At 60.8% G+C, this 57671-nt stretch carries 48 protein-coding genes (2 of these 48 cut by a window edge); 36 read left to right on the top strand and 12 right to left on the bottom strand.

Annotation, left to right across the window (positions count from 1 at the left end):
- The 15 genes from ISP18_RS20000 to ISP18_RS19930 form a co-directional block, all read left to right on the top strand.
- A protein-coding gene (locus ISP18_RS20000; protein WP_380011603.1) for a molybdopterin-dependent oxidoreductase crosses the window boundary here: on the top strand, positions 1 to 19 show its 3' end. It extends 503 nt beyond the left edge of the window; only the last 19 of its 522 coding nucleotides appear in the window; its start codon lies beyond the left edge, outside the window; the stop codon is at positions 17 to 19.
- Positions 20 to 74: 55 nt separating this feature from the next.
- Entirely contained in the window at positions 75 to 1412 is a 1338-nt protein-coding gene (locus ISP18_RS19995) for a hypothetical protein (RefSeq protein WP_380011600.1), read from the top strand.
- 105 nt (positions 1413 to 1517) lie between these two features.
- Entirely contained in the window at positions 1518 to 1736 is a 219-nt protein-coding gene (locus ISP18_RS19990; protein ID WP_380011597.1) for a hypothetical protein, read from the top strand.
- Between the two features lie 105 nt (positions 1737 to 1841).
- Entirely contained in the window at positions 1842 to 4136 is a 2295-nt protein-coding gene (locus ISP18_RS19985) for a 3'-5' exonuclease (RefSeq protein WP_380011594.1), read from the top strand.
- 13 nt (positions 4137 to 4149) lie between these two features.
- The gene (locus ISP18_RS19980) at positions 4150 to 4728 is read left to right on the top strand and encodes an FUSC family protein (RefSeq protein WP_380011591.1); all 579 of its coding nucleotides are present in this window, start codon (positions 4150 to 4152) and stop codon (positions 4726 to 4728) included.
- Between the two features lie 50 nt (positions 4729 to 4778).
- Positions 4779 to 6668, top strand: coding sequence for a 3'-5' exonuclease (locus ISP18_RS19975; RefSeq protein ID WP_380011588.1), 1890 nt, complete (start codon positions 4779 to 4781; stop codon positions 6666 to 6668).
- A 118-nt stretch (positions 6669 to 6786) separates the two neighbouring features.
- A complete protein-coding gene (locus tag ISP18_RS19970; RefSeq protein ID WP_380011585.1) occupies positions 6787 to 7125 on the top strand; it encodes a hypothetical protein in 339 nt (112 codons plus the stop codon).
- Between the two features lie 324 nt (positions 7126 to 7449).
- Positions 7450 to 7542: a K(+)-transporting ATPase subunit F gene (gene kdpF, locus ISP18_RS19965; protein ID WP_115496368.1), complete on the top strand. Its 93-nt coding sequence runs from the start codon at positions 7450 to 7452 to the stop codon at positions 7540 to 7542.
- Positions 7539 to 9341, top strand: a complete 1803-nt coding sequence (kdpA, locus tag ISP18_RS19960; RefSeq protein WP_380011581.1) for a potassium-transporting ATPase subunit KdpA — start codon at positions 7539 to 7541, stop codon at positions 9339 to 9341. Before kdpF ends, kdpA begins: the two co-directional genes overlap by 4 nt.
- A 36-nt stretch (positions 9342 to 9377) precedes the next feature.
- A complete protein-coding gene (kdpB, locus tag ISP18_RS19955) occupies positions 9378 to 11450 on the top strand; it encodes a potassium-transporting ATPase subunit KdpB (protein WP_380011578.1) in 2073 nt (690 codons plus the stop codon).
- Between the two features lie 10 nt (positions 11451 to 11460).
- Entirely contained in the window at positions 11461 to 11664 is a 204-nt protein-coding gene (locus tag ISP18_RS19950; RefSeq protein WP_380011575.1) for a hypothetical protein, read from the top strand.
- A gap of 66 nt (positions 11665 to 11730) precedes the next feature.
- On the top strand, positions 11731 to 13206 hold the full coding sequence (locus ISP18_RS19945) for an outer membrane beta-barrel protein (protein WP_380011572.1): 1476 nt from the start codon (positions 11731 to 11733) through the stop codon (positions 13204 to 13206).
- 10 nt (positions 13207 to 13216) lie between these two features.
- Entirely contained in the window at positions 13217 to 13795 is a 579-nt protein-coding gene (gene kdpC / locus ISP18_RS19940; protein ID WP_380011569.1) for a potassium-transporting ATPase subunit KdpC, read from the top strand.
- A gap of 196 nt (positions 13796 to 13991) precedes the next feature.
- Positions 13992 to 16643 (top strand): ATP-binding protein, encoded by a 2652-nt coding sequence (locus ISP18_RS19935; RefSeq protein WP_380011566.1) that lies wholly within the window; start codon positions 13992 to 13994, stop codon positions 16641 to 16643.
- Positions 16640 to 17338: a response regulator gene (locus ISP18_RS19930; protein WP_380011563.1), complete on the top strand. Its 699-nt coding sequence runs from the start codon at positions 16640 to 16642 to the stop codon at positions 17336 to 17338. Before ISP18_RS19935 ends, ISP18_RS19930 begins: the two co-directional genes overlap by 4 nt.
- Before the next feature lie 156 nt (positions 17339 to 17494).
- Here ISP18_RS19930 and ISP18_RS19925 read toward each other — a convergent pair whose 3' ends face one another.
- The 3 genes from ISP18_RS19925 to ISP18_RS19915 are packed head-to-tail and all read right to left on the bottom strand — an operon-like array spanning position 17495 to position 20637.
- Positions 17495 to 18754: a heme biosynthesis protein HemY gene (locus ISP18_RS19925; RefSeq protein ID WP_380011560.1), complete on the bottom strand. Its 1260-nt coding sequence runs from the start codon at positions 18752 to 18754 to the stop codon at positions 17495 to 17497.
- Complete coding sequence (locus ISP18_RS19920; RefSeq protein WP_380011557.1) at positions 18751 to 19866, bottom strand: uroporphyrinogen-III C-methyltransferase; 1116 nt, start codon at positions 19864 to 19866, stop codon at positions 18751 to 18753. Before ISP18_RS19920 ends, ISP18_RS19925 begins: the two co-directional genes overlap by 4 nt.
- Positions 19867 to 19875: 9 nt before the next feature.
- Positions 19876 to 20637 carry a uroporphyrinogen-III synthase gene (locus tag ISP18_RS19915; protein WP_380011554.1) on the bottom strand — a complete coding sequence of 254 codons (762 nt, stop codon included), beginning with the start codon at positions 20635 to 20637 and terminating at the stop codon, positions 19876 to 19878.
- 281 nt (positions 20638 to 20918) lie between these two features.
- Between ISP18_RS19915 and ISP18_RS19910 the strand changes: the two genes are divergently transcribed.
- The 3 genes from ISP18_RS19910 (at position 20919) to ISP18_RS19900 (ending at position 22475) form a co-directional block, all read left to right on the top strand.
- A complete protein-coding gene (locus ISP18_RS19910; protein ID WP_380011551.1) occupies positions 20919 to 21401 on the top strand; it encodes a YiiD C-terminal domain-containing protein in 483 nt (160 codons plus the stop codon).
- A 22-nt stretch (positions 21402 to 21423) separates the two neighbouring features.
- Positions 21424 to 21840: a hypothetical protein gene (locus ISP18_RS19905; RefSeq protein ID WP_380011548.1), complete on the top strand. Its 417-nt coding sequence runs from the start codon at positions 21424 to 21426 to the stop codon at positions 21838 to 21840.
- A 191-nt stretch (positions 21841 to 22031) separates the two neighbouring features.
- Positions 22032 to 22475: a rhodanese-like domain-containing protein gene (locus ISP18_RS19900; RefSeq protein WP_380011545.1), complete on the top strand. Its 444-nt coding sequence runs from the start codon at positions 22032 to 22034 to the stop codon at positions 22473 to 22475.
- A gap of 24 nt (positions 22476 to 22499) precedes the next feature.
- Here the strand turns inward: ISP18_RS19900 and ISP18_RS19895 are convergent, their stop codons facing one another.
- Positions 22500 to 23570 (bottom strand): 2Fe-2S iron-sulfur cluster-binding protein, encoded by a 1071-nt coding sequence (locus ISP18_RS19895; protein ID WP_380011542.1) that lies wholly within the window; start codon positions 23568 to 23570, stop codon positions 22500 to 22502.
- Positions 23571 to 23626: 56 nt separating this feature from the next.
- Between ISP18_RS19895 and ISP18_RS19890 the strand changes: the two genes are divergently transcribed.
- The 4 genes from ISP18_RS19890 (at position 23627) to ISP18_RS19875 (ending at position 26850) form a co-directional block, all read left to right on the top strand.
- Positions 23627 to 24067 carry a hotdog fold thioesterase gene (locus tag ISP18_RS19890; protein ID WP_380011539.1) on the top strand — a complete coding sequence of 147 codons (441 nt, stop codon included), beginning with the start codon at positions 23627 to 23629 and terminating at the stop codon, positions 24065 to 24067.
- Between the two features lie 3 nt (positions 24068 to 24070).
- Positions 24071 to 25018, top strand: coding sequence for a serine/threonine protein kinase (locus ISP18_RS19885; RefSeq protein ID WP_380011536.1), 948 nt, complete (start codon positions 24071 to 24073; stop codon positions 25016 to 25018).
- A 24-nt stretch (positions 25019 to 25042) separates the two neighbouring features.
- On the top strand, positions 25043 to 25474 hold the full coding sequence (locus tag ISP18_RS19880) for a hypothetical protein (protein ID WP_380011533.1): 432 nt from the start codon (positions 25043 to 25045) through the stop codon (positions 25472 to 25474).
- A 203-nt stretch (positions 25475 to 25677) separates the two neighbouring features.
- Positions 25678 to 26850 carry a class I SAM-dependent rRNA methyltransferase gene (locus ISP18_RS19875; RefSeq protein ID WP_380011530.1) on the top strand — a complete coding sequence of 391 codons (1173 nt, stop codon included), beginning with the start codon at positions 25678 to 25680 and terminating at the stop codon, positions 26848 to 26850.
- A 4-nt stretch (positions 26851 to 26854) separates the two neighbouring features.
- Here ISP18_RS19875 and ISP18_RS19870 read toward each other — a convergent pair whose 3' ends face one another.
- A complete protein-coding gene (locus tag ISP18_RS19870) occupies positions 26855 to 27523 on the bottom strand; it encodes a Pr6Pr family membrane protein (RefSeq protein ID WP_380011527.1) in 669 nt (222 codons plus the stop codon).
- A gap of 109 nt (positions 27524 to 27632) precedes the next feature.
- On the opposite strand from ISP18_RS19870, the gene rmuC reads away from it, so the two are divergent.
- Positions 27633 to 28991 (top strand): DNA recombination protein RmuC, encoded by a 1359-nt coding sequence (rmuC, locus tag ISP18_RS19865; protein ID WP_380011524.1) that lies wholly within the window; start codon positions 27633 to 27635, stop codon positions 28989 to 28991.
- A gap of 240 nt (positions 28992 to 29231) precedes the next feature.
- Here rmuC and ISP18_RS19860 read toward each other — a convergent pair whose 3' ends face one another.
- A complete protein-coding gene (locus ISP18_RS19860) occupies positions 29232 to 30047 on the bottom strand; it encodes a shikimate 5-dehydrogenase (protein ID WP_380011521.1) in 816 nt (271 codons plus the stop codon).
- A gap of 112 nt (positions 30048 to 30159) precedes the next feature.
- On the opposite strand from ISP18_RS19860, the gene folE reads away from it, so the two are divergent.
- The 11 genes from folE (at position 30160) to ISP18_RS19805 (ending at position 42686) form a co-directional block, all read left to right on the top strand.
- Positions 30160 to 30759, top strand: a complete 600-nt coding sequence (folE, locus tag ISP18_RS19855) for a GTP cyclohydrolase I FolE (protein ID WP_380011518.1) — start codon at positions 30160 to 30162, stop codon at positions 30757 to 30759.
- On the top strand, positions 30759 to 31085 hold the full coding sequence (locus ISP18_RS19850) for an EF-hand domain-containing protein (protein ID WP_380011515.1): 327 nt from the start codon (positions 30759 to 30761) through the stop codon (positions 31083 to 31085). The genes folE and ISP18_RS19850 overlap by 1 nt, the downstream gene beginning before the upstream one ends.
- A gap of 124 nt (positions 31086 to 31209) precedes the next feature.
- Positions 31210 to 32775, top strand: coding sequence for a TCR/Tet family MFS transporter (locus ISP18_RS19845; RefSeq protein WP_380011512.1), 1566 nt, complete (start codon positions 31210 to 31212; stop codon positions 32773 to 32775).
- Entirely contained in the window at positions 32772 to 33278 is a 507-nt protein-coding gene (locus tag ISP18_RS19840) for a DUF1993 domain-containing protein (RefSeq protein WP_380011509.1), read from the top strand. The genes ISP18_RS19845 and ISP18_RS19840 overlap by 4 nt, the downstream gene beginning before the upstream one ends.
- Positions 33279 to 33668: 390 nt before the next feature.
- Positions 33669 to 36458 (top strand): TonB-dependent receptor domain-containing protein, encoded by a 2790-nt coding sequence (locus ISP18_RS19835; RefSeq protein ID WP_380011506.1) that lies wholly within the window; start codon positions 33669 to 33671, stop codon positions 36456 to 36458.
- A gap of 128 nt (positions 36459 to 36586) precedes the next feature.
- A complete protein-coding gene (locus tag ISP18_RS19830) occupies positions 36587 to 37240 on the top strand; it encodes a DsbA family oxidoreductase (RefSeq protein ID WP_380011503.1) in 654 nt (217 codons plus the stop codon).
- A gap of 71 nt (positions 37241 to 37311) precedes the next feature.
- Entirely contained in the window at positions 37312 to 39006 is a 1695-nt protein-coding gene (locus ISP18_RS19825; protein WP_380011500.1) for an NAD(P)/FAD-dependent oxidoreductase, read from the top strand.
- Positions 38996 to 41098: an ATP-dependent DNA helicase DinG gene (dinG, locus tag ISP18_RS19820; RefSeq protein ID WP_380011497.1), complete on the top strand. Its 2103-nt coding sequence runs from the start codon at positions 38996 to 38998 to the stop codon at positions 41096 to 41098. Before ISP18_RS19825 ends, dinG begins: the two co-directional genes overlap by 11 nt.
- Entirely contained in the window at positions 41095 to 41655 is a 561-nt protein-coding gene (locus tag ISP18_RS19815) for a HutD/Ves family protein (RefSeq protein ID WP_380011494.1), read from the top strand. The genes dinG and ISP18_RS19815 overlap by 4 nt, the downstream gene beginning before the upstream one ends.
- A 176-nt stretch (positions 41656 to 41831) precedes the next feature.
- Positions 41832 to 42410 carry an NnrU family protein gene (locus ISP18_RS19810; protein WP_380011491.1) on the top strand — a complete coding sequence of 193 codons (579 nt, stop codon included), beginning with the start codon at positions 41832 to 41834 and terminating at the stop codon, positions 42408 to 42410.
- Positions 42411 to 42488: 78 nt separating this feature from the next.
- A complete protein-coding gene (locus tag ISP18_RS19805; RefSeq protein WP_380011488.1) occupies positions 42489 to 42686 on the top strand; it encodes a hypothetical protein in 198 nt (65 codons plus the stop codon).
- Between the two features lie 48 nt (positions 42687 to 42734).
- Here ISP18_RS19805 and ISP18_RS19800 read toward each other — a convergent pair whose 3' ends face one another.
- Positions 42735 to 44660, bottom strand: coding sequence for a CocE/NonD family hydrolase (locus tag ISP18_RS19800; protein WP_380011949.1), 1926 nt, complete (start codon positions 44658 to 44660; stop codon positions 42735 to 42737).
- A gap of 228 nt (positions 44661 to 44888) precedes the next feature.
- Here ISP18_RS19800 and ISP18_RS19795 point away from each other — a divergent pair, with 228 nt between their 5' ends.
- Entirely contained in the window at positions 44889 to 45290 is a 402-nt protein-coding gene (locus ISP18_RS19795; RefSeq protein WP_380011485.1) for a YchJ family protein, read from the top strand.
- Here ISP18_RS19795 and ISP18_RS19790 read toward each other — a convergent pair.
- The 4 genes from ISP18_RS19790 to ISP18_RS19775 form a co-directional block, all read right to left on the bottom strand.
- On the bottom strand, positions 45287 to 46042 hold the full coding sequence (locus ISP18_RS19790; RefSeq protein ID WP_380011482.1) for an NRDE family protein: 756 nt from the start codon (positions 46040 to 46042) through the stop codon (positions 45287 to 45289). The genes ISP18_RS19795 and ISP18_RS19790 overlap by 4 nt on opposite strands.
- 191 nt (positions 46043 to 46233) lie before the next feature.
- The gene (locus ISP18_RS19785; protein WP_380011479.1) at positions 46234 to 47139 is read right to left on the bottom strand and encodes a methylglyoxal synthase; all 906 of its coding nucleotides are present in this window, start codon (positions 47137 to 47139) and stop codon (positions 46234 to 46236) included.
- Between the two features lie 261 nt (positions 47140 to 47400).
- The gene (locus ISP18_RS19780) at positions 47401 to 50196 is read right to left on the bottom strand and encodes a TonB-dependent receptor (protein WP_380011476.1); all 2796 of its coding nucleotides are present in this window, start codon (positions 50194 to 50196) and stop codon (positions 47401 to 47403) included.
- Positions 50197 to 50630: 434 nt separating this feature from the next.
- Complete coding sequence (locus tag ISP18_RS19775) at positions 50631 to 53381, bottom strand: TonB-dependent receptor domain-containing protein (protein ID WP_380011474.1); 2751 nt, start codon at positions 53379 to 53381, stop codon at positions 50631 to 50633.
- A gap of 626 nt (positions 53382 to 54007) precedes the next feature.
- Between ISP18_RS19775 and ISP18_RS19770 the strand changes: the two genes are divergently transcribed.
- Positions 54008 to 57040: a TonB-dependent receptor gene (locus tag ISP18_RS19770; RefSeq protein WP_380011471.1), complete on the top strand. Its 3033-nt coding sequence runs from the start codon at positions 54008 to 54010 to the stop codon at positions 57038 to 57040.
- Between the two features lie 195 nt (positions 57041 to 57235).
- Here ISP18_RS19770 and ISP18_RS19765 read toward each other — a convergent pair whose 3' ends face one another.
- On the bottom strand, positions 57236 to 57671 hold the final stretch of the coding sequence (locus tag ISP18_RS19765; RefSeq protein WP_380011468.1) for an FAD-dependent oxidoreductase. Its footprint extends 1001 nt past the window's final position; 436 of the gene's 1437 nt are visible here — the last part of the coding sequence; its start codon lies beyond the right edge, outside the window; the stop codon is at positions 57236 to 57238.

Raw genomic sequence — 57671 nt, 5'->3', positions numbered from 1 at the left:
TGCACCGCAGGCACCATGACTTTTGTATACGCGATGGCTGCGACGGCCGTCCACGACCCGGAGAAGTGACACGCATGTTGAAACGACGAACGTTAGCCGCCGCCGTATTCGGATTGAGCCTGATCTGCACCGCCGCGCATGCGGACGACAACAGCTACGGTCTCAATGACATCTTCACCAACGGCCACGTCGATGGCGATCTGCGCCTCTACAATTTCGACCGCCTGTACGCCAGCAAGACGACGCCCAACGCCAGCGCGTTTTCGCTCGGCGCGTTGATCAATGCGCAGACCGGCAACTTCCTTGGTGGCTTCGCCGTAGGCGGTTCGTTCGTCACGGTCAACTCGCTCGGCACGCATTCGGACTCGCTGGCGAAGATCGATACCACGCTGGCCGGCCCGAACAATTCCATCGGTGCCTTCAGCCAGGCGTACCTGCAATACCAGCGCGGCATATTCCTGTTCCGCGGCGGCTATCAGTATCTCGCCGACGATCCGTGGATGGGCAACAACGATTCGCGCATCATTCCTTCTTCGTACAACGCGCTGAAGGTACAGCTCACACCGCTGCCCGGCTGGAACCTGTTCGCGGTGCGCGAATACAGCTGGAAAAGCCGCACCTCGTACGGCATGTACGCGGACAACCTGTATTACCCGTCGAAATACGACGGCGATTCGATGTACGGCAACAACGGCTCGCTGCCGCTGACCTCGCGCTCCGCGCCAGGCACCTGGGAAGGTGGCACCACCTACGTGAACGGCGGATTGAACGCGCAGTTGCGCTACTACGATTTCATGCATTTCGCGCGCACGGGTTATGCGGTGGGCAGCTATGTGTTCGATACGGGGAGCGGTTTCGACCCGGTGGTCGGCGCGCAATACCTTGCGCAGAACGCAGGCGCGGACAACCGCTTCACCGAAACCGACACCAAGCTGTTCGGCGTGGCCGGCAGTCACGTGAAAAGCCGCGTCATCGGCGGCGACATCGGCGTGGTGATTCCCGACGGACGCTTCGACATCTTCTACAACAAGGTGGCGCACGAAGAGGGCGCGGTCGGTGGCGGCGCACTGATTTCGCCGTATACCTCCAACTACGGCACCGATCCGCTGTTCACCACCTCGATGATCCGCGGCCTGATCGAAGCCGGCCCCGGCCGCGCCTGGAAAGGCAAGTTCACCTACGACCTGTTTCACAAGCAGCTCGAACTCACCGCCGCGTATGCGAAATACATGACGTATTACCGCGGCAACAGTCACGATCTTTATTTCGACGTGATCTATCACCTGACCGGCGCTCTGAAGGGCCTGACGCTGCGCAACCGCTGGGAGCTTTCCAACGGCGGCATCGACAATCTCAACCCGACCAACCGGACCTTCGTCTACAACCGGGTGATGATCGACTACAAGTTCTAACAATCATGAAGATGCGCTGAGGGCGGCGGCGTGCTCCGACGCTGCCGCCTTCCTTCGCGCGATACGGACGCCTATGATCGGCCCATCCTTTTCACGGAGCGAATCATGCGTGCCCTTCTGCTTATCCTGGGACTCGTGCTGCTGGTCGGCGGCCTGTGGGTCGTGTTCGGCCACGGCAGCTACACGCAAACCGATACCGTGTTTCAGCTCGGCTCGGCAAAGCTCACTGCTACGCACGACAAGGTCATTCCGCCGTGGTTGGGGATCAGCGGCATCGTGGTGGGTGCATTGCTGACGCTGGGTGGTTTGTTCTCCAAGCGGTAGATGCGGTTCGCTCCACGCTCGTCATTCCGGCGAAGGCCGGAATGACGACAAGGCAAGCATCGACGTCGAGGAACATCCGACCTTCCAGCGGCTACAATCCCGCAGATGGATGTCTCCCACCTCATCGATTCGCTCAACGACGCGCAGCGCGAAGCCGTCTGCGCCTCACCCGGCCACTACTTGGTACTCGCCGGCGCCGGTTCCGGCAAAACCCGCGTACTCACCCATCGCATCGGCTGGCTCAACCAGGTCGAGCGCGTGCCGACCTGGGCGATTCTTGCCGTTACCTTCACCAACAAGGCCGCGGGCGAAATGCGCGCACGCCTGGACAATCTGATCCAGGGCGGCACGCAAGGTCTTACCGTGGGCACTTTTCACGGCATCGCGCATCGCCTTCTGCGCCGTCATTGGCGCGAAGCGGGCTTGCCGGAAAGCTTCCAGATTCTCGATGCCGACGACCAGCAACGCATGGTCAAGCGCATCGTCGCCGGTCTGGGATTGGATGAAGCGCGCTTTCCACCGCGCCAGGCCGCCTGGCAGATCAACAGCTGGAAAGATGAAGGCAAGCGGCCGGAAAACATCGAGGCCGGCCAGCATCCGGTCACACGCACGCTGGTGCAGATCTATCAAGCCTACGAGGACGCATGTCGCCGCGCCGGCCTGGTGGATTTCGCCGAACTGCTGTTGCGCGCGCACGAGCTTTGGCTGAAGCAGCCCGCCGTGCTGGAGCACTACCAGCAGCGCTGGCGTTATTTGCTGATCGACGAATTCCAGGACACCAATTCGCTGCAGTACGCGTGGATCCGCGTGCTTGCCGGCCGCACCGGCCAGACGTTCGTGGTCGGCGACGACGATCAGGCCATCTACGGCTGGCGCGGTGCGAAGGTGGAAAACGTGCAACAGTTCCTGCGTGATTTTCCCGGTGCGCGCACCATCAAGCTAGAACAGAACTACCGCTCCACGTCGACCATTCTGAAAGCCGCCAACAGCGTCATCGAACGCAACGGCCATCGCCTCGGTAAACAACTGTGGACCGCAGGCGAGGAAGGCGAGCGCATCGCAGTCTATGCCGCGTACAACGAACAGGACGAAGCGCGCTTCGTAATCGAGCGCATCCGCGAATACGTTGCCGAGCATGGCGATGCGAAGGACTGCGCGATTCTCTATCGTTCCAACGCGCAATCGCGCAACTTCGAAGAACAGCTGATCCAGCACGATATTCCCTATCGCGTGTACGGCGGTCTGCGCTTCTTCGACCGCGCGGAAATCAAGGATGCGCTTTCTTATCTGCGCCTTACTGCCAATCGCCACGACGATGCAGCGTTCGAGCGCGCAGTGAACACGCCACCGCGCGGCATCGGCGATCGCACGTTGGATGTGCTGCGACGTCGCGCGCGCGGCGAAAGCTTGTCGATGTGGGAAGCGGCTCTCAACGAATTGGCCATGGGGACGGAACTGGCAGGTCGCGCGAAGAATGCGGTGAAGGGCTTCCTCGCGATGATCGATGAGATGGCGCGCACGTTTTCTCCCTCTCCCCTCCGGGGAGAGGGCTGGGGTGAGGGGTCAATCTTGCCGGAAGCCCTCGCTCCGAACAGCCCCTCACCCAACCCTCTCCCCGGAGGGGAGAGGGCTTCAAATAGCGAAGCCCTCTCACTGGCCGAACAAATCGAACACGCCGTCACCCAAACCGGTCTGCGCGACTTCTACGAGAACGACAGCCGCGGTAACGCCGAATCGCGCGTGGAAAACCTGGACGAACTGGTCAACGTCGCCAGCCGCTTCGAACTCACGCCGGACGATATCGAAGCGGGCTTGAGCGAACTGTCTGCCTTCCTCTCGCATGCCGCGCTGGAAGCAGGCGAAGGCCAGGGCGAATCCTGGGACAACTGCGTGCAGCTGATGACCCTGCATTCGGCCAAGGGCCTGGAATTTCCTCTGGTGTTTCTGGTCGGTCTGGAAGAAGGTCTGTTTCCCAGCCAGCGTTCCGTCGAAGACGAAGGGCGGCTGGAAGAAGAACGACGCCTCGCCTACGTCGGCATTACGCGCGCGCGCAAGCGTCTCTTCATCACGCACGCCGAATCCCGTCGCATGCACGGCACCGAAATGCTGTCGCGGCCTTCGCGCTTCCTGGGCGAAGTACCGCCTTCACTGCTCGACGAAGTGCGACCGCGCGTCCAGGTAAGCCGTCCGCTGTATGCCGGCCGCTTCGCCGAACCGGCGCCGTCGCTGCAAGAGGATCTGCCGGTCAAACTGGGGCAGCGTGTGAGCCATCCGAGTTTCGGCGAAGGCGTGGTGGTAAGTGCCGAGGGCAGCGGCGCGCACACGCGCCTGCAAATAAATTTCGAAAACGCCGGCAGCAAATGGCTGGTGGCTGCCTACGCCAAGCTCACACCGCTCTAGGAATGCCATCGCGATGAATGAGCGACCTTTTGGGGAATTGCGCCGCGAGCTTGGCCACTTCAATCGGCAACTGCAGGACTTCTACTCGCGCCTGCCCTGGAGCCATCGCCTGATCAACGGCCTGTCTCTGGCCGTGCAGACGCTGGCCGCCGCGAGCCTCGGTTACGGACTGGGCCTGCTGCTGCACACGCAACAGGCGTTTTGGGGTGCGCTCACCGCGATCGCAGTGACGCAGCAAAGCTACTTGGACACACGCAAATCCTCGCTTGACCAGGTAATCGGCGCGGCTATCGGCGCCGTGATCGCGATCATCGGCGCCTATCTCGCGCAGGACAATTACCTCGTCTACGCCATCACCATGGCGACATCGATCGTGCTGTGCTGGTGCTTCAACATCGGCAGCGCCGGCAAGCTCAGTGCCACCACCGTCACCATCGTGATGCTGGTGCCGCACCCCGGCCCGTTCTGGACGGTTGCACTCACGCGCCTGGGCGAAGTCACCATCGGCATCGCCAGCGCCTTGCTGGTGACGGGCATAGCGCACAAGCTAGAGAAAATGTGGCTGGGCAAGGATGAGAATACCCAGGCCTGATGCCGGTTGCCTTATGATCGGCCGGGGCGTCGACACCAAGGAAAACACGGATGGCAAAACTCACGCCTTCCCGCAACAGTTGCCTGGCGCGCATGCAAGCCGGCGAAAAGCGCTTTTCCGAACGGCTGGAACAAAAGCTCGAAGAAGACTACCTGCTGTGGTACGACGTACCTATCGGCCCGAAGCAGATCAAGCCCGATTTCGTGGTGTTGCACCCGAAGCGCGGGTTGCTGGTGCTGGAGGTGAAGGATTGGAAGCCCGAGAACATCCAAAGCACGGATAAAACCCAATTCACCTTGATCACCCAGCGCGGCATCGTCAAGGAAACCAATCCTTTGATGCAGGCAGAGTCGAACACATACCGGGTCAAGGAAGAGCTGGAGCGCGATCCCGCCCTGCACAACCCGCCAGAGCACCGACATGCCGGCAAGCTGATCATGCCCTGGGCGCATGGCGTCGTACTCACCAGCATTCGCCGCCAACAATTCACGGACGGGCAGCTTGGCGAGATCATTCCCGCGCACTTGGTGATATGCAGCGACGAGATGTATGAGACGGTCGATGCAGAACGCTTTCAGCAGCGACTATGGGCGATGTTCACGCACGCCTTTCCGTGCAAGCTGACTCTGCCGCAGATCGATCGCATCCGATGGCACATGTTTCCGGAACTACGGGTGGAATGGGGTGAAGGGCAATTCGGCCTTCCCTATGACAACGAAACCGAAGCCGCTGCTCCGGTCACCATTCCCGACCTGATCCGCGTGATGGATACGCAACAGGAGCAGCTGGCGCGCTCACTGGGTGATGAGCATCGCATCATCCACGGTGTCGCCGGTTCCGGCAAAACGATGATTCTCGGTTATCGCGCCATCCATCTGGCCCGCAAAATGGCCAAGCCGATCCTGATTCTTTGCTATAACAAAACTCTCGCCGCACGCCTTGATCAATTGATGGGCGAGCGCGGACTCAGCGACAAGGTGCAGGTGTACAACTTCCATAAGTGGTGCCTCAAGATGCTAGATGCCTACCACGAACCGTTGCCGCCGCAGGGCGATGGCTTTTTCGAAGCGATGGTCGAACGTGTCATGAATAGCGTGGACAGCGGACGCATTCCGCGTTTCCAGTATGGCGCCGTGCTGATCGACGAAGGCCATGACTTCGAGCCGGCGTGGTATCGCCTGATCGTGCAGATGGTCGACCCGGATACCAACGCGCTGCTGGTGCTCTACGACGATGCGCAGAACATCTACGGCAAGGCCGACCGTCCCAAGTTCACCTGGAAAAGCGTCGGCGTGCAGGCGCAAGGACGCACCACCATTCTGCGCATCAATTATCGCAATACGCTTGAAATCCTGTCCGTCGCGCGCCGCTTCGCGCATGAACTGCTCGATGAGCGGCCCGGCGATGACGATGGCGTGCCGTTGATCGCGCCGGAAAGCGCCGGTCGCCGGGGCACAGTGCCCGAATTGATCCGCACCGAAAGCGCCAACACGGAGTTGCATGCCCTGGTTGATCGCCTGCGCCATGAGCATCAGCGCGGGCGCCCGCTATCGGATATGGCCGTCATCTTCCGCAACAAATGGGAAGGTTCCAACCTCCATCAGGCCTTGCAGCAGGCCGGCATCGCCAGCCGCCTGGCGGATGAAGCCGGCAAGCGGTCCCTGTTCGCCACCGAAGACAGCGTGAAAGTGGTGAGCATGCATTCCAGTAAGGGCCTGGAATTTCCAGTGGTGATCATCCCCAATCTCGGCGCCATGCCCAGGCCAAGTCAGGATGAAGCGGAGGAAGCACGCCTGCTCTACGTCGCCATGACCCGCGCCACCGAGCAGCTGATCCTCATCCATCACGAGGAATCGGTGTTCACCGCGCGCATCCGCGCCTCGATCAACGATATCCAGGCGCAATTGGCGCAGGTCAAGCAGCCCCTGGCCGAAGTGTGATCGAACTTCGTGCCGTGGCCGTTCACCCATACGGTACATAAACGCAGGGTTTTGCCGCGAAACCTGCCGGTCGAAGCATAGGTCCATCCGATCAGTTGCCTACGCTTCCGGCCTTGCCATGACCAACTCCGTCGAAACTCGTCCCTCGCTCGATCACGATATCTGCGTACACATCTTTACCGCCTCTGCCGCCATGGTCGGCGTGTGCCTGACGGTGATCGGCATCATCCGGGCGGTGGTCTCGCTGCGACGTCCGGACGTGGTGGGCGATGATCTGCTGGCCATCAACGCCATCACGTACCTTGCCGCTTGCCTGGTGTCGTACTGGGCGTTGCGTACCCGTAACCTCGGACGCAACCACCGGCTGGAACGCTGCGCCGACGTGCTATTCCTGGGCGCACTGATCCTCACCGCGATCAACGCGACCTTTATTGCTTGGGCCGTCTCCGCGCATTAATCAGAGCATCCTTAAAGCGTATCTCCCCCTTACCCATGCGAAAACAAAGCCATACGCCGCGCAAAGCGGCGCAGAGTTCCGCGCTCGCGTAGAAATTTACGCAGTTTTTATGCGGGATGCCGTTTTCGCTACCCGGTTCTTATGCCCCGATGTCTAAAGTGCGCAACTGAAAGACATCGAGCGATACCCATGGACTTTGTCTACCTGCTCTTCGGCTTCGTGCTGGCCGCAGCCACACTTGGCTTTCTGTTGCTCTGCGACCGGCTAGGGCCACGCAGCTGACGCGCGCGGCGCGACCGCGATCTTCCTAACGGAGCGATTCCCATGAACTTCTTCTACGGATTGGCCGCCGTCATCGCGGTGGCTTTGACGGTTTACTTGTGCGTGGCGCTGTTGAAACCGGAGTGGTTCGAATGACTGCCAACGATTTCGTCCAGATAGGCATCTATCTGGTTGTCCTGCTGCTGCTCATCAAGCCGATGGGCCGTTACATGGCGCATCTATTTGCTGACCAGCCCAATCGCATCACCCGTCTCGGTGGCGGTGTGGAGCGGGTGATTTACCGTATCTGCGGCATCAAGTCCGATGAGGACATGGGCTGGAAGCGTTACGCGATCGCTATGCTGGTGTTCAATGTGTGCGGCATGCTGGCCGTCTACATCTTCCAGCGCACGCAGCAATGGCTACCGCTGAATCCGCAGCATTTCCCGGCGCTGTCGCCGGATCTGTCGATCAACACCGCCATCAGCTTCGCCACCAATACCAACTGGCAGGCTTATTCCGGCGAGTCGGCGATGAGCTACCTGACCCAGATGGCAGCGTTGGCAGTGCAGAACTTCATGTCGGCAGCGACCGGCATTGCTGTGCTGATCGCCGTGGTACGCGGTTTTGCGCGTAAAACGACCAAGGGCATCGGCAATTTCTGGGTCGACCTGACGCGCACCACGCTGTATATCCTGATGCCGATCTCGTTCGTGCTGGCGATGCTGCTGGTATCGCAGGGCGTGATCCAGAACTTCAAGTCGTATGTCGATGTGCCGGTGGTACAGACCAGCTCGTACGCTCAGCCGGTGACCGACGCAGCCGGCAATCCGATGAAGGATGCCGCCGGCAATGCGATAACCAAACCCGCTGCGCTGACCACTGAGACGCTGCCGATGGGTCCGGCCGCTTCGCAGATCGCGATCAAGATGCTGGGCACCAACGGTGGCGGCTTCTTCGGCGCCAACTCGGCCCACCCTTATGAAAACCCGACACCGTTCTCCAATTTCCTGGAGATGCTGGCGATATTCCTGATCCCGGGCGGCTTGTGCATCACCTTCGGCGAGATGGTGGGCGATCGTCGCCAGGGTTGGGCGATTCTCGCCACGATGCTGGTGATCTTTATCCCGCTGACCATCGGCGTGACTATGGCCGAACAGGCTGGTAATCCGATCCTGCATTCGTTGTCGATCGATCAGCACGCCTCGGCGCTGCAATCGGGCGGCAACATGGAAGGCAAGGAAACGCGCTTCGGCGTCGCGGCAAGCAGCCTGTTCACGGCGATCACCACCGCTGCATCGTGCGGCGCGGTGAACAACATGCACGACTCGTTGACTCCGCTCGGCGGTCTGGTGCCGATGTGGCTGATGCAGCTGGGCGAAGTGATCTTCGGCGGCGTGGGTTCTGGCCTGTACGGCATGCTTGCCTTCGCGGTGGTGGCGGTGTTTATCGCCGGCCTGATGGTAGGCCGTACACCGGAATATCTGGGCAAAAAGATCGAAGCGTACGAGATGAAGATGGCCAGCCTGGCCGTGCTGATTCCCTGCGCGCTGGTGGTGATCTGCACGGCCATCGCGGTGATGACGCCTGTTGCTACGGCAACGGTCGGCAATCCGGGGGCGCACAGCTTCAGCGAGATCCTCTACACGGTGACCTCTGCCACCAATAACAACGGCAGTTCATTCGGTGGCTTGTCGGCAAACATTCCGTTCTGGAATGTCATGCTGAGCGTGTGCATGTTCTGGGCACGTTACACGCTGGCGATCGCGATGCTCGCGCTGGCCGGCTCGGTGGCTGCGAAGAAACATGTGCCCGCCTCGGCCGGCACCTTGCCCACGCACACGCCGCTGTTCGTCACCTTGCTCGCCTGCGTGGTGATCGTGATTGGCGCACTCACTTTCTTGCCCGCTTTGGCACTTGGCCCTATCGCCGAGTACCTGATGTCGGCGCACTGATTCATTTGGGCTGCTCTTACTAGGGATTTTGATTCCATGACCTCGCATACGCATGCCGTAAGCAGCTTTGACCGCACCTTGATCTGGAAGGCGGTGGCAGACGCATTCCGCAAACTTTCGCCACGCCTGCAGTTCCGCAATCCGGTGATGTTCGTGGTGTTCGTGTGCAGCGTGTTGACCACGCTGCTGTGGGTACAGGCCATCACCGGCCACGGTGAAGCACCCACCGCTTTCATTTTCTGGGTGAGTGTGTGGCTGTGGTTCACCCTTCTGTTCGCGAACTTCGCCGAAGCGCTGGCCGAAGGTCGCGGCAAGGCACAGGCTGCCGCACTGCGCAGTTCGCGCAAGGACGTGATCGCCAAGAAGCTGGCCGAGCCCAAGCGCGATGCCGCCATTGTCTTTACGCCATCGAGTGAGCTGCGCAGCGGCCACTACGTGCTGGTGGAAGCGAATGAACAGATTCCCGGTGATGGTGAGGTCGTTGTTGGCGCCGCTAGCGTGGACGAAAGCGCTATCACGGGCGAATCCGCGCCGGTGATCCGCGAGTCGGGCGGCGATCGCAGCGCCGTTACCGGCGGCACGCGCGTGCTGTCGGACTGGCTGGTGGTGCAGATCACGCGCAACCCGGGCGAAAGCTTTCTGGATCGCATGATCGCAATGGTGGAGGGCGCGTCGCGCCGCAAGACACCGAACGAGATCGCACTGACCATTCTGCTGGCCAAGTTCACGCTGATCTTCCTGCTGGCCTGCGCCACGCTGTTGCCCTACTCCATCTACAGCGTGCAAGTGGCCGGCAAGGGCAACCCGATCACGTTGACCGTGTTGGTCGCGCTGCTCGTGTGCCTGATTCCCACCACCATCGGCGCCTTGCTTTCCGCCATCGGTATTGCCGGCATGGATCGCATGATCCGCGCCAATGTGATCGCCACTTCCGGCCGCGCCGTGGAAGCCGCGGGTGACGTGGACGTGCTGCTGTTGGACAAGACCGGCACGATCACGCTTGGCAACCGTCAGGCGGTAGCCTTCCATCAGGCACCCGGCATCGAAGAGCGCACGCTGGCCGATACCGCGCAGCTTGCCTCGCTCGCCGACGAAACGCCGGAAGGTCGCAGCGTTGTGGTGCTGGCGAAAGAACGTTTCGGTCTGCGCGAACGCGAACTGGAATCGCTGCATGCCGAGTTCGTGCCGTTCACCGCACAGACCCGCATGAGTGGCGCGAACATCGGTGAGCGCCGTATCCGCAAAGGTGCATTGGACTCGGTAGAACGCTATCTCGACAGCCTTGGCAGTCACCTGCCGCCGGCGGTGAAGCGCATGGCCGAAGACATCGCACGTCGCGGTGCCACGCCGCTGATCGTGACCGAAGGCGATCGCGCGCTGGGTGTGATCGAACTCAAGGACATCGTGAAGGGCGGCATCAAGGAGCGTTTCGCAGAGATGCGCCGCATGGGCATCAAGACCGTGATGGTGACTGGCGATAACCCGCTCACCGCCGCCGCGATCGCTGCCGAAGCTGGCGTAGACGATTTCCTCGCCGAAGCCACGCCGGAAGCCAAGCTCAAGCTGATCCGCACCATGCAAGCGGAAAGCCGTCTGGTAGCGATGTGCGGCGACGGCACCAACGACGCGCCCGCGCTTGCGCAGGCCGACGTGGCGGTAGCGATGAACACGGGCACGCAGGCCGCGAAAGAAGCCGGCAACATGGTCGATCTCGATTCCAACCCGACCAAGCTGATCGAAGTGGTGGAGATCGGCAAACAAATGCTGATCACGCGCGGTTCGCTCACCACGTTCTCGATCGCCAATGACGTGGCCAAGTATTTCGCCATCATTCCGGCGGCATTCGCGACCACTTATCCGGCGCTGAATGCGTTGAACGTGATGAAGCTGGCGACCCCGCAGAGCGCGATTCTGTCCGCGGTGATATTCAACGCGCTGATCATCATTTTCCTGATTCCGCTGGCGCTGAAGGGCGTGAAGTATCGTCCGCTCGGCGCGGGCCACTTGCTGCGCCGGAATCTGCTGATTTATGGCCTGGGCGGCATCATCGTGCCGTTCATTGGTATCAAACTCATCGACATGCTGCTCGTCCTGTTTGGACTCGCCTGAGGAAGACGCTATGCACACCCTGAAACTGTCCGTATCGCTACCTGACGCCGATCACCCGCAAATGGAATTACGTGTCTCGTCCAATGATTCCGACTGCGATGTAGTGATAGAGCTACCGGTACGCGGCCAGCCCAGGGCAGGCGCCAGCCCAGCGCCCGATACGCCGATGTCGGCGGAAGACGAATATGCGCTTGGCGGTTACGCCGGCATCTGACATTCAAGAAATCGGTGTCGCTTACTGGGCGATGCCGCCCAGTAATGACCTGTTCGAGAGGAAGGTATGTACTACAAGAAGGCTCTAGCCGCAGCGATTCTGTTGACCGCCGCACCGGTTTTTTCACAGGCGATGGCGCAATCGACCAACGTCAGCAGCATGCCCGCAAGCACCAGCTTGCCGGCCTCACCCATCGCCGCCGAAAGCAGTGATTGCAGAAAGGGTTTCCTCTCACGCTTCGCTGCCGCCTATCGCGAGGATGCGCAGCCGGCCGATCCGAACGCTGCCGCGCCGAAGCGCCGCGCGATGGATGCGCCATTCGATTCACCGCCGTTCCCGAATTCGGAATGGCAGATGGGCGGCGTGGCTGCGCCGATCGGCGTACCGGATACCAATAGCACTTACCCGCTGGAAAAGGCGCTAGGCTGCACCAAGCTCGGCGGGTGGATGCAGCGCAACCGTATCGAGATCTTCGGCTGGCTGACACCGGCAGCGAATTACAGCACCTCCAACTTCACCAACTATCCGCTGTCGTACAACACCCGCCCGAACCGCGTGGAATTGGATCAGTTCGTCACCAACATCACACGCGTGGAAGACACCGTCCAGACTGATCACCTCGACTGGGGCTTCAGCATTTCCAACTTGTACGGTTACGACTATCACTACACCGTCACGAAAGGTATTTTCAGCAATCAGCTGCTGAACAATCCTGCGCCGAATCAGCCGCTCAACGGCAAGATCTACGGCGACGACCCGATGCTGTTCTACTACGACCTCTATATCCCCTGGGTCGCTGAGGGCATGGTGGTCCGCGTCGGCCGTTGGTTGTCGCTGCCGGATATCGAGGCACAGTTCTCGCCGCAGAACTTCCTGATGACGCACTCGATCCTGTACACGGTCGACCCGTATACGCAGACCGGCATCTTGACCACCACGCGGCTCAGCCAGCAGTGGACGTTCCAGCTCGGCGTGAATGCCAGTAACGACACGGCGCCTTGGAACCACTCCGCGCGTCCGTCGCTGCAGACCTGCGTGCGCTGGGTATCGGCCGACAACAACGACATGCTCTACCCCTGCATCAACAACTGGAACAAGTCGGACATCAATTACAACAACGTGCAGATGTACGTGGCCACGTGGGGCCACCGCTTCAACAAGCGCGTCAACATGCTGACCGAGGCGTACCGCATGTACGGCCGCAATATTCCAGGCTTGGGACCGGGTTGGACACGCGAAGCCCAGTCAACGCTGCCCGGCACGGGTGGCGAGTTCGGCGCCGTGAACTACCTGAACTTCGAGTTGGACCCTAGCAACATGATGTCGTTCCGCAACGAGTTCTATAACGACGAAAAGGGCAACCGTACCGGCTTCGCCACGCGCTACAGCAGCCATACGCTTGGCCTGACGCACTGGGTGACACAGGATCTGGAGATCCAGCCGGAACTCCGCTACGAGCGTTCGTATGACTTGAACGCCTACAACGGCGGCAAGAAGGATCACCAGCTCACCGCCCTGCTCGACGCCATCATCCACTACTGAGGTAACCGCCATGGGCCGGTTGATTCGCAATGCACTGATGATGTTGCTGGTGATGACCGTAATCACTGGCCTGGTCTACCCACTGATCGCCACCGGCGTCGCGCAGGTGCTGTTTCCGCACCAAGCCAACGGCAGTCTGGTGGAACGCGACGGCAAGCCGATCGGCTCGGAGCTGATCGGCCAGAACTTCGATGACCCCAAGTATTTCTGGGGTCGTCCGTCGGCCACTACGCCACAGCCTTACAACGGCACGGCATCGAACGGCTCTAACCAGGGGCCCACCAACCCGGCGTTGCGCGATGCCGTGCAACAGCGCATCGATGCCTTGCGCAAGGCCGATCCGGGCAATATCGCGCCGGTACCGGCAGATCTGGTGACGGCTTCAGGTAGCGGGCTGGATCCGGAAATCAGCCCGGCGGCGGCGCAGTACCAGGTGGCGCGCGTGGCGCGTGTGCGGCATCTGAATCGGGAACAGGTGCAAGCGCTGGTGGCGAAGTTCACGCAAGGCCGGCAGCTTGGTTTGCTGGGCGAGCCTCGGGTGAATGTGTTGCAACTAAATCTGGCGCTGGATGGGTTGCAGACACGATGAACTTCAAACCCCCTCTCCCCTTCGGGGAGAGGGCTGGGGTGAGGGGCCAATCTTGCGAAGATGCTGCATCGCTGCTGTAGTGAGCATCACAATGTGTTCCTGACAAGCTTAAAGCCTATGGCAAGCCCAGCCCCTCACCCCAACCCTCTCCCCGAAGGGGAGAGGGAGCTGTTTGCTCAGGCCCATTGATCAAATCATGACCGACACCTCCCGCGAAGCCCGCGCCGATGCCCTGCTCGATGTGGTGCAGGAAGAAAGCCATCGCCGCCTGAAGATTTTCCTGGGCGCGGCGCCAGGCGTCGGCAAGACCTACGCCATGCTTTCCGCCGCGCGCGAACTGAAGCGGCAAGGCGTAGATGTGGTGATCGGCCTGGTGGAGACCCACGGCCGCACCGAAACGGCTGCGCTGATCGAAGGGCTGGAAGTGTTGCCGCGGCTCACGCTGAGTTATCAGGGCCGTGAGTTCACCGAGTTCGACGTGGATGCGGCGCTGGCACGTCGGCCCGATATTGTGTTGGTGGACGAACTCGCGCACCGCAACGTGCCCGGCAGTCGGCACGAGCGGCGCTGGCAGGATATCGCCGAACTGCTAGAGGCGGGCATCGAGGTCTATACCGCACTCAATGTGCAGCATCTGGAAAGCCTCAATGACCAGGTGCGCCGCATCACCGGTATTACCGTGCGGGAAACGGTGCCGGATGCCTTTCTGGATCGCGCGCGCGACATCGTGCTGGTGGACTTGCCGCCGCGCGAATTGATCGAGCGTCTGCGGCAAGGCAAGGTCTATGTGCCGGAAACGGCCGCTGCTGCGTTGAACGCGTTCTTTTCGCCCACCAACCTTGGAGCTCTGCGCGAATTGGCGGTGGACACGGTCGCCGGTCACGTCGACAGCGACTTGCGCGAACACATGCTGGCGCGCGGCGGCAAGATGCCGGTGCGCCGACGTGTGATGGCCGCCATCGACGGGCATGCGCAAAGCGAATATCTGGTGCGCGTCGCGCGGCGCATCGCCGAACGGCGTGGAGCACCATGGACCGTAGTATTCGTCGACACCGGTGCCACCCTGGATGACGCACGCCGCGAGCGCATCGATACAGCCATGCGCCTGGCACGCCGTCTTGGTGGCGACGCCATGGTATTGCGTGGTCATGCGATCGCCGACGAACTGCTGGTGCACGCCGATCGCGAGGGTGTCGGCCAGATCATCCTTGGACGTACACGCGAACGCCTTATCGCACGCATGCTGGGGCGCTCGCTGACGCAGCAACTGCTTCGCCGTGGCGCGCACCTGGAACTCACCATCATCGCCACGCCCGCCGAGCGCTTGCGCGCGCGAAGACGCCTGCGGCTTATGCCGATGTACGGGCGGCGCGACGAATACATCTTCGCCACCGTCGTCACCGTCGTCGCAATCGGGCTGTCCTTCATCGCCGACCGTTACTTGTCGGTGGCCAATCTCGCGCTGATCTTCCTGACCGCCGTGATGATCGTGGCGGTGCGCACGCGAATGGTGGTAGCCGTATACACCGCCACACTCTGTTTTCTCGGTTACAACTTCTTCTTTGCGCCACCACGCTACACCTTGGCCATTGCCAACTCCGATGATGTGCTGGCCGTGACGCTCTTTTTCGCGGCGGCCCTGATCTGCAGCCGGCTGGCAACACGCCTTGCCAGTCAGGTGGAATCGCTGCGCGCCGCACACGATTACTCGCATGCGCTGCTGACGCTTGGACAACGCCTGTCCGCAAGCACGGACGCGGACGGCATCCGCAGCGTAGGCGCGACCGCATTGGCGCGTGGCCTGCGTTGCGAAGCGGCGATTCTGGCACGCGATGTGGAGCACCGGCTGCAGATCGCTGCGAGCAGTTCACGCGCACTCACGCTGACCACGCAGGATCTGGCAGCAGCGGAATGGAGCGAACAGCACGCCGAACCAGCCGGCCGCTTCACCGATACGCTCAACGCCGCACGCTGCTGGATGCTGCCGCTTGGCACCGAGGATCATCATCTTGGCGTGGCGGCCCTGCGCTTCGAAAACGGCGTTTCGCCGGATATCGAACGGCGCAGCCTGGCGTTGGCGATGGTGCAGGATATCGGCCAAGCGTTGGAACGTGCCCGGCTCGCCTCCGAACTGGAGGGCGCCCGCGTGCAAGGCGAAACCGAACGATTGCGCAACGCTCTGCTGTCTTCCGTGTCGCACGATCTGCGTTCGCCGCTGGCCTCGATGATTGGTTCTGCCGGCACGCTTTCGAACTATTGGGAACAACTGCCGATCGATGAGCGCAAGGAGCTGCTCGAAGCCATCCTCGGTGAAGGCCAGCGATTGGATCGCTATATCCAGAATCTGCTGGACATGACACGCCTGGGGCACGGCACGCTCAAGCTCAATCGCGATTGGACCGACTCGGCCGAAATCGTGGCTTCCGCCATTACACGCGTGCGCAAACTGTTTCCCGAGTTGCGCGTGGATAGCACGCTGCCTGACGAAACGGTGTTGCTGTTCGTACACCCGGCCTTGATCGAGCAAGCGCTGTTCAACATCCTGGAAAATGCCGCGCGTTTCTCGCCACCCGGCGAACCGGTGCGCGTGGTCGTGCGCGTGGCGGGCGATCGCCTGTTCATCGACGTGATCGACCGCGGCCCGGGCATTCCGGAAGAAGAGCGCGCACGCATCTTCGACATGTTCTATTCGGTGGCGCGCGGCGACCGTGCACCGCAGGGCACCGGGCTGGGCCTGGCCATCTGCCGCGGCATGATCGGCGCGCACGGCGGCAGCGTGGAAGCCTTGCCCGGCGACGGCGTTGGCACCACCATCCGCATCAGCCTTCCTTTGCCTTCGCCACCATGACTGCTGCCCATACCTGCGTGCTGGTCATCGACGACGAGCCGCAAATCCGCAGGTTCCTCGACATCGGCTTGCGGGCCGAAGGCTATGAAGTGCTGCTCGCCGCCAATGCGACCGAAGGCCTTGCGCTGGCGGCCACGCGTAGTCCGGATATGGTGGTGCTGGATATCGGACTGCCCGATCGCGAAGGCCACGAGGTGCTGGCCGAATTACGCCAATGGACGCAGGTGCCCGTGCTGATGCTTTCTGTACGCGATTCGGAAGGCGAAAAGGTGAAGGCGCTGGATGCAGGCGCGAACGACTACATGACCAAGCCGTTCGGCATCCAAGAACTGATGGCGCGCTTGCGCGCGCTGCTGCGCAATCGCGCCACTCAGGCGGAAGTTCCGCCGCGCTACGAGGACGATCGCCTGCATATCGACTTAGGGCTGCGCGAAGTCACGCTCGACGGCGCGCCGCTCGCGCTTACCCGCAAGGAATACGCGGTGCTCGCGATGCTCGTTCGGCACGCCGGGCGCGTGGTGAGTCAGCAGCAATTGCTGCGCGAAATCTGGGGCGGAACGCATGTGCACGATACGCATTACCTGCGCATCGTGCTGGGAAAGTTGCGGCAGAAGTTGGGCGATGATCCGACGTCGCCGCGGTGGCTGAAGACGGAACCGGGTGTGGGGTATCGGTTTTTGCCTGGGGTTGGGTAAGTGTTCCAGACATGCTCATCCTCGCCTTGTGACCGTCATTCCCGCGAAAGCGGAAGCGCTTTACAACAGCGAAGCTGGTCAATCCATCTTTGCCTTTTGCTTTAAGAGCAAATGGATTCCCGCTTTCGCGGGAATGACGACCAGGCAAGATTGAACCTATTCCTTCAACCGCGGCACTCCATGCACATCGCGCTCTTCAATCGCGATCGGCCGCGTATCCAGCCTTCCACCAATCACATTGCTTTCGGGCAGCGGTTCCGTGACGTCGCCACGCCCCAGCGCAATCGCATTGCGATAGCAGCGCTGCGCAAGTGCAGTGTCGCCCATGCCATCGTAGGTATCGCCCAAGGCTTCCCACGCACTCGCGCTCGGTACCAGGGCCAGCGAACGCTCCAGATACGGGCGCGCCTTGCTCCATAGATGCAGTCGCGCGCTCATGCGGCCAAGGGCCAGCAGCAGGCTGGGATCGTTGGGATGCGCGTCGAGCCAGCCTTCGGCGCGGCGTAGGCGTGCATCGAGATCATCGCCGGCCAGTTGACCGTAGGTTTCCACCAGTTGCGGCGACCATTCACGGCGCAGCGCGGATTCCACTTCGTCCATCGCTGGCAGCACCAGTCCATGGCTGGCGGCCTTGCGCGCGTAGGCGTCGACCACCGCCGGAGCACGACGCTGCGCCTTGGGCAGTTGTGACCATAGCGTGTTCAACACGGCACCATCGCCGGCCGCCTGGATGCTGGCAACCAGCACCAGCGTTTCCAGTGCGCTGTAAGCGCGAGCACTCATCACGCCGCTTTTCTGCAGCGGTTCAAGCGCGCTGCGTGCGCGACGGGTATCACCGGCCGCCACGGCCGCCAGCACGAACTCGCGCCAGCCGCCGGGGCTCAAGTTGCCGCTGTCGGCTTCGGGGCTGAGCAGTGCAAGTGCTTCTGCGGCTTTGCCATCGCGACGCAATACGCGCGCGCGCAACACCCGTGCTGCGCGCGGAGCAACTTGCGAAGCCTGGTCCAACGCTTCCAGCGCACGTGCATGTTCCCCACGGCGCGATGCGGCTTCGGCGGCGGCAAGCAAGGCCGGACCGCGCAGCTTATCCAGTCGCGATGCGCGATGCAGATCGCGCTCGGCATCGCCGTGGCGGCCTTCCATCAAGGCGACCAGGCCATCGGCAAGACTCTGCCGGCTCACGCGGCGATGCCGACGCGAGAACGCACCGAACGGCCAGCGCACCGAACGCCACAGCACACCGAGCAATGCCCAGAGCAGCAACAGGATCACTACTGCAGCCAGCAAGCTGGTCTGCACGGTGAAGCCGCGGAAACGCACCAACACGTAACCCGGGTCTTCAGCGATCCAATGCCAGCCGAACGCCGCCAGCGCGGCGACGATCACCAGCGCCAGGATCCAGCGCCACAATTTCATGGCTTGGCTCCGTTGGATGGCGTGGCGTTGTCGCTAGTCGGCTTGAGTGCATGCACCGCGCGCAGGTTGCGTAATTCGCTCAAGGCAGCGCCGAGCTTCACCGGCGCGCCGGGCTTGAGCTGGCCCTGCCATGCGGTGATGCGCTGACGCGCCTGCTGCACCGCGGGCGATTGCGTATCGAATTGCGCGGCCAGCCCCGCATCCGCGCGCTTCAAGGCGGCGATACTGCCATCGTCGTCCCACGCCAGCAGTGCAGCTTGAGCCTGGGCGAGATCCAGGGCTACCAGTTCACGCGCGATGCGCGCGTCGGCAATATCGATCGGTGCGCCGTTGTCGCGCTGAATCTGGATCACGCCGTACAACGCGCGACGAATGCGCGCCCATACACCGGTGCTTTCCTGCGCGACCGGTTGATCCAGCGGTTTCAGCGGCAGATTGGGCAGATCGTTGCGCAGCTGCATCACGCCGTCGATCAGTTGTGAGGGATCGGCGGACTGGTTTTTCACCAGCGCTTCGTGCTCGGCATCGATGCCCTGGCGCACGCCGTTGAAGGCGTTGTCGTTCACGCCGGCCAGGGTCTGGCTGGCCAGGGCGAAGGCCTGTGCTGCGCCTTGCGCATCGTGGAACAGGTTGTAGCGCTCTGCGCCCATGCGCAGCAGGGATTCGGCCTCGTCCAGGCGCATGGCGTCCTGACCCGAGAGGGTCTTTTCGGACAGCTTGCCGACGGCTTCTTCCAGGTCGCGCATGCGCTGATCCTGCGACAGCAGTTCTTCGCGCAGGGAGCGATTGACCTGATCGGCATCATTCAGGCGCTGCAGCAACAGATTGCCTTGGCTGGACGTGGTGGACAGCGTGTGATCAAGGGTGTTGACTCGCTCTTCCAACGTGGCCGTGGTGCGCAGCGCCTGGGCGTTGACGTGCAGCAGTTGCCATTGCCGCCAGGCGACGTAGCCCACGCCGACGATGGCGATCAGGGCCAGCAGCAGCGCCAGCGCGAGGGCGCCTCCGGAAGGACGCGCCGGCGGCACGGGTCGGCTGCTGCGCGCAGGGTCGGGGGGCGTGCCCATGCCGGGCGTGGTACGTACGTCGGAAGTGAGATCGTCCTGGCTCATGCGCGCATGCTAACAGCCTGTGACGCCTGCATCGTGGCATGCCTGTGAACAGACCTCACAGGCCGCCGCCAGCAGGTCGGCCTGGATGGCCGAAGCCGCCCTGTGAATGCGCAGAAAGCCAGCCGCGTGGGCTGCCGCTCCGATCCGCTCGCTGCTGACGATGGCCATTGCCTCGCACAGCTGTTTCCATGCCACGGCAGGCAATTGCTCGCGCAGGTTCTGCAGCGCTTCGGCGCTGGAAATCAGCACGCAGGCGTTGGGCGTCAGCTGCTGCACGGCTTGGACATGCCGCCGGTTCAACCTGGACGCGGAACGCTGGTACACGTGCACTTCGCGCACCATCGCGCCACGTTCCGCCAATTGCTGCTGCAGCAGGCCGCGTCCGCCGGGAGCGGTGATCAGAGCGACACGCCGGCCCTGCACGTGCTGCAAAGACGACAACGCCAGTACGCCTTCGCTGTCCTGCCGCGATGCAGGCATCTGCGCCGCGATGCCGTGCCGCTGCAAAGCCTGCGCTGTGCTGCGTCCTACGGCCACGATCGAGCCATGCGTATGATCGAAAGACGCGAGGGTCCATGCGTAACGCACGGCGGCGGGGCTGGTGAAGATCAGCACGTCGCCGCGCTGTGCTTCGTGCCATTGCTGTTTGGCGTGTTGCTGATCGGAAACGGCCCGCAAGGACAGACCTGGCAACAATAGCGGGATGCCTCCCAGCGCCTTGACCATTTTTGACAGCGCGGTGCCTGTGCCTGCGGGACGTGTGATGACCACCGTGCAACCGGAAAGCTTGCCGCCACCCGCTCCCTCTCCCCTCTGGGGAGAGCGTTCTTTCCCTTCGCCTTCTCCAAGGGGAAAGCGGTGGGGTGAGGGCCTGGGCTTGCCAGAATGCGCACGACTTTCGCGGGTCATTTACTTAGAGTGCTTTGCGGGAGAGAAACGAGTTTGATCGCAAGATTGCCCCTCACCCCAACCCTCTCCCCGGAGGGGAGAGGGAGCAGGTCTTTGCAAGTGTAGCGTCTACACTAGCCGGCTCCTCCCCGCACAACAGACCGATGAACAAACCTACTCTCCTCGCCGCCGCCCAGGCTCTGGTGACTTTTATCCACGACGGCATCCCGCTCGCTCGCAACATGGAGCTGAAGCTGGGCAGCTATGACGGCGAACGCCTGGTGCTGAACTGCCCGCTGGCACCCAACATCAACGACAAGGGCTGCGCGTTCGGCGGCAGCCTGACCAGCCTGATGACACTGGCCGGCTGGGGCCTGGTGGAACTGGCGCTGCGCCGACGCGGCGAGGATTGCGACCTCTACGTGGGTAAATCCACCGTGCGCTACCTCGACCCCGTATGGGGCGATTTCCAGGCCGAGGCCGCGCTTGCCCATGGTGGGGACTGGGAAACTTTCTTCGCCACCTTGTCGACGCGCAATCGCGCGCGCATCGCGGTGCACTGCCAGGTGCCCGGCGAAAACGGCAAGCCGGCCGCCACGCTTGAGGCACAGTTCGTGGCGAAGCGCCGCGCCGCTGCGGCAGAATAGGCTTTCTCTGGAGGGGATGCTCATGCGCCGTATCGTCGGTCCGATCCTGCTGTCGACCATGCTGCTGCTGTCTGGCTGTGCCACCGACAAGCGCAACGACTCGCTCACCCACACCATGATCGCCTATGCGAACGCGGTGCGCTGGGACGGTTTCGAGGCGGCAGAGCAGTTCGTCGATCCCAAGATACGCGAGGCGCATCCGATCACCGACCTGGATCGCGCGCGCTTCAAGCAAGTACAGGTCAACGACTACGACGACGGCAACGGCCCGGTGCCCGCCGGCGAAAACGAAGTACGCCAGAACGTGCACATCAGCCTGACCAATGTGCACACGCAATCCGTGCGCACCATCGTCGATCGCCAGCTGTGGCGCTACGACCCGGAAAAGAACAAGTGGTGGCTTGAGACGGGGATACCGAATCTCAATCAGGGGGAGTGAGATTCTTCCTTCTCCCTCCGGGAGAAGGTGCCCGCAGGGCGGATGAGGGTTCGGGTGGAACGCTATACCGACTTCTTGCACGAGTCTTTGTGATTACGCGCTGATCGTACCCTCACCCCATCCCCTCTCCCGGAGGGAGAGGGGCTATAATTCGTCGTTTATCCAAGCCTATTTGCGCCGGTGGCCTACGCATGAACGACTTTCTCCACAAGCTGCCCCAGTTCGTGGGCAACCATCTCGCGCTGTCCCTGCTGTTGGTGGTGCTGGTGATCGCACTGATCGTCACGCAGATCATGGTGCTGCTGCGCAAGTACACGGAGCTGACGCCGGCCGGCCTTACCCAGCTGATCAATCGCGACAGTCCGCTGCTGATCGATCTGTCAGCCATCGCCGATTTCGAAAAAATGCACGTGCCGGGCGCGAAGCACGTTGCCATGAGCCAGTTCGACCCGGAACACAAGGACCTGGCCAAAGCGCGTGAACTGCCGGTAGTGGTGATGGACAAGGACGGTCGCACTACGGACAAGGCCGCGCAGCGGCTGATCAAAGCGGGCTTCACCCGTGTCTACACGCTTGGCGGCGGCGTGCTGGCCTGGCAGCAGGCGCAGTTGCCAGTGGCGAAGGGCAAGAACTGATCGCAGAGGGCAGCCAACGCCCTCTTATTCCTCTGCAGCAATACCCGCTCGCCCGGCCAGAATCTGCGCCAGCACATCCGGCGCATACTCGAACGAGTCGAAATAAAGCCGGTCTTCCGGCAGGCCAGCCTCGATGAACAGCTTGCGCCCGGCGTCGATCATCGCCGGCGGTCCGCTCATATAGACGTCGTGGTCGGAAAGATCCGGGTGATCCTCCAGCATCGCTTCGTGCACCAAGCCGATGCGCAAACCTGCGCTGCGCAGTTGTTCCGGATCGGAAAGCACAGGATGAAAACGCAGATTGGGCTTGCCGGCCGCCCACTGCTCGGCCAGCGGACGCAGGTACAAGTCCGCCTCGCTGCGTGCGCCCCAATACAGATCGATCGGGCGGCGCGTACCCAGCACCAGGAAATGCTCGAGGATCGCTTTCACCGGCGCGAAACCGGTGCCGCCGGCCATGAAGATCATCGGCCGCTCCGAATCCTCGCGCGGCACGAAGGTGCCGAGCGGGCCCTCGATGCGCAGCGTGTCGCCCTCTTTCAGCACGTCGCTCACCCATGAGGTGAAGCCGCCGCCGGCCACGTGGCGCACGTGCAACTCAATCACGCCATCCGCTTGCGGCCCATTTGCAATGGAAAACGGGCGGCGCCGGCCTTCGTCCAGCAACACGTCCAGATATTGCCCCGGCAGCCAGTGCATCCGCAGTTCGCCCGGTACGGGCTGCAGATGTAGGCCGATCACATCGGGCGCGAGCTGCCATTTGCGGCTCACTTGCACGTCGAGCTGACGCCGCGCGATGTCCTCCACCGAGGTGACCTCGCGCGCTTGCACCAGCAGATCGCTAGCAGGTACGGCCTGGCACAGCAGCACAGCGTGCTGCATGCGATCGTGCACATCCAACGCCGTGGGCGGATTACGCGGATAGTCGCAGCGGCCCTGGAGCAGCGTAGCCTTGCAACTGCCACACACCCCCGCGCGACAGGAATAAGGCAATGCGATGCCCGCGCGCTGTGCCGCTTCCAGCACGGTTTCGCCGGGCAGGACTTCGAAGCGGCGGCCGGAAGTAGTCAGAGTGACGGTAAACACAAGGCGCATTGTCGCCGCTGGGGTGGTCGGCGGACAATGCGGGCTTCCCTCGCGAGTATCAATCCATGGGCATCTGGAAACAGAACACCGACCTCAACCGTCTCGATGGCTGGCGGCGCAACACCCTGTTGGATGTGCTGGACATCCGCGTTACCGCCATCGGCGAGGACTGGCTGCAAGGCACGATGCCGGTGGATCACCGTACGCATCAGCCGTACGGGCTGCTGCATGGCGGTGCGTCGGTGGCGCTGGCCGAGACGCTCGGCAGTACCGCGGCGATGCTCACGCTCGATCCGGAAAAAGAACGCGCGGTGGGGTTGGATATCAACGCCAACCACGTGCGCGGCGTCACCAGCGGCACCGTGACGGGCACGGCGCGTCCGCTGCATCTGGGGCGGTCGACGCAGGTGTGGGAAATCCGCATCGAGGACGAAGCCGGCAAGCTGGTATGCATCTCGCGCCTCACCATGGCGGTCGTGCCGGCGACCGCCGTGGGTGCGCGCTGAGACATGCCCAACGAGACGCCTTACGCGTGCCTAACACCCGATCTCGTGCTGGATGCGATCACCGCCTGCGGTCTATGGCCGGACGGCCGCCTGCTCGCCTTGAATAGCTACGAAAACCGTGTGTGGCAGGTGGGGCTAGAAGAAGGGCCGCCCGTCATCGCGAAGTTCTATCGCCCCGGCCGGTGGAGCGACGCGGCGATTCTGGAAGAACATGCATTTGCGCAGGAACTGGCCGAGGCCGAACTGCCGGTTGTCGCACCAGTGCAGTTCGCAGAACGGACGTTGCTGCATCACGACGGTTATCGCTATGCATTGTCGCCGCGACACGGCGGCCGCGCGCCGTCGTTGGAATCGGCCGATCAGCTGGAGTGGCTCGGCCGCCTGATCGCACGCATACACAGCGTCGGCGCACGTGCGCGCTTTGCGCATCGCGGCACCATCGATCGGGACACGCTGATCGCACAGCCGATGCAGGCGGTGCTCGCTTCTTCGTTACTGCCCTCAACATTGCGCGAGCACTATCGTCTCGCCGTAGAACGCGTAGATCGCTTGGTCGCGGTGCGTTTAGAAGCAGTCAGTCCGGTGCGCATGCTTCGCCTGCATGGCGATTGCCATCCGGGCAACGTATTGTGGACCGACATCGGCCCGCATTTCGTCGATCTCGATGACGCACGCATGGGCCCCGCCGTGCAGGATCTGTGGATGCTGGCCCACGACGAACGCGCGATGGAAGCGCTGCTGGAAGGCTATGCTTCAATGCGTGATTTCGATCACGCGGAGCTTGCGCTGATTCCCGCCCTGCGCGCCATGCGACAGGTGCATTATGCGGGTTGGATCGCGGCGCGATGGCATGATCCGGCGTTTCCAGCAGCGTTTCCGTTCGTGGCCGAGCCGCGCTGGTGGGAACAACACATGACGGACCTGCATGAGCAGGCGGATGAACTCGAATAATTTATTCTTTGCTTGGGGTGTTGCATGCGTCAGATTCTGTTTCGCTTGATCGGTATCCTGGAAATCGCTGGCGGCTTCTACGGCATGGCAATCTTGCTGCCCCGCCTGTTAGCGTCAGGACCGCTGCACACCGCGGTGATCCAGTTGATCGCTTTCGCCCTCTACGCGTTCGTGCTGGTGGCAGGCGTGCTGCTGCTGGAAAACAGCGAGCGCGGCATCCGCTTCTCCAGCATCGCCCAATTGCTGCAACTGCCGGTAATCGGCACACCAATCTTCAGCTACGGGCTATTTTGCGGCGCTTTCATCAATGTGTTCAGCACGCTGCATTTGCATCCGGAGCTGAGTTGGCGCTTCGCCAGCCAGGGGTTCAACCTGGCTTTTGCGGGGCCGTCGGTGTCGTACCTGGGCTTGAATCTGCTGGCGTTGTTGTCGTGGTTGATTCTCAAGTTGCGGTAATCGTCACCTCCAGCGCAACTTACTCCTCCCCCTGCTTGCAGGGGGAGGTTGGGAGGGGGTGAACACTTGCGGGAAGGTTCACGGCAAGTGCTCACCCCACCCCAGCCCTCCCCTGCAAGCAGGGGAGGGGGTGAGTCTTCGCAGTTATAGGCGCACTGCATTCTTCAAACTGCCTAACGAGAACAAACCGCTATCATTAGCGAATGAATAGCCCCGCCGAACTCCCCGTCATCCGCCTAAAATCCGACCGTACGCCCGGCCACCCCTGGGTGTGGTCGGCGCAGGTGCATAAACCCGAATCGCGTATCCCGCCTGGCAGCGTGGTGGATGTGGTCGATGCCAAGGACCGCTTCGTCGGGCGCGGCTTCTGGAACGGGCATGCGCGCATTGCCTTGCGTCTGCTCACCAACGATGCGCACGAAGCAGTCGACGCGGAATGGATCGCAACGCGTATCGACCGCGCCATCGCGCTGCGTCGAGAACTATTGCAACTGGACAACGTCACCGACGCCTGGCGTGTGGTGCACAGTGAGGGCGACGGGCTATCCGGACTGATCGTGGATCGTTATGCCGACATCCTGGTGGTCGAATATTTCGCCGCTGGTATGTGGAAATTCCGCGATGTCATCCACGCGGCGTTGCTGCGCCAGTTTCCCGGTGCGCGGCTGTACTGGTTCGCCGAGAGCCACGTGCAGAAACAGGAATCCTTCGACTGCCGTGTAGCGGAGGCACCCGAACCAGTGGAAGTGCACGAGCACGGCCTGCGCTTTCACGCTGCGCCCGGCTACGGACACAAAACCGGCTTCTTCGCTGATCAGCGCGAAAACCGTCGACGCTTCGCCGAACTCGCGCGCGGTCGGCGCGTGCTGGACCTGTGCTGCAATGCTGGCGGCTTTGCCGTGCACGCAATGGCCGGCGGCGCGCGCGAAGCCACTGGCGTGGACATGGATGCGGGCATCCTGGAAATCGCCCGCGCCAACGCAGCGGCCAACAACCTGGCCATCCAGTTCGAACAAGCCGATATCTTCGACTGGCTACGCCAAGCCGTGGCGCGCGGTGAGCGATACGATGCGGTGATTCTCGATCCGGCCAAGCTCACGCGCGATCGCAACAAAGTGATGGATGCGCTGAAGAAATATTTCGCGATGAATCGGTTGGCGCTGGACGTGATCCCGCCCGGCGGTCTGCTGCTCACCTGTTCTTGCACTGGCTTGGTCAGCGAAGCGGATTTTCTCGAAATGCTGCGCCGCGTGGCGCTCAATGCAGGGCGCGAGATTCAGATTCTGGAAACGCGCGGTGCGGGCGCAGATCACCCGATACGCACCGATGTGCCGGAAAGCCGCTACCTCAAGGCCGTATTCTGCCGCGTGGACTGAAAATTCACCGCGCACCTCTATGGCCGCGGGAATGACGGCCGAGGGGATTACGCCATAGCAGCATCAACACATACGACAACACTAAGAACGCAAGCCACAACACTGCCGCATTGCGCAATGTCAGCGTATAACCAAGCTGCGACACATCGATGAAGTGATACGGGTAGCGGCCGATCAACGCGCCGCGCAGCAGCACATAAACGAAATAGATCACTGGATATAGGCTCCACCAGAGCGGCGCCGTCCAGCGTAACGCCGTGCGTCGCAACGCGATCACGCTGTAAATCAACACCAGCGTCGGCACGATGTAATGCAACAGCACATCGGCTATCAGCTGCAGACCCTGCGGGTTCCAGACGTGGCGCAGCAGCGCGAAATAGGCCACGCCCACGAAAGCGATGCTAGCCGCCACCCAGCCGATCGCGATCGGCTGCGCGAAGAAGCGCCCCAGCGTCGTGGCCGGCAACGCCGCCGGCCACGTGGTGGCCACGCCGACCAGGATGTTGGTGAGCACCGTGAAATACCCGAAATAGATCGCCAATCCTTGCACCGTGCTCATCCCCATCGAATCAGTCAGGCGCAATGAAAGGTAGAGCTGCAAGACCACCCCGAACCAGGCGACGAAGGCGATCAGTGCAGCCAGCGGTTTGCTCCTTTCGATCGATGCGCTCATGCGAGTTCCCGAAGATGCGTGGCGACGCGCCGATACTACCCCGGCGAGGCAATCTCAGGGATTGATACAAGTGCGCGTAAACTGTGCACTGGTACTACCGGAATGGCCCATGTCTCTGCTCGATATCTCCATCGCCCTGCTTGTCGTTCTGCTCGTACTGCAGGTGCTGATCCTGCTGCGAGGGCGCAGCGATGCCGGTGTCCAGACCCGGCTGGATGGCCTGAAGGACGACGTGCGTCATCTGCGCGAGGCTCTGGCGCAGGAGCAGCGCGCGGGTCGCAACGAGCTGAGCCAGGCGCTGACGCAATTCGGGCAGCGCCTGGATACGCTCACCGAACGCACGGATACTGGTCTGCAAACGCTATCTCAGCGACTGATCGAGGAAACACGCCGCGGCCGAGAGGAACTCGCTGCCACGCTCAACCAGCTCGGCGAACAACAAAAGCAGCAGCTTGCCACGCTCACCGCCGACAACGAAAAGCGCCTCGGCGAAGTGCGCACTACGCTAGAAACCAAACTCACCGCGATCCAGCAGGACAACGCGGCGAAGCTGGAGCAGATGCGCGCCACTGTCGACGAGAAACTGCAATCCACGCTGGAAACGCGACTCGGCGAGTCGTTCAAGCTGGTGTCCGAACGGCTGGAAGCGGTGCAGCGCGGCCTGGGTGAAATGCAATCGCTTGCCAGCGGCGTGGGCGATCTCAAGCGCGTACTGAATAATGTGAAGACGCGCGGCATTCTGGGTGAAATGCAACTCGCCGCGCTGCTCGATCAAATGCTCACGCCCGAGCAATACGCCGCCAATGTCGCCACCGTGCCGGGTTCCGACGAGCGCGTGGAATTTGCCGTCCGCCTGCCCGGTGGGGACCGCGACGACCAGGTCTGGCTGCCGATCGACGCGAAATTCCCGCGTGAAGACTACGAGCGTCTGCTCGACGCGCAGCAAGCAGCGGACCTGGATGCGATGGAACGCACCGCCGCCGCGTTGGAACGCCGCGTGCGCGACGAAGCCAAGACCATTCGCGCCAAGTACATCGCGCCGCCTGCCACTACCGACTTCGCCATCCTGTTCCTGCCCACGGAAGGCCTCTACGCGGAAATCATCCGCCGCCCTGGGCTGTTCGACAGCCTGCAGCGCGAACAGCGTGTGATCGTGGCCGGCCCCACCACCCTTTCCGCTCTGCTCAACAGCTTGCAGATGGGTTTCCGCACGTTGGCGATACAAAAGCGCAGCAGCGAGGTGTGGCAACTGCTCGGCGCGGTGAAGAACGAATTCGGCAAATTCGGCGATGTGCTGAAGATGGTGCGCAAGAAGCTGGACGAGGCCGGCAAGCATATCGACGCCACGGCAGTGCGCACGCGCGCGATCGAACGCAAGCTGCGGGATGTGGAGTCGTTGCCCGGGGAGCAGACGCAGCAGTTGCTGGAGGAGTCGCTGGGTAGCGATGAGGAAGTTACCGAGGATTGACCACTAGGCGAGTACAACTACCTCTCCCCCCGACGAGAGGGGACAATCTTGCGAACCACTGCAATAGATACGATAAGGCCGTCATTCCCGCGAAAGCGGGAATCCATTTTGCCCTGATGCAAAGGCAACGATGGATTCCCGCTTTCGCGGGAATGACGGCTTTATGGTCTTATGAGGATTCCATGCGAGGTTGTCTCCTCACCCTAGCCCTCTCCCCGAAGGGGAGAGGGAATAAGGCCCTCAGCTCAACGCATGCGCCGATGCCTGCGCAATCAACGTCTCATCCGGCCGCACACCCGTATAAAGCACGAACTGCTCCACCGCCTGCAGCACGATCACCTCAGCGCCGGTAATCACGGGCTTTCCCAGCGAACGTGCCAACTTGATCAGCAGCGTCTCCGGCGGCAATGCCACTACATCGAACACTGCGTTGGCACGCTCCACCGTTTCACGCTCAAAAGCGAGCTGGTCTTTTTCCGGACCTTCCATACCAATCGGCGTTACGTTGACCAGCAAATCCGCCTGCACGCCCAACATATCCGCAGCCCAGCCGAAACCGCTTGTTTCCGCGAGCTTTCGACCAGTCGCTTCATTGCGCGCAACGATCGTCCCAAGTCGGAACCCAGCATCACGAAATGCGCAGGCCACCGCCTTGGCCATGCCGCCGCTGCCGCGTAAAGCCAGGTGCATGTCGGTGCCAAGACCATGCTGCTCGATCAGGCTGCGTACGGCGATGTAATCGGTGTTGTACGCGCGCAGATGACCATCGTTGTTGACGATGGTGTTGATGGAAGCGATCGCGGCGGCCGAATCGTCGATGCTGTCGACCAACGGAATGCAAGCCTCCTTGAACGGCATGGAGACCGCACAGCCGCGTATCCCCAGCGCGCGAATGCCGCCGATCGCCGCAGGCAGGTCGCGCGTGGTGAACGCCTTGTAGACGTAGTTCAGGTCCAGCGCTTCGTAGAGAAAATTCTGGAAGCGCGTACCGAAATTGCCCGGCCGGCCGGACAGGGACATGCAAAGCTGGGTGTCGCGATTAATGGATCGGGTCATGGGGAAAACTCTGGCAACGAATCGATATGGGCTTGGGGAAACCCACCCCCGACCCTACCATCTTGACGCGAGCGTTACACTTGCATGTCTTGAGCCCCACCAAGGAAGCCGCATGAGCGAGCACGAGCCCACCGATGTCACCCGCGAACAGGCCGAAGAGGCGGTGCGCACCCTGTTGCGCTGGGCCGGCGAGAATCCCGCGCGCGAAGGCCTGCTCGACACGCCGCGCCGCGTGGTGAAGGCTTATCGCGACTGGTTCAGCGGGTATCAGATCGATCCGGGCGAATACCTTCGCCGCACCTTCGAAGAAGTGGCCGGCTACGACGAAATGGTCGTACTGCGCGATATCGAGTTCGAAAGCCACTGCGAGCACCACATGGCGCCGATCATCGGTCGCGCGCACGTGGGCTACCTGCCGACCAACCGCGTAGTGGGCATCAGCAAGCTGGCACGGGTGGTGGATGCTTACGCGCGCCGTTTCCAAGTGCAGGAAAAGATGACCGCGGAAATTGCGCGCTGCATCCAGGAGAACTTGCAGCCCGCAGGCGTGGCCGTGGTAGTCGACGCCAGCCACGAGTGCATGACCACGCGCGGCGTGCACAAGCGCGGCGTTTCGATGGTCACTAGCCAGATGCTCGGCGCGTTCCGCGATGACGCGCGCACTCGCGCCGAATTCCTCGACTTCATCGGCATCCACGGCGGCCGTCGCTGATGCGCTTGGGCCTCGCGCTCCTGCTACTGGGATTGACTATCGCCGCGTTTGCACAAAGCACGGCGGCTGGTCTATTTCAGGCCATGGACAGCAACGGCGATGGCCGGATCAGCGAGGCTGAATACGTGACTTACATGAGCCAGGGTTTCTATCGTCGGGATCTCAATCACGATGGCGTGCTGGAACCGGAAGAACTGCCCGGCGGACATGGCAAGCCGGTGACGCTCAAGGAATGGCAGAACAATCTGCGCCGCGAGTTCCATCGGCTGGATCGCCATCACCACGGGTACATGAGCCCGCAGGAATTGATGCAGCCGCCGCAGTGAGTCCTCTTTGAGTCCTCAACCCTTGCTGGCATAGATATCTATACAAACACTAGGAGCAGCTCCCTCCCCTGCTTGCAGGGGAGGGTTGGGGTGGGGTGAGTACTAGCCTCAGACTTTCTCGCAAGTGTTCACCCCCTCCCAACCTCCCCCTGCAAGCAGGGGAAGGGGCCTGTTCGACGTTTCGTTTTGCTATGACGGAGGTGGTGTAGTTACCTATGCCCGGCAGAGCACCGAAACTAAGGCCGCGACATTTTCTGCACACCACCGCCCATGCCAAGCCACGCCGCATCGGCTATCGTTGCGTCTTTGGCCTTGCCTAGTGGCTCCCCGCGCTCCCCGCATGGATACCGCACCCACCGTTCCCTCTTCCCGCCAAGCGGCCGCATTCGCCTTCATCTTCGTTACGGTGATGCTGGATATGCTGGCGTTCGGCATCATCATTCCCGTGCTGCCACACCTGATCGTTGAACTCAGCGGCGGCAGCATCGCGCAGGCGGCGGTGTGGTCGAGCGCGTTCGGCACGGTTTATATGCTGATGCAGTTCGTGTTTTCGCCAGTGCAGGGCGCCTTATCGGACCGCTTCGGCCGCCGCACAGTGATCCTGATCTCCAGCTTCGGATTGGGGATCGATTTCATCGTGATGGCGATCGCGCCGTTGGTGTGGCTGCTGTTCGTCGGCCGCGTCGTGTCCGGCATTTGCGCGGCGAGCTTTTCCACCGCCAACGCCTACATTGCCGACATCGTACCGAAGGAAAAACGCACCGCGGCCTACGGCATGCTGGGTGCGGCATTCGCCATCGGCTTCGTCGTGGGTCCGGCCTTGGGTGGTTTCCTCGGACATTTCAGCATCCGCCTGCCGTTCTGGGTCGCGGCCGTGCTATCGCTGATCAACTTCTGCTACGGCTTTTTCGTGCTGCCGGAATCGCTGTCGCCCGAGCGCCGCGCCAAGCGCTTCGAATGGCGTCACGCAAACCCGTTCGGTGCGCTGGTGCTGCTGCGTCGCTATCCGCAAGTGTTTGCGCTGGCCACGGTGTATTTCCTGATCAACCTGGCGCAGTTCTCGCTCAACGCCACCTATGTGCTTTACACCGATTACCGTTATGGCTGGGGTTCGCAAGCGGTGGGCTATACGCTGGCGCTGGTCGGGCTATGCAGCGGCATCGTGCAGGCCGTGCTGGTGCGTCGGTTGATGCCGAAACTGGGCGAACGACGCCTGATCATGATCGGCCTGCCGCTGTGCGTGGTGGGCTATCTGGTCTTCGGCCTGTCTTCGGTGGCGTGGGTGTTCCTGCTGGGCATCCCCTTCCTCTGCCTGGGCGGCCTCGCCGGACCGCCCGCCCAGACGTTGATGACGCAGCAGGTGGATCCACACGAACAAGGTCGCCTGCAAGGGGCATTGAGCAGCCTGGCCAGCCTGGCCGGCATCTTCGGGCCGGCAGTATTTGCCAACTTGTTCGCCTTGTTCATTAGCGATCACGCCCCCATGCATTTGCCCGGCATCGCCTTTGTGCTGGCGGCGTTGCTACTAGTAGTGGCGACTGGTATCGCGAGTTACGCGATCCGGCACGTGCACACTGTTCCATCCACCGACGCACACCCGGCCGCATCGCTGCATGGTGAACTTTCACCCGTAGCGGACGTGATTGGCCACGAACCCTTACCTCATCGTCACCCGGAGTCATCCCCATGAGCCTTTCGATGTACCAAGCTTCTGTACCACTGTTCGTGCGCGCGCTGACCAACCTGCACCACGTGCTCAAGCTCGGGGAAAAACACGCCAACGAAAAAAGCGTGGAAGGTTCGGTCATGCTGCACAGCCGCCTGATTCCCGACATGCTGCCGCTGGTCAAGCAGGTGCAGATCGCCACCGACATGGCCAAGAACGGCACTGCCCGCTTGGCCGGTGTTGATCCGCTGAAATTCGAGGACAACGAAACCTCGTTCGACGAGCTGTACTCGCGCATCGAACGCGCCGTCGACTACATCAAGAGCTTCAAGCCCGAGCAGATCGACGGCAGTGAAACGCGGGCCATCACGCTGAAGACCCGCAACGGTGAGCAGCACTTCGAAGGCGAAGCGTATCTGCTGCACTTCGTCATTCCTAACCTGTTCTTCCACTGCACTACGGCCTACGCCATTTTGCGTGAGGCGGGGGCGCATCTTGGGAAGCAGGATTTCATCGGCAAGGCGTAAGGCTGTTTTTCCTCGCGCAGGGCGATGCTTTCGCCCTGCGCATTGCCCATCGAGTTAGTGGACTTTTCGCTACATCCCGATTCGCATTTCACTATTCCGCGCACGGCAAGTTTTCGTACAAATCCGTGGCGCGTCGATCGCCCTACTCTCACCCCCAAAGTCACAGCGACTATCCCTACATCAAATTAGGTGACGTCCGATTGTTGCGAAAACGTTAGTGGCCTATTTGATCACTACGGTTTGCAACGCTTTTCCTTTTAGGGGTTGAACCGTAAGACCGTGACTGTTGCCTCTAAGCCGTATACCCGGCTTGGGGAGGCTTTCGCATTTTTATCAAATGTCGCTCGTTGCAACGCAAGAGAGAAACAGCGATTCCAGGGAGAGATCACCTTGAAAACAGGAAACACTTTTAATTACTCATTGTTGGCGTTGGCATGTGCTGCTGCGTTGGCAAGCACGAGCGGGTTTGCTCAAAACAATCAATCAAACTCCAATGTTTCAAGCCCAAAGAAACTTGAGGCTGTTACCGTCACGGGTTCCTTGATTCCCCAGACTCAAATTGAAACGTTTACGCCCACGACCACCATCACCTCCCAGGAACTCAAGTCCAGAGGTTTCTCATCGGTTGCTGACGCGCTTCAGCAAATGACGTTCTCCACCGGCAGCATTCAGAACTCGCAGACGACCAATAGCTTCACGCCGGGCGCAAAAACCCTAAGCTTATTTGGTCTTCCGGTGGGTTACGTGAAGTACCTGATCGATGGCCGCCCGATGTCGAGCTTCTCTGCGCTTTACAACAGCACTGACGTTTTCACCAACCTCAATACGATTCCAACCGATCTTGTCGACCACATCGACATTCTTCCCGGTGGTCAATCCACCCTGTACGGCTCAGATGCCATTGCTGGCGTCGTCAACATTGTGATGAAAAAGAAGGTCGATGCTCCCGTCATCGACGTGCGTTACGGCTGGGACCAACAGGGTGGTGGCGCAAACCGCCACATCAGCTTTGCCGATGGCTTCAGCTTCGGCAAGCTCAACTTGATGGTTGGTGCGCAGTTCGAAAATACGCAGCCGGTGTGGTCCAAAGATCGCTCGATGACGTCGCACTTCTTCGAAAGCGGCACGTCGCCTGCTACCGCAAGTCGTGACTACCTCGTGTACAACAGCGACACAGGCAGATATTTGATGGCAGATCCCAACCGCTGCGCTTTGACCACCGGTCAATTCAACGGCACCGAAGGTCTACGCAACCGCGATAGATTTGGCGAGTACTGCGGTTCGTTCTACTCTCCCGGTCAATCCACGCTGTCTAACGGCAGTAAGACGGCGAACGTCTATACACATGCGACATTTGACGTAAACGACAACGTTCAACTGTACAGCGATGTCATGTTGAACTTTGATCGCGAAAAATACAGTCCAGGCTCCTCAGTTCTCTGGTGGGGAACTAGCTCGAAATATGGTGAGTTCTACGACCCGAATCTCGACACTACGGTCAATCTTCAGAAGGCTTTCAGTCCTGAGGAAGTCGGCGGCTTCCAAAACATCATGTACAAAACCTACGAGCGTAACTATACGTTTACGTTCGGTGTCAAGGGCGCGCTCGGCGCATCCAACTGGGACTATGACGCATTTGCCATGCACGCCGAAGACAAGCTGAACGAAATGAACTTCGCTCGCTTCTCGGAGCCGATGGAAGCCTTTTTTGCCAACCGCGTACTTGGCCCCAATCTCAGCTCCGGCCCAGATGAATACACTTTCAATCCAAACTATGCTGCGTTCTACACACCCATTTCTAACGCAGACTTCCGAAGCTTTACCGGCTACACCTCTACCAACAGCAAGACATGGCAAAACACAGGACGTGTAACGCTGACCAACCCATCACTATTCCAGATGCCAGGCGGCGACGCCGGCGTTGCCTTCTTACTGGAAGGTGGTAACGAGGGGTGGGATTACGCCCCTGATGCACGTTTGCTGAGTGGCGATGTATGGGGAACCTCTGCCGTACAAGGTGCAGGCCATCGTTCTCGTTACGCCATGGCAACGGAATGGAGGCTGCCACTGTTATCGCAACTGACGCTGAGCGCTTCAGCTCGCTATGATGCATTCAACGTTGCGGGATCCACGGTAAGCAAGCCCACTTACAACGTAGGCCTTGAATATCGTCCGTTCGACATGCTGCTGCTACGTGCTCGCTATGGCACGTCCTTCAAAGCCCCAACGCTAGCTGATGAATTCCAAGGTCTGAGCAGCTACTACGCCACGCCAACGGACTACTACAACTGCGCAAAATTGGGTTATAGCGCAGCTGAAGCTCCCATTAGGTGCCCAACACAGTACAACGGAGCGTTCGTACGCGCGGAGCAATCGGGCAATCCGGATTTGAAGCCCATTTCTTCTACCAACTGGAGCGCTGGCCTGGTGTTCTCGCCAGTGTCGCGGATGGCTCTGTCGATGGACTTCTATCACTGGAACATCAAGGATGAGGTCAACATCCAGGACACCAACCAACTTCTGTTGCAGGAAGCTGCCTGCCGACTTGGCGAACTTGATATCAATTCACCGACCTGTGCAGCGGCCATCAACCAGGTCACGCGCAATGCGAAGGGCGAAATCACCGAAATCTATACGCCCAAAGTTAACGTATCCAACGAAACACTCGATGCTATTAGCGCGGGCTTCAACTATACGTTTGGCATTGGCTCTTTCGGCGAGATCAATACAAACCTGGGTTATACCAACATCCTTCAGCACAAGCAGCAGCAGTATGCAGGCGATCCATACATCGACCTGCTGCGAAACCCGTACTACAGCACCGACTTCAAAACGAAGTTGAATGCCTCGCTGACGTGGAAGCGCGATGATTGGAGTGCCACGCTCTATGCCACCCGCTATGGCAAGTCACCAAACTATCTGGCATCGATCGACGTTGCCACCCCGTACCAGAAACCGGCAGAAGGCACCTTACCGGCATGGGTTATTTACAACGCCAGCGTTTCTTATAGTCCGATCCCCAACCTGAAGCTGTCCGCTGTGGTTGACAACCTGCTTAACACGATGCCACCCAGGGACAACAGCTATCCGGGAACGTTGTCCGCACCTTACAACCAGGAAAACTACAACGTGTTCGGGCGTACGTTCTTCCTGGAGGCTAATTACAAGTTCGGCAAGTAAACGCGTATTGGGCCCTGCATTCCCTTGCAGGGCCCTTTTGTCTACTTCCCGCTTGAGATTGCACATTGAATCGGCTCGATCAGGCCCTATGACAGGCACATCAACAAAAGTTGCAGAGGATCAACATCGTGACCAACCCAACTCGCTTAAAGATCGACTTCGTCTCCGACGTCGTCTGCCCCTGGTGCGCTATCGGCTTGAAGTCGCTGGAACAGGCGCTGAAGCATCTGGACGGCGAAGTCACGACGGAATTGCATTTCCGCCCCTTCGAGCTGAACCCGCAAATGGTGCCGGAAGGCGAGGATGTGGCGGAGCATTTGGCGCGCAAGTACGGCAGCACGCCGGAGCAGATGACCAAGAATCAGGAAGGCATCCGCCAGCGCGGTGCGGCGGTGGGCTTTACTTTCAACATGGACAAGCGCAGCCGCATCTACAACACCTTCGATGCGCATCGCCTGCTGCATTGGGCGGAACTGCAGGGGCGGCAGCAAGCACTGAAGCTGGCTTTGCTGGAAGCCTATTTTGGTCGCGGTGAAGATGTCAGTTCGCATGACGTGCTAGCCCGAGTGGCCGGCGAAGCGGGTCTGGACGCCGCGGCCGCGCGCGAGGTGCTGGACAGCGGCCGCTATGCGGATGAAACCCGCGAGCAGGAACGCTTCTACCAGCAGCAGGGCATTCGCGCCGTGCCGTCAGTGATCGTCAATGGCAAGTACCTGATCCAGGGCGGCCAGCCACCCGAGGTGTTCGAGCAGACCCTGCGCAAGATCGTCGCCGAAGCCTGAGAGAGCGATCCGGCGCAGCGCTGCCGGGCGACGTGAGACAATGGCGCGCCGTTTCTCCCGCCCTGCTCCGCATGCTGCGACTCACCGACATCAAGCTACCCCTGGATCACCCTGAGGAAGCGCTAACCGCCGCCATCCGTGCGAGGCTGCACGTTGGCGTGTCGGCCATTCGCGGCTACTCGGTGTTCCGGCGCGGCTTTGATGCGCGCAAGCGCGGTGCGATCCAGCTGATCTACACGCTGGACGTGGATGTGGCCGACGAAGCCAAGCTGCTGGCGCGCTTCGCAGATGATCCGCACGTGCGCCTCACACCGGACACTGAGTACCAGTTCGTGGCGAAGGCGCCGGAAATATTTTCACGCGACATCCCTGTCGCGAAGAGCAAAACTCTTCAAGAACATCCCCATCGCCCGGTGGTAATCGGCTTTGGGCCGTGCGGCTTGTTCGCAGGGCTGGTGTTGGCGCAAATGGGTTTTCGGCCGATCATTCTGGAACGCGGCAAGGCAGTGCGCGAGCGCACCAAAGACACCTGGGATCTGTGGCGCAAGCGCAACCTGCATCCGGAATCGAACGTGCAGTTCGGCGAAGGTGGCGCGGGCACGTTTTCGGACGGCAAGCTCTACAGTCAGATTTCCGATCCCAAGCACTACGGTCGCAAAGTGCTCACGGAATTCGTGAAGGCCGGTGCGCCGGAAGAAATCATCTACGTGAGCAAACCGCACATCGGCACCTTCCGCCTGGTGACGATGGTGGAGAACATGCGCCAAGCCATCGAAAACCTGGGCGGTGAAATCCGCTTCGAACAGCGCGTGGATGACCTGCTGGTCGAAACCGATGCGGACGATGTCCGTCACGTTCGCGGCGTCACGCTCGCGAGCGGCGAGCAGATTCGCACCGATCATGTGGTGCTGGCGTTGGGTCACAGCGCGCGCGATACGGTCGCGATGCTGCACAAGCGCGACGTGTACCTGGAAGCGAAACCATTCTCAATCGGCTTTCGCGTGGAGCATCCGCAGTCGATGATCGATCGCGACCGATTCGGCCCGCAGGCCGGCCATCCACTGCTCGGCGCGGCGGATTACAAGCTGGTGCATCACTGTCGCAACGGCCGTTCGGTGTACAGCTTCTGCATGTGTCCGGGCGGCACAGTGGTGGCCGCCACCAGTGAGCCGGGCCGCGTGGTCACCAATGGCATGAGCCAATACTCGCGCAATGAGCGCAATGCGAATGCAGCCATCGTGGTGGGCATCGAGCCCAGCGATTTTGCACCTTATGACAACAGCGGAAGCCCGCTTGCCGGTATCACTCTGCAGCGCCACCTCGAAAGCCTCGCGTTCGAACTGGGCGGCGGCACTTACGACGCACCCGGCCAGCTCATCGGCGACTTTCTCGCCAGCAAGGCATCGACGACGCTCGGTGATGTCATGCCTTCCTACAAACCGGGTGTGCACCTCACCAATTTGGCGCCAGCACTGCCGGATTACGCGGTGGAAGCCATCCGCGAAGCCATGCCAGCCTTCGATCGCAAGATCAAAGGCTTCGCGCGACCGGATGCGATTTTTACCGGCGTGGAAACACGCACCTCTTCGCCAGTACGCATACGCCGCAATGATGACGACTTACAGAGCCTCAACACGCGCGGCTTGTTTCCTGCCGGCGAAGGTGCCGGTTACGCGGGCGGCATTCTCTCGGCGGGCGTTGATGGCATTCGCATAGCGGAAGCCGTAGCGCTGAGCATCACCCGCCAGGAAGTGCATGCTTACTGACGCGCTCAAGGACAGCATTCGCGACGCTTACGCACGCGTGAAGGACGGCCTGCCCGGCTTTCGCGCACGCGCGGCGCAAACGCGCATGATTGCCGAAGTCGCCAAGGCGCTCGCGCAAAGCGGCGGCGCAGCGGTAATCGAAGCACCCACCGGCACCGGCAAATCCATGGCCTACCTGATTGCCGGCGTGGAAGCGGCGCGGGCGCTGAAGAAAAAGCTGCTGATCGCCACCGCCACGGTCGCGCTGCAGGAACAGCTGGTGGAGCGCGATATTCCGCTATATCTGAAACTCAACGGCCGCGAACTGAAAGTGGCGCTCGCCAAGGGACGCGGCCGTTATGTGTGTCCGCGCAATCTGCTTATGGCGGGTAGCAGCCTCGGCGAGAACGTGCAGATGGGCCTGGGGCTGGATACGGATCTCGCCCTTTGGAGCAAGCCGCCGGCGGAACGCGACAAGCAAGTGCTGCGCAAGCTCACCGACGCGTTCGACCGCAACGAATGGAACGGTGACATGGACGCCGCGCCTGAAACGCCGGGCGACATGTTGCGCGCGATGATCACCACCAGCACGGGTGGCTGCACCGGACGCCGCTGCGCGCACTTCATGATGTGCCCGTTCTTTGCCGCGCGCCGCGCCGCTGCGGATGCGGACATCATCGTTGCCAATCAGGACTTGGTGCTTTCCGATCTCACCTTGTCTAGCGGCGAGGAAAGCTGGGGCGGCGTCTTTCTGCCCAAGCCGGAAGAAACGCTTTACGTGTTCGACGAAGCGCATCACATGCCCGGCAAGACCATCGACCGTGGCGCCTCCGACGTATCGCTTGGCACGGCGGTACGACAGATCAGTCGACTGGGCCGCCAGGTACACGCAGCCTATTCGCTGACCGACAAGGAAGTGATCGGCAAGCTCACGCTCGATGCCGGCGACGGGAAGCTGCAAGCGCTGAGCGATGCACTAGAAGACCTGGAAAAGGAAATCCGCCAGTCGTGGATGCCCGATCCGGCGGAAACCGAACCCGTGTACCGCGGTTCGCTGGGGCAATTGCCCGATAACTGGGTACATCACGCCACTCTGCTTTACATCGCCAGTGCCGAAGTGCAGCGCTGGCTCACCGCCGTGCGCCGCACCGTGACCGAGATGAGCGAAGGCGGCCCCACTCAGGAAGCCTTGGCGCGCGAGCTGGGTATCGCGCTCGAGCGCATCGATCGGCAGGTGCGAACCTGGCAGGCATGGTCAAGCGACGATCCGGAACATGCGCCGCCACTAGCGCGCTGGGTCACGCTGTCGCACGATCAGCAACTGGTTTGTCATGCCTCTGCGGTTTCCGCGGGCGGGCTGTTGCGAAACATTCTTTGGGACAACGCCAGCGCGGTGGTGATGACCTCCGCCACCTTGAGCGTGGGCGGCAATTTCCGCGGTTTCGCCGATGCGGTGGGATTGCCGGATGACGCGGTCACTGCCAGCCTGCCTTCGCCATTCGATCTCGGCGCGCAAGCACGCCTGGAAATTCCATCGATATCCGCACTGCCCGATGCGCGCGAACAGCACGCGCAGGAAATCACCGAATGGCTGGCCGAACACCTGGATTGGGATGCTGGCAACCTGGTGCTATTCACCTCACGCGCAAAGCTGGAACGCGTGCTGCAGCGCCTGCCGATCGACAAGGTGCGTAAAGTGCGCGCGCAAGGCTCGCTGGGCAAGACGCAATTGATCGCCGAACACGTAACGGCGATCGAAGCCGGCAAGGGCAGCACGCTGTTCGGCCTGGCATCCTTCGGCGAAGGTCTGGATCTGCCTGGCAAGCTGTGTGAAACGGTGGTGATTACGCAATTGCCGTTCGCCGTGCCTACCGATCCGGTGGGCGCCACCTATGCCGAATGGCTAGAATCGCGCGGACGCAATCCGTTTATGGAAGTCGCCGTACCGGAGGCCACGCGCCTACTCATTCAATATTGCGGCCGCCTGATTCGTAGCGAGACGGATCGCGGTCGCATCGTGCTGCTGGATCGCCGTGTCATCACGCGGCAATACGGCAGCCAGATGCTGAAAGCCTTGCCGCCGTTCCAACGTGTGATCGAGCGTACCGCATGAGCATTATCCGCCTGCGCGATTGTCCTGCCGTGCCGTGGAAAAACGGCATGGGGCGCACGCGCGAATTGGCCGTCTATCCGGCTGGCGCGAGCATGCAGGATTTCATCTGGCGCGTAAGCGTGGCAGAAGTGGACAGTGCCGCGCCGTTTTCTTCGTTCGAAGGCGTCGATCGTCACATTGCGCTACTGGAAGGCAAGGGCTTTACGATGACGCTGGACGATGGCCACAGCCATGCGCTCACCACGCCCTTCTCGCCTTTCGCGTTCCCTGGCGAAGCAAAGGTAACGGTTGCGCTGCACGGTGGAACGACACGCGATTTCAACCTGATGCTGCGGCGCTCGAAAGCGAGCGGCGAACTGGTGACCTGGGAAGATCCGGGCCGGCAGGTGGTCGATGATGCGGTGGCGCTGATCTACTGCGCGCGCGGACATGTCGATACGGCGGATGGCCGCTTGCAGCCCGGGGATGCTTGGCTGCCGACGCCGTCGACGGGGCGCGTGTCGCTGGATATCGGGACATTGGCACTTGTCGCGCGGGTGGAATTGCGCGGGAATTAGCTCTTAGCTCGTCATTCCGGCGAAGGCCGGAATCCAGTCGAATGAACCATGCGAAGCATTCGACATAGATGTTGTGTGCTTCGCACGACGTTATTTCACTGGATTCCGGCCTACGCCGGAATGACGACTAGGTAATATGACGCTTCACCGACCTTCCCCTGCTTGAGGCTCCCACCATGTCCGTGCTGATCCTCGGTCTGATTGTCTTCCTTGGCCTGCATTCCATCCGCATCGTCGGCGACGATTGGCGTACTCGACAGATCGAACGCATCGGATTGAATCGCTGGAAGGGCATTTACTCCATCGTGGCAGCCGTTGGCCTGGTGCTGATCATTGTTGGCTTCATCATGGCGAAGCAGCATGTCGTGCCGCTGTATACGCCTCCGGCATGGCTGCGCCACCTCAACGCCCTGTTCATGCTCATCGCACTGATCCTGTTCCCCGCGGCGCGCGTGCCGAACAATGCCATCAAAGCCAAGCTGCACCATCCACAGGTGCTGGCGGTGAAAACCTGGGCCTTCGGCCATCTGCTCGCCACCGGCATGCTGCATGACGTGGTGCTGTTCGGTGCCTTCTTCATCTGGGCGGTGGTGCTGTTCGCGGTTTCGCGTCGGCGCGATCGGCGCAATGGCACGGTATATCCGCCAGGTACCGTGAAGGGCACCGTGATAACCGTCGTGGCAGGTATCGTGCTCTGGGCGCTGTTCGCGTTCTGGCTGCATAGCTGGTTCTTCGGCGTGAACCCCATGGCCTGAAGGATGCCGATAGTCATCTACGCCTCACGGGCCACGCTGCGCTACATTCAAGCCGTTCGATAACGGGAGGTACCACCCATGGTCGGCTTTTTGCTTTGGTTGCTGCTGCTGGTGTTCTGCTGGCCGCTCGCCCTGCTGGCGCTAGTGCTGTATCCCATCGTGTGGCTGCTGTTGCTGCCATTCCGGTTGCTTGGCTTTACCGTGAATGCGGTATTTGCCTTTCTGAAGGCGCTATTGATGCTGCCGGCCCGGGTGCTGAGCGGCCGGCCTGTGTAATGGATTTACTGCCTCCCCCTGCAAGCACAGGGGGAGGCAGTAAATGCCTCATTGCGAGGACACCACCGGCAAGCTGATGAAACTCGCATGCTCCGGCGCATGCCATACACGCTGCGTCGCCTTCACATAATCGCCCAGCTTGGCATCGAAGATATTCGGCACGAAGGTCTGCGGGTTGCGGTCGTATAGCGGAAACAGGCTGGATTGCACCTGCACCATGATGCGATGGCCCGGTTCGAACACGTGGTTCACCGTGGGCAAGCGGAAGCTGTACGGCAGCGGTGTATTCGCTTCGATCGCGTGCGGATGCTCGAAGCTGGTGCGGTAGCGGCCACGGAAGATATCTAGCGAAATTGGCAGCTCGTAACCGCCCATAGTTGGGTTCGACGGCACCGTGTCGGGATACACGTCGATGATCTTCACCACCCAGTCGCTGTCGGTGCCGCTGGTGGATGCCACCAGATTCACCTGCGGCGCGCCACTCACGCGCACGGATGACGTCAGCGGCTCGCTCACGTAAGTGAGCACGTCCGGGCGGCCGTCGACGAAGCGTTGATCGTTGAGCAGCCAGCGCGTCCAGGCTTCGTGATCCGAACCCACCACGGGACGTGGCTGATACGGCACCGGCTTGGCTGGATCCGATACGTATTCGTCGTATGTCGCGTCGCCGGCCTTCGGTGCATCGAATGACACGCGTCCATTCGCCAGCAGGTAAAGCGGCTTCGCGGCGGAATCACAGCCGTGATCGCACGACAGCGGCCAATGCGTGAAACGATCCCAGTGATTTTCGCCGGTGTTGTAGATCAACACGGGCGGCGTGTCCGCTTTTGGCGCGCCATCCTTCAAGTATTGATTGAAGAACGGCAGCAGCACGTCGCGGCGAAATTGCAGCGCAGTGTCGCCATCCCATTTCATCGGCCCGAGCATGCTGCCGTCGTAGTTGATCTGGCTGTGACGCCACGGCCCCATCACCAGATAGTTCATGGTGTTGGTGGTGTCTTTCGGTTCCACGGCTTCGTAGCTGTGGATGGCGCCGTACATGTCTTCCTGGTCCCACAGGCCCTGGATCCACATGGTGGGCACTTTTAGCGGTTGCTGCGCCATGGTCTTGTCCAGCGCCTGGGCGGACCAGAACTGCGTATAGGCCGCGTTTTCGTGGATCTTGCGCCAGAACGGCAGGCCGTCCAGCTCATTGGCACGCGCATAGTCGCCGGCCGAACCCGCACGCAGGAAATTGGTGTAATCGTCATAACCTTCGCGCGGAATGATGTAGCCCATGCCGCGTTTGGTGGTCTGGCCGGTGATGTAGTCGAAGTTAGTCTGGCGGAAAGCGCCGTAGTGGAACCAGTCGTCGCCCATCCAGCCATCTACCATCGGGCTTTCCGGCGCGGCCACTTTCAACGCCGGGTTCGGATTGACCAGCGCCATCACCACGGTGAAGCCTTCGTACGACGACCCGAGCATGCCGACCTTGCCGTTTGATTCAGGAAGGTTCTTCGACAGCCATTCGATGGTGTCGTAAGCGTCGGTGGATTCATCCACCTTGCCGCTGTTGAGTGGGCCACGCAGCGGCAGGGTCATCACGTAGGGACCTTCGGAGCCGTGCTTGCCGCGGATGTCCTGGAACACGCGGATGTAACCGGCTTTCACGAACACCTCATCGCCCTGCGGCAGCAGGTCGAGCATGTGCGGCGAGTTCATGCGCTGGCTGCGTCCGTCCGCGTCGTACGGCGTGCGGGTGAGCAGGATCGGCGCGCTGTGCGCACCCTTCGGAATCACGATGACCGTATGCAATTTCACGCCGTCGCGCATCGGGATCATCACCACGCGCTTGACGTAGTCGTTGGCGCTGGTCGGCGCCGTGAAGCTGGAGGGAATATCCGGCGTCATCGGCGTCATCGGCGCCGTCTGCGCGTGCGCGCAAGCGGCCATCAGGCTCACGGCAAGCGCCGTGCATGAAATCAGGGAACGAATGGGGTGCATGAAAATCTCCGCCGCGACGGCCGCCTATACCCTGACGGCCGATGCATTCGATGTGGGGAACGCTGCTCTCCCGGCAGCCATATGACTTTAAGCGATCAGGCCACCGGACCATGCATGACTTTCCGCACTACCTCTTACCATCTTCCTTGCCACTCCCCCTTGCATTTGTTCGTCGGCGGAGCAGGATGAGGGGGCCTGAGTTTCCGCTGGATACGCGCCTTGCAAGCTGTCGATACCCTCACACCCTGCCCTTGCGGCAATCAAGACAGTTACACGCACTGCTGCGGCCCGCTGCACGAGGGCGGCATCGCCCGCACTGCCGAGGCGCTGATGCGATCACGCTATAGCGCGTACGTGCTCAAACGCGAGGATTATCTGCTGGCAACCTGGCACCCCAGCACGCGACCGGCCAGCCTGAAACTTGCGGCGCAACATCCTTCGCCGACCTGGCTTGGGCTGGATGTGAAGCGCCACAAGGATGACGGCGAGCACGCCGTGGTGGAGTTTGTGGTGCGCCTGCGTTATGGCGGCGGCAAGGCGCAGCGCATGCATGAGATCAGCCGTTTCGTGCGCGAAAACGGCCGCTGGTATTACCTGGACGGACAATTCCCGGAAGACTAAAGCGGCAACTCGCTTTCGCCTTCGAAGCGCCCCTCCGGTCCGAAGCGGCGTTCGACGATCAGCCCCTTACCGTCATAGCCGATCGCCACGATGGTGCTGGCGCGCGTGCCGTAAAGCTCGCCGCGGATGAAGGCCGACGACAGCCAGCGTTCGCGCTCCAAGCCCACGCCGGTATCGGGGAGCAATTCGTCCGGTGCTTGGCGTTCGTCGGCCAGCGCGCGGAACAGCGGCGCAAAATCCACTTCATGACCGGCATCCATCCACGCCTGCAGCCGCTTCATCAGCGCGCGCGTCTTGGGCCATGGAGTATTGAAATCCGCGTTGGACAGACCGTGAACGCCAGGATCGATGAGCTGCGCCCGTGACGAGGGACGGTTGCCGATATAGAAACCGTGCTCGGTGTCGAAGGTGAGCAGGTTGAACGGACGATAGCCGGATGCCGCCGCCAACAGCTTCTGTGCATGTTCCGTCGCATCGTCCGCGCCGACGAGATAATCGGTGGCAAGCAAGCCGCGCGACACACCTTGCTGCGGATCGCGCGGATCACGCACGTTGGTGACGACGCAGCATCGCCCCGCCTGCGCCACACCTAGCCAGGTGCCACCCGCTTCCAGATCGCGTCCGCCAATGATCGGCAGATCGCTCCAGCGTGCGAGCGGCGCGCTGGGTCGCGCGTGGAATTCATCGCGGTTGCCGGCTAGCAGCAGACGCCAGCGGGGATGGGCTTGCCAGGCGAAGGCGATCAGGCACATGACGACACCATGACTCCCTCTCTCCTTCGGGGAAAGGCTGGGGTGAGGAACCAATCTTATTGGAAAGCCAAATCAAACGCGTAGGTTGGAGTGAGGCAACGCCGAACTCCAACGTAACGGCATACATGACGATGTTGGAGTTCGCGTTCCGCTCACGCCAACCTACGCGAGCAAGGGGCAGGCCTATCTCCTCACCCCTGCCCTCTCCCCGAAGAGGAAAGGGAGCTAAAAGCGGCGCGCTTGCGCACGGCATCCGCCCAACGCGCAGCGACTCGCGGAGACGTCATGCAAACCGTTTCATCAGTCACCGTCGTCACCGCGCGCTCTAGCAATTGGATATCCGCCTCATGCTGACGCGCCACGTGCGGATCCTCGAAGAAAATCGCGCGCTGGCAGCGTCGCTCCAGCACCAGGTCGGCAATCTGCGCATCCCCACCCATCGGCCCGCTCTGGTAACGATCCACCCAGTTCTCATCCTGCGGCCAGCCGCGGCTCCATGCCAGCTCATTCAACTGCTGTCCCGTGGTGCCCGTGGCGACGCGGCGGGCAAAACGCGCGAGCACGTCGAAGTGATCGGCGGCGTACGCCATCATCTGCGGCTTCATCGCATCATGCGCGATCAGGGCGAGGGTCTGATTCTCCAGCGCATGCAGATCGTCGGCACCATGATCGGGCGCCAGTCCCGCCTGGATACGCTCCATCTCGATCCAATCGCGCGCCGAGGCCTCAGTGGAAATGAAGGGCTTCTGGTGGATCACGCATTGGCGCTTCAGAGCCACCGCTTCCGGAAACGTCGACGAAGGATCGACCGGATTGATCAGATAGATCGCGCCATCCAGCGTACGCTGTGATTCGTGCAAGCCGACCACCTCGGCCACCAGTTTCATCAGCCCACCTTCGTGGCCGTAGGGATAGCGCAACAGTCCGGGATAATTCGCCAGCAGGCCTGCCCGTTCGATCGCGTGGTAGGTGCGTCCTACCGCGTGCAGACTGAGATTCAACTCGCGAATGCCCTGCTCGCATGCGCGCAGCCAACGAAACAGCGCCGCGTCGTCGTGATCGTGATGAAACGCGTTGGCGGCGAGGCCTATACGCATGCAATTTTCCCCTTTTCGTCAATTCAGCCAAAGCACCAATAACACACCCGATGCACGCCAGCACGCCGTGGCCGCCATCAGCCGGACAGTTGTCCACCCCCGAATGATGCATGGTTTCGATCAGCATGGCGCGTGAAGCACTACTCGAAAAAAACCTACGCCTAATCAGCGCATCCAGGTTTAAGGCATACAAAGAAAAAAGCGCGCCGGTTTCCCGGCGCGCCTCACGTTGCAAGTTGCAAGCTTTCTTGCCCAGTGGGCTTAGAATTTCACCTTCACACCGACGTTCCAGAAGCGGCCGATAATGCCGGCGTAGTCGTAGGTCGGGTTGTAGAAGTTGGCTGCATAATTCAGCGGAGCAAGCGGCGGCTTGCGATCCGTCACGTTGTCCACCGAGGCCGTGAACGTGATGTGGTCATTGAACTTGTAGCTACCCACGAGATTGCCGTAGGTGAACGAGGACATCGTACAGTTACCGGCCAGCGGACCGCCGTTGGGACCTAGAGCATCGAAGCATGCCGTAGTACCGGTGACGTCCTGCGCCGACTCGTATTCCTTGCTGACGAAGTAGATCGTACCCGTCAGGCTGACCGGACCCCACTCGATGGTGTTTGCCCAGTTGACACGAGTACGGGGGGTGCCCGCGCCGGAGGACAGGTTGAACGGACCCTGCGTACCGACGTAGCTCTGGATCTGCCCGGCGGAATCTTGCTTCCACTGGAAGATCTGCGTGCCCTGCAGTTCGCTGATGTACGTGATGCCATTGCTGAACTGGAAGTGCGCCTGCATGTCCAGATCGACACCCGTCGTCTTCAGCCAGTTGCCATTGACGTAATCGGCGCCAACGAAAATCGGACGCAGCGGCGCATTGGGATGCGCCGGATCGGGTACATCGAAGGTCATCGTGTAGCCCGGCAATATCGTGCCGGTGTTGTAATAGTTCAACAACGCAACACCCGGGTTCGCCGGCACAATCACGTTGCTCTTCCTGATGTTGTAGTAGTCGATCGAGGCGTTAAGCCAGCTGACCGGCTGCACTACTACACCGAAGGTGAAGCTCCGCGATTTCTCAGGCTTAAGGTTGGGATTACCCGAGCTGCCCTCTTCGAGTGCATAGGGCACAGTCACGTAATTCGAGTTGCCGTGCGCTGCCAGGAACGACGCCGGGGCACCCTGACCCGCGACCGAATTGCTGACGAAGCCTGCACTGAAGCTGCCGGGCCCCTCACCAAATTGCGGAGCGCGGAAACCCTTCGAGTAAGTGGCACGCAGCGCCACCCAATCCAGCGGCTTCCACTTCAGGCCGACCTTCGGCGAGAAGTTGTTGCCGACACGCGGGTAATGGTCGAAGCGACCGGAGACATCGATTTCGAGGCTCTCGAGCAGCGGCGCGTCAAACTCGGTGTAGAGACCGCTTACGTTACGCGAGCCGGTAATGAAGGTGTTGCCCAGCCCTTGATAGATGCCGCCCGGATTAAGCTGCTCCTGCAGCTGTCCTTCATGACGGAACTGGAGACCGGCAGCGAAGCCCGTTGGTCCACCTGGCAAGTCGAACAGTTGGCGGTTCACGGTGAAGTCGAACACGTCCATGTCCGAGTGATTTTGTGCGATATCGGGTGGCGCAATCTGATTGCGAATGGCCGCACTGTTTGCCGAGGGGTTGACGAAGTTGTACGTGCCGTTCGCAACGGCGTTGAGCAAGGCCTGATAGCTGAGGAATCCCAGGTTCTCATAACCCATCCACACATGGTTGCCCACTACCGACGCTTCGTAATTCCAGTCGCCGAAGGTGCCTTGCACGTCGAGTACGGCGCGCAGGTTATGGGTATCGACGTTTGTTCCACCCGGAATATCACCGAACAAATAGTTGATGTACGCATACTGGCCCGGGAATGGGTTTGACGGGTTTCCTGGCGGCAACTGAATGTTGTCGGTGTTGTTCGGTACGCTGGATTGGATCTGAGGCGGCGTACCAAGCTCATGGACCACGGATTGGTAATAGCTCACCGCGGCATAGGCTTTGGTGGTGTCGTTGAACTTGTAAGTGAAGCGGCCATAAAGGCCATCCTTGTTCGAGTACTGCTGCACATGTCCATATTGATAAGCGGCATCTTGTGCGCAGTACGAGCCCCCGGCATTCGTCTCGAGCTGGGTACCACCGGTGCAGGCAGCCAGCGGCTGGCTTGGGCCTGTGGCCGTACCGCCTGGGGTTGGCCCCGCCGGTGTTACGCTGCCGACCGAGGAACCGTTGAAGTTCGCCGGATTGCCGATGCGAAGATCAGGGCCGCCGATGGCGGTGAGGTTCGTACTGTTGAAGGGATAGCTGCGATCTTTTAAGGGGATCGCCTGATCCTGCTCCCATTCCGCACTGAAGTAGGCGTTGTAGTGATCCGTGTTCAGATCACCGTAGCCCGCCACCAATGAAGCATGTTTGTGGAAGCCGCCACCGTGCTGCGAATTGCCGACTTCGGCGGTGCCTTCCACGCCCTGGAAGGTGGGTTTGAGGATGATGTTGACCACGCCGGCGATCGCGTCGGAGCCGTAGATCGACGAGGCGCCGTCTTTCAGTACTTCGATTCGCTCGATGGCAGCCAGCGGAAGCGTCTGAAGATCGACGAACGAACGAATGCCGTCATCCACCAGTGGGTAGCTTGCTGCACGCTTGCCGTCGACTAATACCAGTGTGGAGTTCACCGTCAGGCCGCGCAACGCGACACCCGAAGAACCCGTCGCGAAACCTGCATAAAACGCGGGCGGGATGGTACCGCTGTTGTCAGCGGAAATCGCTCGCACCACATCCGAAACATTAGTGAAGCCCGAACGTGCAATGTCCTGCGCGGTGATCACGGTCACCGGCGAAGGTGTTTCAGTATCGACGCGTGGCAACGCAGAACCCGTAACGGTGATGGTCTGCAATTGCTTTGCGCTGGATGGCGCGGGTTGCTGTGATTGCGCAGATTGCTGGTCTTGCGGGGCAGTGCTTTGTGCGAAAACCGCTCCGGAAGCAGGCGCTAGCAACAGGCCTGCAAGCGAAAGCGCAAGTTGATTACGTTTCATTTGGAACCCCTCCAAGGTTTAACCGTTAGTGGTGTCACCGCTTGTGAGTTGTCCAATCGATCCGCTGGATACAAGTTGTAAAGGAATCCCTCCAGACCCCGATCGCGGTCTACCACACCGGGGGTTTATGGACAAGCTGTTAACATCAGCAAGTTATTGCGATGCCTTGGAGTCCACGAGATCAAAAATACCGGTGAAAGGTCGGTCTTATTGGATTTTTCCTGCATCTAAACGATTACAGGAACCGTAAATTTATCGTACAAACTTACGGTTTCACGCGATTTTGAAGTGATATAACGCGTTTCAACAGTCAGCTAACTTTTCATCTTCGCAAAAATAACGGCGCGTCGAAGACGACGCGCCGTTAGCAAACGCAATCCGAAATGACACACGATGCATGACGTAAACAGCGTCATGCATCGTGCTTTCGGATATTAGAACTTCACCTTCACACCAACATTCCAGAAACGACCGATAACACCAGACTGCGTGTAAGTCGGGTTGTAGTTGTTGCCGGCGTAGTCGGCCGGATCGAACGGCGCCTTGCGATCAAACACGTTCATCAGCGAAGCGGTCACTGCAATGTGCTCGTTGATGTCGTAGCTGCCGGTGAGGTCGAAGTCGTAGAACGAACCGACGTGGCAGCTCCCCGGCAGGAACGCAGTACCGGCGCCGTTGAGGGTCAGGCAGGAGCCCGGACCGACACCGACGTCTTCCGCGATTTCCTGGTAACCGCTGGTGTAGTACAGCGTGCCAGTCACGGTCACGGGACCGTACATGACGGTGTTGGACCACGAACCCTTGTTGCGCGGCGTACCTGCGCCGGACGACAGATTGTACGGACCCTGCGTACCGACGTAGCTCTGCACGACACCGCCCGGGAAGATCTCCTTCCACTGGAAGATCTGCGTACCCTGCAGCTCGGTGATGTACTTCACGCTACCGAAGTCCCAGTGACCCTGGATGTCGATATCCAGGCCCGTGGTCTTGAGCGAATTGGCGTTTTGGTACTCGCCCGTGAGCACGGCAGGACGCGCCAGTGCGGTCGGGTGTTGCGGATCGGCCAGGTCTGGCGTGATCGTCACACCCGGAATGGTGCCACCGTTGGCCCAATAAGCGGCGAGCGCGCTGCCGTAGTCGGGCGTAACGATAACGTTGCTCTTGCGGATGTTGTAGTAGTCCACCGAGGCATTCAGCCAGCTCGTCGGCTGCACCACCACGCCGAAGGTAAAGCTGTTCGCCTTTTCCGGCTTGATGTTGCGGTTCGCTACCGTGTATTCGGAAATCGAGTACGGCGAAGAGCTGTAAGCATTGCCACCATGCAGCGCCTGGAAGCTAGCCGGCGGCGTGACGGTGACGAAGCCCTGCGAGGAGCTGGAACCGTTTTCGGCGAAGCTCGGTGCACGGAAGCCCTTGGAGTACGTGCCGCGCAGCGCAACCCAATCCAGCGGCTTCCACTTCAGGCCGATCTTCGGCGAGAAGTTGTTGCCCACATCGGAGTAGTGGTCAAAGCGGCCGGAGACGTCGGCTTCCAGCGACTCCAGCAGCGGCATGTCGAACTCACCATACACGCCAGCAACGTCGCGGCTGCCTTTGGTGGTGGCATTGCCCAGACCCTGGAATTCGAAGTTCGGGTTGAGCGTCGGATCGTTCTGCGCTTCGTGGCGAACCTGCGCACCCACGGCCAGACCTGCTGCGCCGCCCGGCAGATCAAACAAGGTGCGGCTGGCGTTGAAGTCCAGCGAATCCAGATCGGACGTGGACGTCTTGGCATAGCCCGGCGCCAGCGATGCGCGCACAGCCGCCGAATTCGACGACGGATTGGCAAAGTTGTAAGTGCCGTTGTTGATCGCGTTGATCAGGCCCTGATAGCTGATGAAACCAAACTGGTTCGTATCAAGCGACGTATGGTTGATCACTGCGGTGGTGTTGTAGTTCCACTCACCGATAGTGCCCTGGACGCCACCCACCAAGCGCACGTTGTGATTGGTGTAGTTGTTGCCTGTCGGAATATCACCAAACGCGTAGTTGATCAGCGCGGGCGTAGTGAACGGGTTGGACGGGTTACCCACCGGCAACGTGATGTTGTTGGTGTTGACGGGTGTGGTGACCTGAATCTGTTGCGGCACGCCCACCGTCCAGGTCTTGGACTGCATGTAGCTAGCCGACAGATAGGCCTTGGTGGTGTCGTTGATCTTGACCGTGATGCGACCGTAGATGCCGCCCTGCTCCATCTGCGGCGCCACCTGGGTGTACTGATTGACCAGGTCCTGGTAGCAGTAGCTGCCAGCACTGCTGGTGACCAACTGAGTGTTGGGCGTGCAGCCACGCAGCGGCTGCAGAAGGCTGCCGGGGGCCGTGCTGGTGATCGAACCCACCGTGGAGCCGACGTTGTTACCCGGCACGCCCGGATTCGGACCACCGATCGGGCTGAGGTTGTTGGTGTTGTACGGGAACTCGCGATCACGACTCCAGATCGGGTTGTCCTTCTCGTACTGCACGCTGAAGTAGGCGTTGTAGCGATCCTTGTCCAGGTCGCCAGCACCGGCCATGAAGGTGGCCTTCTTGGTGAGGCCGCCACCGTGCTGCGAGTTGCCGACATCGGCCGAGCCTTCGATACCCTTGAAGCTTGGACGCAGGATGATGTTGACCACGCCCGCGATCGCGTCAGCGCCGTACAGGGACGAAGCACCGTCCTTCAGCACTTCGATGCGCTCGACGGCAGCGAGCGGGATGGTATTGAGGTCGACGAAGGAGCGCTGACCGTCATCCGACACTGCATAGTTGGCAGCACGCTGACCATCGATCAGCACCAGCGTGGAGTTCACGGTAAGGCCGCGCAGCGCCACACCCGAAGAACCGGCCGCAAAGCCGGCGGTGAATGCGTTCGGAATCGAACCGCTGTTGTCCGCGGAAATCGAACGCACCACGTCAGAGACAGTGGTGTATCCGCTACGGGCAATCTGTTGCGCAGTAATCACTGTCACCGGCGACGGAGTTTCCGTATCGACGCGCGGCAGCGCCGAACCGGTCACCGTAATGGTCTGCAATTGTTTGGCATTGCCCTGGCTCGGGGCGGCCTGGGATTGGTCCTGCGTTGCCGGGGCGCTCTGGGCGAAGGCGGTGCCGGCAATCGGGGCAAGCAAGAGGCCCGCCAACGAAAGCGCAAGCTTATTACGAGTCATTTTTCATACCCTCCAAGGTACAGCTGATTGTGATTCGCCCAACTAGATGGGTGGTACGGGTAGGGAAAGTTGGGCGTGTGGGGACACAGTGCCGAAGTCTTCCACACCGGGAAGCCATCAGACAAGTCCTTAACATTGCGAAAGTTATTGCGATATATAGGCTCAGGAAAATTCGCATGGAACTGCGGTATTTAGCTGCTAGGAAACGGCAACTTTTGCAGATCCGAGCAAAGTACGCAGCGGAATAACGCAAAATATTTCGCTCTAGGCTGCCCATCTCTCCCTGCGGTACTTCATCGCTAAGAGTCCAAAAATCTTCGGAAATACCGAGGCAGAGTCGATGCAGATACGACTCGTTATGGAAGCCATGGCCGCTCGGCAAGGCGATCGAACCAGATGGCATTCGCACATCTTTGCGTCCGCTTAAGCCCGTCTGCCGTCAAACGTACCCTTACAGGAAATTACGGCTTACGCCTGAATTTTTCGCGTAAACATCCGATAAAACCGTAAGTTCTTGACTGACGTAAATAGTTGCGTTAAATAAACATTCATCGAGCATGGTTGGGGAGGGCATTCCAAGTCCCGTGCTCGGCGGCAGCAACTACTTAAATCGGGGAAAAATCGCTATGAAGAATTACATGAGCGGCTATCGTCCGCACCGTACAGCTCTAGCTATTGCGCTAGGGTTGGGCCTGGCCGGCGTGGCCATGGCACAGTCCACCACCGGCAACTTTTTCGGCCAGGCGCCGGCCGGCGATTCGGTGACGGTCATCAGCCAGACGGGCCTCACCCGCGAAGTGGCGGTGGACAGCTCCGGTCGCTATCGCCTCTCCAACCTGCCGGTAGGCACGTACACGGTCCAGCTGAAGAAAGACGGCGCCGTGGTCGACACTCGCGAAAACGTGACGCTCAACGTGGGCGTCGGTACCGACGTTACCTTCGTCGCCAAGACGCTGAGTACCGTAACGGTCAGCGCCAATGCCCTGCCGCAGATCGACGTGACCTCAGTCGACTCCCGCTCGGTGATTACCGCCAAGGATCTGCAGCGCCTGCCACTGGGTCGCACGGCCGAAGCCATCGCGCTGCTGGCGCCGGGCGTCGTGCAGGGCAGCGGCTTCTTCAACAATTCGCTCTCTTTCGGCGGCGGTAGCCCTAGCGAGAACGCGTACTACATCAACGGTTTCAGCAGTTCCGATCCGCTGTCCAACCTGGGCGGTGTGGGCCTGCCTTATGGTTCGATCGAACAGCAGGAAACCTACATCGGCGGCTACAGCGCCAAGTACGGCCGCTCCGACGGCGGCGTTATCAGCCAGATCGGTAAGCGCGGCACCAACGAATGGCATTTCGGCGGACAGATGATCTGGGAACCGCGTTTCCTGGAGTCTGATCCGGTGAACCGCAATTACCCCAACATGGCGCTGCCGTCCGGTTACACCTATGCCAAGTCGAACCTGCCGGGCACGCTCTATCAGTACCGCAAGGACGATAAGCAGTGGCGCACCGTGTATGACGCCTATGTGGGCGGCCCGCTGATCAAGGACAAGTTGTTCTTCTTCCTGTCGGCGGAAGCAGAGAAGGTGGAAGGTCGCAGCACCAATGCCGTGGATGCCTCACAGGCGGCCTATCTCAATTACACCAACAAGCTGCAGAAGTTCTACGGCAAGATCGACTGGAACATCACCGACAACAACCTGCTGGAACTCACGCACATCGTGAACAAAGAGCCGGCGGATGCTGGCGCCGGCGATCCGCTGAAGCCGAGCTCGGGCGAGTATTACGCCTTCAACTACAACACCCTCGGCACCGGCGGTGCGAAGGGCTTGTACCCGGTGTGGTCGAAGAACTCCACCACGCTCGACGTCATCAAGTACACCGGATACATCACGCAGGATCTGACGGTGAGCGCGACCTACGGTCGCAACAAAGAGACGAACTTCACCCAGATCCCGGGCCAGAACGATACTGACCCGTTCATCGCCAACCCGCTCAACCAGAATCCGGCCTATACCGGTGGCGGCACGATCACCAACGGCAACACCGTTCGCCTGATCAACTCGCCGAATGCCGAGAGCCGTACTCACGGCCTGCGCCTGGACGTCGATTACCACCTGGGCAGCCATGATCTGTCCGTGGGTATCGACAACATGTATTACCACGCGGCTGATCAGGGTCAGATCACCAGCGGCCCCGGCTACGCTTGGTATTACTTCATCACGTCCACTCCGAACAATCCGATCAACAGCTACTCCGCTGCACCGGGTTCGCCGTATTACGTGCGCCAGCGCATTTTCCACGATGCCACCAGCATGTCGGTGGCGCAGAAGGCGTATTACCTGGAAGACAAATGGCAGGTGACCGACCGTTGGTTGGTGGACGTTGGTTTGCGTAACGACAAGTTCACCAACTACAACAACAGCGAGCAGCCCTATGTACGTAGCGGCAACCAGTGGGCACCGCGCCTGGGTGCGAGCTGGGACGTGTTCGGCGATTCCAGCTTGAAGCTGTATGCCAACCTTGGTCGTTACTATCTTGCTTTGCCAAGCAGCGTGGCGATTCGCGGCGCTTCGGCTTCCACGTACACCGACCAGTACTTCACCTATACCGGCATCGCCGCGAACGGCGCACCGACCGGCGTGACTAAGCTGGGTCCGGCGCATTCCGCGGATAACGAATACGGCGTCACACCCGATCCGAAGACGTTCACCGCCACCAACCTGCGTTCGGAATACCAGGACGAGCTGATCTTGGGCTTCGACAAAACGCTGGGTTCGAGCTGGACCACTGGCGCGAAGTTCACGTTGCGCAAACTGGAAAGCGCGATCGACGACGTATGCGATACGGGCAAGATCGCTGACAAGCTGACGGCCATGGGCCTGACGGCGACTAATTACGTCACCGATCAGCCAGGCTGCCGATTGATCAATCCGGGTCAGAGCAATGACTTCCTGGTCGCGCGCACGGATGGCACCGGTTACACCAAGGTGACGATGACCAAGAACGACTGGGGCTTCACCGACGGTGCCAAGCGCAAGTACTACGCGCTGAACATGTACTTGGAGCATCCGTTCGACGGTAAGTGGCAGGGTCGCCTGGACTACACCTTCTCGCGCAGCTACGGCAACACCGAAGGCCAGGTGCGTTCGGACATCGGCCAGACCGACGTCAGCAAGACCGAGGACTGGGACTTCGCCGCGCTCATGGTGAACAGCAACGGCGTGCTGTTCAACGACCGCACGCACCAGATCAAAGCCTATGGTGCTTACGCACTGACGCCGGAGTGGATGCTGTCGGCCCGCGTGCTACTAACATCGGGTGCACCGAAGAGCTGCCTTGGCTACTACCCTGCGCCGGACACCGATCCGTCGGGATACGGTTCGGCCTATCACTATTGCTTCGCCCAGCCGTCGGCTCCGGGGGCAGCGGGCCGCATGCCATGGAATCAGCGTCTGGATCTGGGCGTGAGCTATCGCCCGATGTTCGCGCAGCAGAAGCTGGCTTTCGGCCTGGATGTGTTCAACGTGCTGAACCGTCAGATCCCGACGCAGTGGAGTGCCACCAGCGAGTCCGCCTCGCCGGGCACGGTACTCAACACGTATGGCCTGGGCATGTACTACACCCAGCCCCGCTACGTGCGTCTGTCGGTGTCTTACGACTACTGATAACAAGCTCGAAATCGGACGTCTTCCCAGAGGCGTCCGCTTCCCCGCTCGCCCCGGTTATGCCGGGGCGAGTTTTTTATGGGTGCGCGAAGCGTGTTGCATGCAGTGCGTAGGCTGGGATGCAAATCACGGCAATAAAAAAGCGGCGCATTTAACGCGCCGCTTTTTTTACTCAGATATGGCTGCAAACCTTGGCTAACCCGCGGCCACCGCTTTGACCGGCGCACTCGCCAGCATGCTCGCAATGCTCCTGCCGGCCTCACGGCCGTCATATACCGCGCGCACCACGAGATCCGCGCCGCGAACATTGTCGCCGCCAGCGAAAATCTTCGGATGGCTGGTCTGGTGCGGCAGCCGGCCATGTGCGCCAGTGATCACCTTGCCGGACGATGCGAGTTCAACGCCGTGCGTCTTCAGCCAATTCGGCGGGCTGGGTAAGAAGCCGAACGACTGGATCACCACGTCCGCCACGATGTCCGATTCGGTGCCGGGCACGTTCTGCGGCTTCGGACGTCCATCACCCGAATCGACCAGTTGCGTTTCCACCACGCGTACGCCGCGCACATGGCCGTTGCCATGGTCGAGAATCGCGATCGGCTGGCGTTGGAACAGAAAGGTGACGCCTTCTTCG

The organism is Dyella humi, from assembly GCF_044904605.1.
In the GTDB taxonomy this organism is placed as follows: domain Bacteria; phylum Pseudomonadota; class Gammaproteobacteria; order Xanthomonadales; family Rhodanobacteraceae; genus Dyella_B; species Dyella_B humi.
Note: the sequence above shows the minus strand (reverse complement) of the source record. Positions and strands in the feature narration are given on the sequence as shown.

Bases quoted from the DNA above. Each gene is read 5' to 3' on its own strand.
- ISP18_RS19995 (WP_380011600.1), top strand. From the start codon at position 75: ATGTTGAAACGACGAACGTTAGCCGCCGCCGTATTCGGATTGAGCCTG.
- ISP18_RS19990 (WP_380011597.1), top strand. From the start codon at position 1,518: ATGCGTGCCCTTCTGCTTATCCTGGGACTCGTGCTGCTGGTCGGCGGC.
- ISP18_RS19985 (WP_380011594.1), top strand. From the start codon at position 1,842: ATGGATGTCTCCCACCTCATCGATTCGCTCAACGACGCGCAGCGCGAA.
- ISP18_RS19980 (WP_380011591.1), top strand. From the start codon at position 4,150: ATGAATGAGCGACCTTTTGGGGAATTGCGCCGCGAGCTTGGCCACTTC.
- ISP18_RS19975 (WP_380011588.1), top strand. From the start codon at position 4,779: ATGGCAAAACTCACGCCTTCCCGCAACAGTTGCCTGGCGCGCATGCAA.
- ISP18_RS19970 (WP_380011585.1), top strand. From the start codon at position 6,787: ATGACCAACTCCGTCGAAACTCGTCCCTCGCTCGATCACGATATCTGC.
- kdpF (WP_115496368.1), top strand. From the start codon at position 7,450: ATGAACTTCTTCTACGGATTGGCCGCCGTCATCGCGGTGGCTTTGACG.
- kdpA (WP_380011581.1), top strand. From the start codon at position 7,539: ATGACTGCCAACGATTTCGTCCAGATAGGCATCTATCTGGTTGTCCTG.
- kdpB (WP_380011578.1), top strand. From the start codon at position 9,378: ATGACCTCGCATACGCATGCCGTAAGCAGCTTTGACCGCACCTTGATC.
- ISP18_RS19950 (WP_380011575.1), top strand. From the start codon at position 11,461: ATGCACACCCTGAAACTGTCCGTATCGCTACCTGACGCCGATCACCCG.
- ISP18_RS19945 (WP_380011572.1), top strand. From the start codon at position 11,731: ATGTACTACAAGAAGGCTCTAGCCGCAGCGATTCTGTTGACCGCCGCA.
- kdpC (WP_380011569.1), top strand. From the start codon at position 13,217: ATGGGCCGGTTGATTCGCAATGCACTGATGATGTTGCTGGTGATGACC.
- ISP18_RS19935 (WP_380011566.1), top strand. From the start codon at position 13,992: ATGACCGACACCTCCCGCGAAGCCCGCGCCGATGCCCTGCTCGATGTG.
- ISP18_RS19930 (WP_380011563.1), top strand. From the start codon at position 16,640: ATGACTGCTGCCCATACCTGCGTGCTGGTCATCGACGACGAGCCGCAA.
- ISP18_RS19925 (WP_380011560.1), bottom strand. From the start codon at position 18,754: ATGAAATTGTGGCGCTGGATCCTGGCGCTGGTGATCGTCGCCGCGCTG.
- ISP18_RS19920 (WP_380011557.1), bottom strand. From the start codon at position 19,866: ATGAGCCAGGACGATCTCACTTCCGACGTACGTACCACGCCCGGCATG.
- ISP18_RS19910 (WP_380011551.1), top strand. From the start codon at position 20,919: ATGAACAAACCTACTCTCCTCGCCGCCGCCCAGGCTCTGGTGACTTTT.
- ISP18_RS19905 (WP_380011548.1), top strand. From the start codon at position 21,424: ATGCGCCGTATCGTCGGTCCGATCCTGCTGTCGACCATGCTGCTGCTG.
- ISP18_RS19900 (WP_380011545.1), top strand. From the start codon at position 22,032: ATGAACGACTTTCTCCACAAGCTGCCCCAGTTCGTGGGCAACCATCTC.
- ISP18_RS19895 (WP_380011542.1), bottom strand. From the start codon at position 23,570: ATGCGCCTTGTGTTTACCGTCACTCTGACTACTTCCGGCCGCCGCTTC.
- ISP18_RS19890 (WP_380011539.1), top strand. From the start codon at position 23,627: ATGGGCATCTGGAAACAGAACACCGACCTCAACCGTCTCGATGGCTGG.
- ISP18_RS19885 (WP_380011536.1), top strand. From the start codon at position 24,071: ATGCCCAACGAGACGCCTTACGCGTGCCTAACACCCGATCTCGTGCTG.
- ISP18_RS19880 (WP_380011533.1), top strand. From the start codon at position 25,043: ATGCGTCAGATTCTGTTTCGCTTGATCGGTATCCTGGAAATCGCTGGC.
- ISP18_RS19875 (WP_380011530.1), top strand. From the start codon at position 25,678: ATGAATAGCCCCGCCGAACTCCCCGTCATCCGCCTAAAATCCGACCGT.
- ISP18_RS19870 (WP_380011527.1), bottom strand. From the start codon at position 27,523: ATGAGCGCATCGATCGAAAGGAGCAAACCGCTGGCTGCACTGATCGCC.
- rmuC (WP_380011524.1), top strand. From the start codon at position 27,633: ATGTCTCTGCTCGATATCTCCATCGCCCTGCTTGTCGTTCTGCTCGTA.
- ISP18_RS19860 (WP_380011521.1), bottom strand. From the start codon at position 30,047: ATGACCCGATCCATTAATCGCGACACCCAGCTTTGCATGTCCCTGTCC.
- folE (WP_380011518.1), top strand. From the start codon at position 30,160: ATGAGCGAGCACGAGCCCACCGATGTCACCCGCGAACAGGCCGAAGAG.
- ISP18_RS19850 (WP_380011515.1), top strand. From the start codon at position 30,759: ATGCGCTTGGGCCTCGCGCTCCTGCTACTGGGATTGACTATCGCCGCG.
- ISP18_RS19840 (WP_380011509.1), top strand. From the start codon at position 32,772: ATGAGCCTTTCGATGTACCAAGCTTCTGTACCACTGTTCGTGCGCGCG.
- ISP18_RS19825 (WP_380011500.1), top strand. From the start codon at position 37,312: ATGCTGCGACTCACCGACATCAAGCTACCCCTGGATCACCCTGAGGAA.
- dinG (WP_380011497.1), top strand. From the start codon at position 38,996: ATGCTTACTGACGCGCTCAAGGACAGCATTCGCGACGCTTACGCACGC.
- ISP18_RS19815 (WP_380011494.1), top strand. From the start codon at position 41,095: ATGAGCATTATCCGCCTGCGCGATTGTCCTGCCGTGCCGTGGAAAAAC.
- ISP18_RS19810 (WP_380011491.1), top strand. From the start codon at position 41,832: ATGTCCGTGCTGATCCTCGGTCTGATTGTCTTCCTTGGCCTGCATTCC.
- ISP18_RS19805 (WP_380011488.1), top strand. From the start codon at position 42,489: ATGGTCGGCTTTTTGCTTTGGTTGCTGCTGCTGGTGTTCTGCTGGCCG.
- ISP18_RS19790 (WP_380011482.1), bottom strand. From the start codon at position 46,042: ATGTGCCTGATCGCCTTCGCCTGGCAAGCCCATCCCCGCTGGCGTCTG.
- ISP18_RS19785 (WP_380011479.1), bottom strand. From the start codon at position 47,139: ATGCGTATAGGCCTCGCCGCCAACGCGTTTCATCACGATCACGACGAC.
- ISP18_RS19780 (WP_380011476.1), bottom strand. From the start codon at position 50,196: ATGAAACGTAATCAACTTGCGCTTTCGCTTGCAGGCCTGTTGCTAGCG.
- ISP18_RS19775 (WP_380011474.1), bottom strand. From the start codon at position 53,381: ATGACTCGTAATAAGCTTGCGCTTTCGTTGGCGGGCCTCTTGCTTGCC.
- ISP18_RS19770 (WP_380011471.1), top strand. From the start codon at position 54,008: ATGAAGAATTACATGAGCGGCTATCGTCCGCACCGTACAGCTCTAGCT.